The 55,125-nt window shown below is 68.1% G+C and carries 54 protein-coding genes and 5 pseudogenes (1 of these 59 running past the window's edge); 29 read left to right on the top strand and 30 right to left on the bottom strand.

Features of this window, described 5'->3' with window-relative positions; translation table 11 throughout:
* The 5 genes and pseudogenes from ABCR94_RS36440 to ABCR94_RS36420 all read left to right on the top strand — a co-directional run.
* Nucleotides 1–259, top strand: a pseudogene (locus ABCR94_RS36440) (hypothetical protein); the annotation flags it as partial.
* Between the two features lie 24 nt (nt 260–283).
* Nucleotides 284–1,153: a hypothetical protein gene (locus tag ABCR94_RS36435; protein WP_521978629.1), complete on the top strand. Its 870-nt coding sequence runs from the start codon at nt 284–286 to the stop codon at nt 1,151–1,153.
* Between the two features lie 45 nt (nt 1,154–1,198).
* The gene (locus ABCR94_RS36430; RefSeq protein ID WP_347125534.1) at nt 1,199–1,465 is read left to right on the top strand and encodes a hypothetical protein; all 267 of its coding nucleotides are present in this window, start codon (nt 1,199–1,201) and stop codon (nt 1,463–1,465) included.
* 10 nt (nt 1,466–1,475) lie between these two features.
* Nucleotides 1,476–1,931, top strand: coding sequence for an RDD family protein (locus tag ABCR94_RS36425; protein WP_347125532.1), 456 nt, complete (start codon nt 1,476–1,478; stop codon nt 1,929–1,931).
* 154 nt (nt 1,932–2,085) lie between these two features.
* Nucleotides 2,086–2,355 (top strand): WXG100 family type VII secretion target, encoded by a 270-nt coding sequence (locus ABCR94_RS36420; RefSeq protein WP_347125530.1) that lies wholly within the window; start codon nt 2,086–2,088, stop codon nt 2,353–2,355.
* Nucleotides 2,356–2,440: 85 nt separating this feature from the next.
* Here the strand turns inward: ABCR94_RS36420 and ABCR94_RS36415 are convergent, their stop codons facing one another.
* The 3 genes from ABCR94_RS36415 to ABCR94_RS36405 form a co-directional block, all read right to left on the bottom strand.
* Nucleotides 2,441–6,898 carry an FtsK/SpoIIIE domain-containing protein gene (locus ABCR94_RS36415; protein WP_347125528.1) on the bottom strand — a complete coding sequence of 1,486 codons (4,458 nt, stop codon included), beginning with the start codon at nt 6,896–6,898 and terminating at the stop codon, nt 2,441–2,443.
* Nucleotides 6,899–7,307: 409 nt separating this feature from the next.
* Entirely contained in the window at nt 7,308–9,518 is a 2,211-nt protein-coding gene (locus ABCR94_RS36410; RefSeq protein WP_347125527.1) for a protein kinase domain-containing protein, read from the bottom strand.
* A gap of 108 nt (nt 9,519–9,626) precedes the next feature.
* A complete protein-coding gene (locus tag ABCR94_RS36405) occupies nt 9,627–11,333 on the bottom strand; it encodes a serine/threonine-protein kinase (RefSeq protein ID WP_347125526.1) in 1,707 nt (568 codons plus the stop codon).
* A gap of 214 nt (nt 11,334–11,547) precedes the next feature.
* Between ABCR94_RS36405 and ABCR94_RS36400 the strand changes: the two genes are divergently transcribed.
* Nucleotides 11,548–12,621, top strand: coding sequence for an alpha/beta hydrolase (locus ABCR94_RS36400; RefSeq protein WP_521978625.1), 1,074 nt, complete (start codon nt 11,548–11,550; stop codon nt 12,619–12,621).
* Between the two features lie 31 nt (nt 12,622–12,652).
* On the opposite strand, the gene ABCR94_RS36395 is transcribed toward ABCR94_RS36400, so the two are convergent.
* Nucleotides 12,653–13,516, bottom strand: coding sequence for a menaquinone biosynthetic enzyme MqnA/MqnD family protein (locus tag ABCR94_RS36395; RefSeq protein ID WP_347125524.1), 864 nt, complete (start codon nt 13,514–13,516; stop codon nt 12,653–12,655).
* A gap of 308 nt (nt 13,517–13,824) precedes the next feature.
* Between ABCR94_RS36395 and ABCR94_RS36390 the strand changes: the two genes are divergently transcribed.
* Nucleotides 13,825–14,031, top strand: coding sequence for a cold-shock protein (locus tag ABCR94_RS36390; RefSeq protein ID WP_347125522.1), 207 nt, complete (start codon nt 13,825–13,827; stop codon nt 14,029–14,031).
* A 141-nt stretch (nt 14,032–14,172) separates the two neighbouring features.
* Here ABCR94_RS36390 and ABCR94_RS36385 read toward each other — a convergent pair whose 3' ends face one another.
* On the bottom strand, nt 14,173–15,900 hold the full coding sequence (locus tag ABCR94_RS36385) for an AMP-dependent synthetase/ligase (RefSeq protein WP_347125521.1): 1,728 nt from the start codon (nt 15,898–15,900) through the stop codon (nt 14,173–14,175).
* Nucleotides 15,901–16,001: 101 nt separating this feature from the next.
* Between ABCR94_RS36385 and ABCR94_RS36380 the strand changes: the two genes are divergently transcribed.
* From ABCR94_RS36380 to ABCR94_RS36350, 7 genes and pseudogenes are all read left to right on the top strand, one after another.
* Nucleotides 16,002–17,051, top strand: coding sequence for an AraC family transcriptional regulator (locus tag ABCR94_RS36380; RefSeq protein WP_347125519.1), 1,050 nt, complete (start codon nt 16,002–16,004; stop codon nt 17,049–17,051).
* A 298-nt stretch (nt 17,052–17,349) separates the two neighbouring features.
* Nucleotides 17,350–18,549: a lipase family protein gene (locus tag ABCR94_RS36375; RefSeq protein WP_521978622.1), complete on the top strand. Its 1,200-nt coding sequence runs from the start codon at nt 17,350–17,352 to the stop codon at nt 18,547–18,549.
* A 158-nt stretch (nt 18,550–18,707) separates the two neighbouring features.
* Entirely contained in the window at nt 18,708–19,124 is a 417-nt protein-coding gene (locus ABCR94_RS36370; protein WP_347125517.1) for a Uma2 family endonuclease, read from the top strand.
* A 145-nt stretch (nt 19,125–19,269) separates the two neighbouring features.
* Entirely contained in the window at nt 19,270–20,346 is a 1,077-nt protein-coding gene (locus ABCR94_RS36365; RefSeq protein WP_347124867.1) for a tyrosine-type recombinase/integrase, read from the top strand.
* Nucleotides 20,346–20,675 carry a helix-turn-helix domain-containing protein gene (locus ABCR94_RS36360; protein ID WP_347124869.1) on the top strand — a complete coding sequence of 110 codons (330 nt, stop codon included), beginning with the start codon at nt 20,346–20,348 and terminating at the stop codon, nt 20,673–20,675. The genes ABCR94_RS36365 and ABCR94_RS36360 overlap by 1 nt, the downstream gene beginning before the upstream one ends.
* On the top strand, nt 20,672–22,261 hold the full coding sequence (locus ABCR94_RS36355) for a site-specific integrase (RefSeq protein WP_347124870.1): 1,590 nt from the start codon (nt 20,672–20,674) through the stop codon (nt 22,259–22,261). Before ABCR94_RS36360 ends, ABCR94_RS36355 begins: the two co-directional genes overlap by 4 nt.
* 270 nt (nt 22,262–22,531) lie before the next feature.
* Nucleotides 22,532–22,963, top strand: a pseudogene (locus ABCR94_RS36350) (amino acid permease); the annotation flags it as partial.
* A 42-nt stretch (nt 22,964–23,005) separates the two neighbouring features.
* On the opposite strand, the gene ABCR94_RS36345 reads toward ABCR94_RS36350, so the two are convergent.
* The 3 genes and pseudogenes from ABCR94_RS36345 to ABCR94_RS36335 form a co-directional block, all read right to left on the bottom strand.
* Entirely contained in the window at nt 23,006–23,479 is a 474-nt protein-coding gene (locus ABCR94_RS36345) for a recombinase family protein (protein WP_347125515.1), read from the bottom strand.
* Nucleotides 23,480–23,579: 100 nt separating this feature from the next.
* A pseudogene (locus ABCR94_RS36340) lies at nt 23,580–23,951 on the bottom strand (zinc finger domain-containing protein); the annotation flags it as partial.
* Nucleotides 23,952–24,211: 260 nt separating this feature from the next.
* Nucleotides 24,212–24,550 carry a helix-turn-helix domain-containing protein gene (locus ABCR94_RS36335; protein ID WP_347125514.1) on the bottom strand — a complete coding sequence of 113 codons (339 nt, stop codon included), beginning with the start codon at nt 24,548–24,550 and terminating at the stop codon, nt 24,212–24,214.
* 855 nt (nt 24,551–25,405) lie between these two features.
* On the opposite strand from ABCR94_RS36335, the gene ABCR94_RS36330 reads away from it, so the two are divergent.
* Complete coding sequence (locus ABCR94_RS36330; RefSeq protein ID WP_347125513.1) at nt 25,406–25,816, top strand: ATP-binding protein; 411 nt, start codon at nt 25,406–25,408, stop codon at nt 25,814–25,816.
* Between the two features lie 112 nt (nt 25,817–25,928).
* Here ABCR94_RS36330 and ABCR94_RS36325 read toward each other — a convergent pair whose 3' ends face one another.
* From ABCR94_RS36325 to ABCR94_RS36315, 3 genes are all read right to left on the bottom strand, one after another.
* Nucleotides 25,929–26,375 (bottom strand): DUF2267 domain-containing protein, encoded by a 447-nt coding sequence (locus ABCR94_RS36325; protein WP_347125511.1) that lies wholly within the window; start codon nt 26,373–26,375, stop codon nt 25,929–25,931.
* 55 nt (nt 26,376–26,430) lie between these two features.
* Nucleotides 26,431–26,826 carry a DUF2267 domain-containing protein gene (locus tag ABCR94_RS36320; RefSeq protein ID WP_347125509.1) on the bottom strand — a complete coding sequence of 132 codons (396 nt, stop codon included), beginning with the start codon at nt 26,824–26,826 and terminating at the stop codon, nt 26,431–26,433.
* A gap of 109 nt (nt 26,827–26,935) precedes the next feature.
* Entirely contained in the window at nt 26,936–27,370 is a 435-nt protein-coding gene (locus ABCR94_RS36315; RefSeq protein ID WP_347125507.1) for an Hsp20/alpha crystallin family protein, read from the bottom strand.
* Nucleotides 27,371–27,499: 129 nt separating this feature from the next.
* Between ABCR94_RS36315 and ABCR94_RS36310 the strand changes: the two genes are divergently transcribed.
* Nucleotides 27,500–28,168 (top strand): HSP18 transcriptional regulator, encoded by a 669-nt coding sequence (locus ABCR94_RS36310; RefSeq protein WP_347125505.1) that lies wholly within the window; start codon nt 27,500–27,502, stop codon nt 28,166–28,168.
* Between the two features lie 92 nt (nt 28,169–28,260).
* On the opposite strand, the pseudogene ABCR94_RS36305 reads toward ABCR94_RS36310, so the two are convergent.
* A pseudogene (locus ABCR94_RS36305) lies at nt 28,261–28,659 on the bottom strand (Tn3 family transposase); the annotation flags it as partial.
* 41 nt (nt 28,660–28,700) lie between these two features.
* Nucleotides 28,701–29,501, bottom strand: a pseudogene (locus tag ABCR94_RS36300) (DUF4158 domain-containing protein); the annotation flags it as partial.
* Between the two features lie 110 nt (nt 29,502–29,611).
* Between ABCR94_RS36300 and ABCR94_RS36295 the strand changes: the two are divergent.
* Nucleotides 29,612–29,827, top strand: a complete 216-nt coding sequence (locus ABCR94_RS36295; RefSeq protein WP_347125546.1) for a helix-turn-helix domain-containing protein — start codon at nt 29,612–29,614, stop codon at nt 29,825–29,827.
* 74 nt (nt 29,828–29,901) lie between these two features.
* On the opposite strand, the gene ABCR94_RS36290 is transcribed toward ABCR94_RS36295, so the two are convergent.
* The 7 genes from ABCR94_RS36290 to ABCR94_RS36260 all read right to left on the bottom strand — a co-directional run bounded on the left by ABCR94_RS36290 (nt 29,902) and on the right by ABCR94_RS36260 (nt 37,574).
* A complete protein-coding gene (locus ABCR94_RS36290) occupies nt 29,902–31,752 on the bottom strand; it encodes an AMP-dependent synthetase/ligase (RefSeq protein WP_347125545.1) in 1,851 nt (616 codons plus the stop codon).
* A gap of 502 nt (nt 31,753–32,254) precedes the next feature.
* Nucleotides 32,255–32,914 carry a TetR/AcrR family transcriptional regulator gene (locus tag ABCR94_RS36285; RefSeq protein WP_347125501.1) on the bottom strand — a complete coding sequence of 220 codons (660 nt, stop codon included), beginning with the start codon at nt 32,912–32,914 and terminating at the stop codon, nt 32,255–32,257.
* 166 nt (nt 32,915–33,080) lie between these two features.
* Entirely contained in the window at nt 33,081–34,475 is a 1,395-nt protein-coding gene (locus tag ABCR94_RS36280) for a dicarboxylate/amino acid:cation symporter (protein ID WP_347125499.1), read from the bottom strand.
* A 412-nt stretch (nt 34,476–34,887) separates the two neighbouring features.
* Nucleotides 34,888–35,142, bottom strand: coding sequence for a DUF4229 domain-containing protein (locus ABCR94_RS36275; RefSeq protein ID WP_521978636.1), 255 nt, complete (start codon nt 35,140–35,142; stop codon nt 34,888–34,890).
* A gap of 102 nt (nt 35,143–35,244) precedes the next feature.
* Complete coding sequence (locus tag ABCR94_RS36270; protein WP_347125495.1) at nt 35,245–35,769, bottom strand: GNAT family N-acetyltransferase; 525 nt, start codon at nt 35,767–35,769, stop codon at nt 35,245–35,247.
* A 106-nt stretch (nt 35,770–35,875) separates the two neighbouring features.
* Complete coding sequence (mqnE, locus tag ABCR94_RS36265; protein WP_347125493.1) at nt 35,876–37,054, bottom strand: aminofutalosine synthase MqnE; 1,179 nt, start codon at nt 37,052–37,054, stop codon at nt 35,876–35,878.
* A gap of 64 nt (nt 37,055–37,118) precedes the next feature.
* On the bottom strand, nt 37,119–37,574 hold the full coding sequence (locus tag ABCR94_RS36260) for an Lrp/AsnC family transcriptional regulator (protein ID WP_347125491.1): 456 nt from the start codon (nt 37,572–37,574) through the stop codon (nt 37,119–37,121).
* Between the two features lie 142 nt (nt 37,575–37,716).
* Between ABCR94_RS36260 and ABCR94_RS36255 the strand changes: the two genes are divergently transcribed.
* The gene (locus ABCR94_RS36255; RefSeq protein WP_347125489.1) at nt 37,717–37,854 is read left to right on the top strand and encodes a hypothetical protein; all 138 of its coding nucleotides are present in this window, start codon (nt 37,717–37,719) and stop codon (nt 37,852–37,854) included.
* Here ABCR94_RS36255 and ABCR94_RS36250 read toward each other — a convergent pair.
* The gene (locus tag ABCR94_RS36250) at nt 37,851–38,537 is read right to left on the bottom strand and encodes a UbiX family flavin prenyltransferase (RefSeq protein WP_347125487.1); all 687 of its coding nucleotides are present in this window, start codon (nt 38,535–38,537) and stop codon (nt 37,851–37,853) included. The genes ABCR94_RS36255 and ABCR94_RS36250 overlap by 4 nt on opposite strands.
* A gap of 120 nt (nt 38,538–38,657) precedes the next feature.
* Between ABCR94_RS36250 and ABCR94_RS36245 the strand changes: the two genes are divergently transcribed.
* Nucleotides 38,658–39,263 carry a rhomboid family intramembrane serine protease gene (locus tag ABCR94_RS36245; protein WP_347125485.1) on the top strand — a complete coding sequence of 202 codons (606 nt, stop codon included), beginning with the start codon at nt 38,658–38,660 and terminating at the stop codon, nt 39,261–39,263.
* A gap of 12 nt (nt 39,264–39,275) precedes the next feature.
* Here the strand turns inward: ABCR94_RS36245 and mqnP are convergent, their stop codons facing one another.
* Nucleotides 39,276–40,181 (bottom strand): menaquinone biosynthesis prenyltransferase MqnP, encoded by a 906-nt coding sequence (gene mqnP, locus ABCR94_RS36240; protein WP_347125482.1) that lies wholly within the window; start codon nt 40,179–40,181, stop codon nt 39,276–39,278.
* Nucleotides 40,178–41,635 (bottom strand): menaquinone biosynthesis decarboxylase, encoded by a 1,458-nt coding sequence (locus tag ABCR94_RS36235; protein WP_347125480.1) that lies wholly within the window; start codon nt 41,633–41,635, stop codon nt 40,178–40,180. The genes mqnP and ABCR94_RS36235 overlap by 4 nt, the downstream gene beginning before the upstream one ends.
* 88 nt (nt 41,636–41,723) lie before the next feature.
* Between ABCR94_RS36235 and ABCR94_RS36230 the strand changes: the two genes are divergently transcribed.
* Entirely contained in the window at nt 41,724–42,185 is a 462-nt protein-coding gene (locus ABCR94_RS36230) for a PLD nuclease N-terminal domain-containing protein (protein WP_347125544.1), read from the top strand.
* A gap of 24 nt (nt 42,186–42,209) precedes the next feature.
* Here the strand turns inward: ABCR94_RS36230 and ABCR94_RS36225 are convergent, their stop codons facing one another.
* Nucleotides 42,210–42,572, bottom strand: coding sequence for a MarR family winged helix-turn-helix transcriptional regulator (locus ABCR94_RS36225; protein WP_347125478.1), 363 nt, complete (start codon nt 42,570–42,572; stop codon nt 42,210–42,212).
* Between the two features lie 48 nt (nt 42,573–42,620).
* On the opposite strand from ABCR94_RS36225, the gene ABCR94_RS36220 reads away from it, so the two are divergent.
* The 3 genes from ABCR94_RS36220 (at nt 42,621) to ABCR94_RS36210 (ending at nt 46,908) form a co-directional block, all read left to right on the top strand.
* A complete protein-coding gene (locus ABCR94_RS36220) occupies nt 42,621–43,109 on the top strand; it encodes a nucleoside deaminase (RefSeq protein ID WP_347125476.1) in 489 nt (162 codons plus the stop codon).
* A 162-nt stretch (nt 43,110–43,271) separates the two neighbouring features.
* Nucleotides 43,272–45,344, top strand: a complete 2,073-nt coding sequence (locus tag ABCR94_RS36215) for a hypothetical protein (protein WP_347125474.1) — start codon at nt 43,272–43,274, stop codon at nt 45,342–45,344.
* Nucleotides 45,337–46,908, top strand: coding sequence for an ABC transporter substrate-binding protein (locus ABCR94_RS36210; protein WP_347125472.1), 1,572 nt, complete (start codon nt 45,337–45,339; stop codon nt 46,906–46,908). The genes ABCR94_RS36215 and ABCR94_RS36210 overlap by 8 nt, the downstream gene beginning before the upstream one ends.
* Nucleotides 46,909–47,091: 183 nt before the next feature.
* On the opposite strand, the gene ABCR94_RS36205 is transcribed toward ABCR94_RS36210, so the two are convergent.
* Nucleotides 47,092–47,661 (bottom strand): TIGR03086 family metal-binding protein, encoded by a 570-nt coding sequence (locus tag ABCR94_RS36205; RefSeq protein ID WP_347125470.1) that lies wholly within the window; start codon nt 47,659–47,661, stop codon nt 47,092–47,094.
* A 720-nt stretch (nt 47,662–48,381) separates the two neighbouring features.
* Between ABCR94_RS36205 and ABCR94_RS36200 the strand changes: the two genes are divergently transcribed.
* Together ABCR94_RS36200 and ABCR94_RS36195 are read left to right on the top strand one after the other, a co-directional pair.
* Complete coding sequence (locus ABCR94_RS36200; protein ID WP_347125468.1) at nt 48,382–48,918, top strand: RNA polymerase sigma factor; 537 nt, start codon at nt 48,382–48,384, stop codon at nt 48,916–48,918.
* Complete coding sequence (locus ABCR94_RS36195; RefSeq protein ID WP_347125466.1) at nt 48,911–49,882, top strand: hypothetical protein; 972 nt, start codon at nt 48,911–48,913, stop codon at nt 49,880–49,882. Before ABCR94_RS36200 ends, ABCR94_RS36195 begins: the two co-directional genes overlap by 8 nt.
* A gap of 59 nt (nt 49,883–49,941) precedes the next feature.
* Here ABCR94_RS36195 and ABCR94_RS36190 read toward each other — a convergent pair whose 3' ends face one another.
* Nucleotides 49,942–50,574, bottom strand: coding sequence for a peptidase inhibitor family I36 protein (locus tag ABCR94_RS36190; protein ID WP_347125464.1), 633 nt, complete (start codon nt 50,572–50,574; stop codon nt 49,942–49,944).
* A gap of 241 nt (nt 50,575–50,815) precedes the next feature.
* Here ABCR94_RS36190 and ABCR94_RS36185 point away from each other — a divergent pair, with 241 nt between their 5' ends.
* The gene (locus tag ABCR94_RS36185) at nt 50,816–50,959 is read left to right on the top strand and encodes a hypothetical protein (protein ID WP_521978611.1); all 144 of its coding nucleotides are present in this window, start codon (nt 50,816–50,818) and stop codon (nt 50,957–50,959) included.
* Nucleotides 50,960–51,014: 55 nt separating this feature from the next.
* Here the strand turns inward: ABCR94_RS36185 and ABCR94_RS36180 are convergent, their stop codons facing one another.
* The 3 genes from ABCR94_RS36180 to ABCR94_RS36170 all read right to left on the bottom strand — a co-directional run bounded on the left by ABCR94_RS36180 (nt 51,015) and on the right by ABCR94_RS36170 (nt 52,448).
* A complete protein-coding gene (locus ABCR94_RS36180) occupies nt 51,015–51,389 on the bottom strand; it encodes an ATP-binding protein (protein ID WP_347125462.1) in 375 nt (124 codons plus the stop codon).
* 179 nt (nt 51,390–51,568) lie between these two features.
* Nucleotides 51,569–51,814, bottom strand: a complete 246-nt coding sequence (locus ABCR94_RS39325) for a hypothetical protein (RefSeq protein ID WP_521978633.1) — start codon at nt 51,812–51,814, stop codon at nt 51,569–51,571.
* A gap of 151 nt (nt 51,815–51,965) precedes the next feature.
* Nucleotides 51,966–52,448, bottom strand: coding sequence for an IS5 family transposase (locus tag ABCR94_RS36170; protein ID WP_521978609.1), 483 nt, complete (start codon nt 52,446–52,448; stop codon nt 51,966–51,968).
* A 307-nt stretch (nt 52,449–52,755) separates the two neighbouring features.
* On the opposite strand from ABCR94_RS36170, the gene ABCR94_RS36165 reads away from it, so the two are divergent.
* The 3 genes from ABCR94_RS36165 to ABCR94_RS36155 all read left to right on the top strand — a co-directional run bounded on the left by ABCR94_RS36165 (nt 52,756) and on the right by ABCR94_RS36155 (nt 54,880).
* Nucleotides 52,756–53,643, top strand: a complete 888-nt coding sequence (locus tag ABCR94_RS36165; RefSeq protein ID WP_347125460.1) for a helix-turn-helix domain-containing protein — start codon at nt 52,756–52,758, stop codon at nt 53,641–53,643.
* Complete coding sequence (locus ABCR94_RS36160) at nt 53,609–53,803, top strand: DUF397 domain-containing protein (RefSeq protein ID WP_521978607.1); 195 nt, start codon at nt 53,609–53,611, stop codon at nt 53,801–53,803. The genes ABCR94_RS36165 and ABCR94_RS36160 overlap by 35 nt, the downstream gene beginning before the upstream one ends.
* Before the next feature lie 105 nt (nt 53,804–53,908).
* On the top strand, nt 53,909–54,880 hold the full coding sequence (locus ABCR94_RS36155; RefSeq protein ID WP_347125456.1) for an isopenicillin N synthase family dioxygenase: 972 nt from the start codon (nt 53,909–53,911) through the stop codon (nt 54,878–54,880).
* 94 nt (nt 54,881–54,974) lie between these two features.
* Here the strand turns inward: ABCR94_RS36155 and ccsB are convergent, their stop codons facing one another.
* On the bottom strand, nt 54,975–55,125 hold the end of the coding sequence (gene ccsB, locus ABCR94_RS36150; protein WP_347125454.1) for a c-type cytochrome biogenesis protein CcsB. Its footprint extends 926 nt past the window's final position; the window shows 151 of its 1,077 coding nt (coding positions 927–1,077); the start codon falls outside the window, past its right edge; its stop codon occupies nt 54,975–54,977.

Here is a 55,125-nt window from a genome sequence, read left to right as displayed (position 1 = left end):
GGGAGTAACAGGCGCAGTCGCCGCCGCAATTCCGGTGGTCGGCTGGGTTGCACTGGGAGTCGCCGGTGCCTACTTCCTGGGCAGTTGGGCTTGGGACAAGTGGGGCGACGACGTCAAGGCCGGAGCCAAGAAGGCCTGGAATGCCACAACCAAGAGAGTTGGAGAGATCAAGGACAAGGGAGTCGAGATTTACAACGGAGTAAGAGGCGCGGTTAATAATATCGAACCGAGCATCATCAAGAAGTTCGCCTTCTGGTAAAGAACAAAGAATCGAGCATTCACTATGCCCAAGCAAGAGCTCGACATGGACCTTCAGGAGTTTCGTCAACTCCTGGGCGATGCCCTCTCCGAAGGAGGCTCACAGCCGCTTCTCCGGCTCACCGACGAAGAGATCGCCATACTCGACCCAGATTCCCTCATCGAATGCGTGGCCCCCACCCCGCATCTTGAGAAGCTATCGGCTCAGGAGCGCGAGTGGGCGTACGCCACGGCTCTGCGGTCACTGGTCTCACGCCAGGCCGTGGAAATTGACAATATCGAAGAGCTGGATGCACTGGTCCGCAGCGCCGAGTCATCGACGAGCGAAAACGCGACTACCGAACAGCCCGCCCGGGGGCAGGTCGACGTTGACATGCGGATCACGCCGGAGGTGAGCCTGGCTCTCACGCTGCGCCGAACGGCCGGCAGGGCCCTGGCTGTCGAGCAGCAGACCTCGCGTGGGGCAGCGCACGCGTTCGTCTACATCCATGCCGAAGATCTGTACCTCGTGGAACGCATCACTTCTGGTGGTCTCCACATGTTCACCCTGGCCAACCATGCAGACGACGTCGCCGAACTCGTACAGCTCTTCGTCGACCCGTTCGATGTGGCCGACAAGGACGGGCGCACCCAGAAGCTCACACCGGGTCAACTCGACGAGGACAACCTCGGTGGCCCACTGAGCGAGGCCATCAACAACGCCATGGTTGTTGGTCAATTGGTGCTTCTGTCCGATGCGCCCGGCCCTCTGCTCACGACCTACGCGACCGACGAGAAGGTCTGGACTGTGCTGGTCGAGAAGCCAGACGCCCCCACGGGCATCGAAGCCCGCCCGGTCGGCTCGTCGACGCTGCGTCGAATGATTCTGCGCTTGATCAGCCCCACCGACGCATAAAGCCGCCATCAGCCAGAGCTGCCATCAGCCGAAGGGGACATCGCCATGTCGCGTGAGAGTGACTGCCGGGAGGACGTTCGTCGGCTCAAGAAGTTTGCCGATGAAATAGAGCAGACCATGGACAATGTCCAGACGCTCTGCGGGCATGCCACGTGGAAGGGGCCGAAGAGCGATCGATTCCGCGGGGAATGGGCGACACACAAGAAAAGCATCAAGGATACGTTGGCGACTGCACGCGCAGAGATCGATAAAGCGCTGACGAGGATAGAAAAGGAAGAGACGGAAAAGAAGAAGGCGGGAACCGGAAATTAGCAGTCCACGGATGACCAACACATCGTCGCCCGAGGAGCTGATTCGACCTGGCACAGGGCGTCGAATCATCGCTTCTGCCACTGATGCCGCACTCGCTCTGTTCGCCGGAGTTGCCGTCGGGCTCGCTTCGGGCAGCGAGGTCAGGGACGGTCTATTGATTCTCCACCCCACCTCTCCCCGGTTCTGGGGAGTGGCACTCGCCATGGCGATTGCCTTTTCTTTCGTCAACCACGTGCTCCTGACGTTCTCGGCACGAGTCAGTATCGGAAAGTTCCTCACGGGACTCCGGGTGGTTCGGGCTCTTGACGCCGGGAGGCCCCGTTTCTGGCCGCTGACCGGTCGCTGGCTATTCGGTATCTACTGGATGGTCGTTTTTGTTCCGATTCATGTCGCGGCCAATAGCGATGTCGAGCAACAGGACGCACTGGGCGTGAGAGTCGTACGGCACAAACGCCGAACCGCCTGAAGGAACACCGTGGCGCACAACTAATATCACCGCCCTCTCGGCAATCGCCTCTTTAGGCGAGTTGCATACGAGGATGACGAATGCGCCGCTACTGCGGTAGCGTTGACCATACAGACGGAACGTCCGTCGATATCCATGCGCGGGGAGAAACCAAATGACGACCCTCAAAGGTGCGGACACTACGCGACTCCGCAGTCTTTCCGGTACCTTCAAGACCCAGCACAACAACCTCGATGAACTGGTCCGCGCCCTGACCACCGGGACCAAGTCGAGCGAGGAGTTCTGGAAGGGCCAGCGCGCCAACAGGTTTCGTGACGAGTGGGACAAGCTGAAGCCGTCGCTGACGAGCTTCCTTACGTCGCTCGACAACGCCCGTCAGGAAACCGACAAGGCGGCGAAGGACAACGACACCATCAACGACTAGTTGATCCCTTGTCAGATGTCTGACAGATACGCAGTTGGCCGGTGCACCTTCTGGTGCACCGGCCAACTGTGTTTCCGACAACCCGTCAGTCCGGGAGGACGGCCTGTACCGGCACGATTTCTCCACCTCTGACAAAGAGGCCTCGCCCGGTCGGCCCGCCTTCAGAGTTCGATGGCAGCCGGATGTTGAACATCTCACCGTCCTGCGAGCCCTGTGGCGACAGCAGCAGGCCGTTTCTCGAACGCCGCGCCTGCACAACAAAACCACGGTACTGAGAGGACAGGGTATCGACGGCGCCGGCCGCGATAACCGCCTGCCCACCATCCATGCCACGTCGGATGACTTCCTCCAGCGCCTCATCAAGAGGCGTGTCATAAATCAGCTCGGCGTCATCGACAAGGACCACGAACTCACCACCCGCAGTGGCTGTCAGGGCCTCAAGGTCGTCCGGCGTGCTTTCACCGTCGAGGACTCCAAGCACTCCTTGCTCTGCCGCCAGATCGCGTAGCGGGGAACGCCGCGGCGTGATGAGGATGGCCTTCGTTCCGTTGCGCAGCAGGGAACGCGCTGCGGCCATCAGCGTGCTGGACCGCCCGGACTTCGGTGGACCTGAGATGACAAATCCCGGGCCTGCTTCCTCCAAGTCCACGCCAATGGGCTGGAGTTCATCTCCACCCACCGCGAAGAGCGCCCAAAGGGGAGAGGGGGGAAGGAAGTCCGACTGCAGGCCCATCGCCTCGGAGGCGGCGACTCGTACCGGAAGCACATCCACGCGAATGGGCCTTTGGCTGAGGGTCTGGCGTTCGTAAAGCTGTGCCACGTCTCTGGCGATACTTTGGATCGCTGCCACCTGGGCCTGCCCCGACGGATTATCTGCAAGCAACGCGATCTGGGTCTCCTGCACCCCGTCGTCCGTCGCTCGCAGGGCCCGACCGGGCAGCATCTCCTTGGGTACATCCCTCGACGAGATACCCGCATAGGTGTAGTCAGTGGGATCCGCGAGTCTGAGAACCAAACGGTCTCCGAAGGAACTGGCGATCTCGCCGGTGAACCCGCTGCGATCCGAGGTCAGGACCACCTTCAGACCGACAGCGGCTCCTTCGCGGAAGAGCCTCTTGGCCGACTCGACAAGCCGCCCGTAGTCATAGTTCTCGAAGGCGACCTTGAAGGCGTCCCATCCGTCCACCAGGAGAACCATCCAAGGCAGGCGTTCCGACGGTTCCGCACCTGACCGCTGCTCCGCGGCGCTCGACTGACCGCATTCGGCCAGCAGCATCTGCCGCCGGGAAACCTCGGCCAGGAGGCGCCCCAGGAGACGATCGACGCGCGCTGTCTGGTCACGGGTCACCACCGCTCCGCAGTGGGGGAGGCCGGCAAGAGGAAGCAGTGCGTTGGCACCGCAGTCGATGCCGTAGATGTGGACATCGCTCGGCGAAGCGCTGTTCGCCAGCGATCCGGCGATCGTGCGCAGAGCAGTGGAGCGTCCGGACCGCGGTCCCCCCGCGATCAAGAGGTGTTCGCCATCGGCAAGATCCAGCGCGAGCGGTGCACGCGCCTGTTGAGCAGGAAGGTCGGTGAGGCCGAAGGGCGCCGGCCGCACGGTGTCGGCCCCTGGTTGCGCCGCGGGAACTGCCGGGAGCTCCGCAAGGACCACCTGTTGAGGAATCGGCGGAAGCCACGGGCTCCGGGGCGCTGCCAGGCCCATCTTGTCGGCACCCGCACGGATGGCGTCGACGAGCACAGCCAGGTCGGTGACCATCGTGCCGTCATCGCCGTCCCCCTGCGCCCCCCGGGGCATGGGCCGGCCCACTGTCAGCCATCCCAGGGGGCTCAACGTCGTCCGGGGCGCCGAAGCGGCACCGGGTCGCCGTCCACCAATACGCGCGGACTGGACTCCGACAAGAGACTGCGAACCGGAGCGTACGTAACACCGCCCGGGGGTCGCTTTGGAAATCGTCCCGGAGTCCGGGGAGTCGATGACGTCGCGCGACTCATCGGCATCAGTGACACGGAGTGCGATGCGAAGGTTGGTGTTCGCCCGGATATCGGCGCTCACCACGCCTGCGGGCCGCTGTGTCGCAAGGATCAAGTGCACACCCAGAGAACGCCCACGGCGTGCGATGTCCACAAGTCCGGCGATGAAGTCCGGGAGTTCAGCGACCAATGAGGCGAACTCATCGATAATCAGGACCAGCCTCGGCATGGGCTCCAGTTCGGGCCGGATCCGCCGGGCATCGTTGTAGTCCTCGATGTCCTTCGTCGCAGCTTCGAAGAGAATCTCTTCGCGCCGTCTCAACTCGGCGGCCAACGAAGCAAGCGCGCGTTCGGTCAGATGCGCATCGAGGTCACTGACCATACCGACGGTGTGCGGCAGCCTTGCGCAGTCCTGAAATGCGCTGCCGCCCTTGTAGTCGATCAGCACAAAATTGAGAGCGTCCGAGGTGTTGCCGACGGCCAATGAAGCAATGATGGTCTGGAGGAGTTCGGATTTACCGGCACCGGTGGTACCCGCGATCAGAGCATGCGGTCCGTCACGCCGGATATCGAGCGTGAACGGCCCATCCGCCGCCAGGCCGATCGTCACCTCGGTCGTGGAGCCACCCCGCTCCCAGACGGCGGCGATGTCCTCACCGCGCGGGTCCGGCATTCCGAGCAGGTTGAGCAGTCGTGCGGCAGTCGGCAGCGCGCTGTCGGCATCGTCACGGCTGACGTCCCGGACAGGAGCAAGTGCGCGCGCCACCCGGTCGCACCACTGGGTGGTGACCTGATCGGCGAGCACCTGTCCCACGGCTTCGTATCCGTACCCACGCAGGTGTACCCGGCTCGGCGATTCGGGTGTCCAGCACACGGCAGTGCTGCACTCCTCGGGGAGGAGACGCTCGTCCTCATCGACACACAGCGCGAAGATCCCCTGGCTCGGGCCTTCTTGGAGGAGCTGCGGTACACCGGGCACACGGCGCAGGAGACGCGCACCGTCCAGCACCACGAGCACATGGGGCTCAGGGCGCAGTGCGGCCAGGCCGCCGTTGTCGCGGGCAACTGCCTGGCGGCGGGCGAGCTCGGCCAGCAGTTCATTGACCCGGCGCGAGATGGTTTCGGAATCCGCGCCGATGAGTGCGACGCACTCCTGCCCCTGCTGGGGCGAGGTATGGGGGAGCCATTGGGCCCAACGCCAGTTTTCAGCAGCGTCCGCAGTTGATGTCAGTACCACCAACGACAGGTCCCGCGGGCTGTGCAGTACCGCTGCCTGCGCTGTCATCCATCGAGCGGTGGCGATGGCTCTTGGACGATCGCCGGCGATCCCGACCACGCCGAGTTCGGCAAAGGGCAGGGGCACCGGAACGTTGTTCACGACCGGCGGCTCGGGATCTGCCGCGTCGCCCCTGGCCGCGGAGGTGTTGACCAGCTCGATGTCCGCGCGAAGGTCGCTGAACCCCACCCTCAAGTGCATGGCGTCCGGGTCGGTGATTCTCCGTTCCCACAGGCGCCGACGCGGTCCGGTGGCAAAAAGAAGCAGTTGCCCGGGGTCGGGGAAAGCGTCTCTACGACGATGCTGATCGAGCTCGCCCAGACGCTGCACCTCGGTCTCATGATCTGCCTTCGCCTGCTTGAACTCCTTGACGGCTACGCGGTGTTGCTTCTTTCCGTGCCGTCGGTCGCTCACCCACTGCCCGATCATCATCAGCGGTGACATGAGACAGAACAGCAGCATGTAGACCTGCTTGGTGACGAAGTACATCCCCAGGCCGAAGAAGAAAGGCAACACCGTGGCGATCAGCTGAAATCTGACGCCCTCACCTTTGATCGGGGCCGCCGGCACCACCAGCCGGGGCCTTTGTCTGGGCGACATCAAGCGGGGCGGCCTGTTATAGGCAAGGCCGCCCTCACCGGCGGCAGAGAGGTGCGCGTCGGGCATACCGGGTTCATCGAGGCTGAAGAGCGACTCGCCGGCCTTCAGCAGCTCACCGGGATGCCATTCCTGGGCGCCGGTCACGGGCTTGTCGTCAAGGCTCACCTGCGCGCCGCCCTGTGGGGTTACCTCGACTCGCCCCTTGGCGTCGATGGCGACCCTGACCGCGTTGTCCGGCAGTTCGGGATCGGCAACCGCGACGGTCGAGGTGGTGGCCGAGCCGATGGTGCTGATTCCTATCGACAGCCGCGCCACCCGGCCCGATCCGAGCCCGCCGCACACTCTGACCTCGTACCGGCCCATCGGTTCACTCGCCGTCATGAACGGGCCGATGGAGTCGTCGGTGGAGATACGCGCGCCGTCCCGGAGCACATCACTGGCCGGGGCAGTCGGGTCGCAGCGCCGACCGTCCACCCAGAGCGTCAACTTCTCACCGGCGCTCTGCCGGGCGGCAGCACGAGGCGCGAACGCTGTGACGGTGCCCCCGGCTCCTGGGAAGTGCGGAAAGGCACTGGGCGCCACAAGCCGTCCCACTGCCGCCGCCACCTCAGCAACAGTCGCGCCCTCGTCAACGACGATGGCCGCGTCCTGCTCTGCGGTTCCTTCCCGGACCACAGTCACCCGTACTCGCATCGCGACAGCTCCCTCCCCGTTCGGGCACCATCAGTTGTGATCTGTCAGCGCTATTCCACCGAGGCTAACCCGCGCCACAGGCGATCGAGGCACCGGTGAGCTGTGCGTCCGCGCAGGACCACTGCATACCAACAGTTGCTTTTCGGGCAATTACGCCATGCCCCGCTATACCGAGCCTGAAATGTCCTGTACCGGCACCCCGAGGGCGAACACTTGCGCCGCTTTGGTGAGGGCCTCGCGGTCAAGCCTCCACAGATTGATGCAACGTCTGGCAAGAAAAGCGTCATGGTCGACGTGAGGTGCCAGTCGAGTAAAGGGCGTCCAGTAGAACCGTGTCTCATGAACCGACGTACTCATCTCAGGCATGCCCTCGATGCTATAGAAGTACCGATCTCACAGCTGTCCCGGCTCAGACCGCCGGCAACGCGTAGATCTCGCCCCCGTGTGTGGCCAGCAGCCGCTTACCGGAGAGCACGACGTGCCACTGCTCCCCCGAGCCGTTGTTGTCGTTGTACGTCCAGCGGGGCTTGCCGGTCTTGAGGTCCAGGGCAAAGAGCCCGCCGTCGTCGTCGTACGACGCCCCGTACAGCGTGCTGCCGAGGCGGACGTACTCGGTCGGCGCCCTTCGTGCGCCCGGCTCTTCGCAGAGCCAGCGCTTCGTTCCCGACTTCGGATCGACGGCCCATACGCCCTGGTCGTAGTCGGCGACGTACAGCACGCCGTCGACGACCATCGGCTCCTTGAAGCCGCGCCGACCGCTGGGCGACAGCGTCCAGCGGAGCTTGCCCGTCGCCACGTCGAAGGCGCGCAGGGTGTCGCCCGGGACGAAGACCAGACCGCTGTGTACTTCCGGGGTCCACTCCAGGTCGTCGCCGATCTTCCGGCTCCAGAGCTGGCGGCCCTTGGCGGTGTCGCGCACCGTCAGATTGAAGTTCGAGTCGGTGTAGACGAAGCGATTGCCGACGACCGTGCCCGCGACGTCGTAGTCGTCGGTTCCCTGGTCGCGCCGTTGGGTCCAGGCGACCTTGCCCGTGCGGTGGCTGATGGCGGCGACTGCCGTGAGCGAGTCGCGGGTACTGCCGTCGTTGACGGTGGCAGTCACGTAGACATTCGTATCGTCCACGGCGATGGTCGACCCGGCGCTCATCTCCTCGCCCAGGCGGCTGCGCCAGACTTCCTTGCCCGTCTTCGCGTCGAGCCCGACGACGGCACCGTCGAACTCGGTGCTGAGGAGGAACAGCCTTCCCCCGGCCAGCAGGAGGGGCGAGCCCGCTGGCGTTATGCCCTTGCGGGTCCAGCGTGGCTTGCCCGTCTTCACGTCGTACGCCACCAGCGGGTCGCCGCTGATCAGCAGCATCCCGTCATGGATGAGCAGTCGCCGGTCCGGGCTGAGGGTGTCCACGGAGACCGACTCGTGCCACAGCGGCTGTGGGGCCACGCCATTCGGCGGGGTCGTGAAAACCTCGGGCTCACCACTCGCTCCCGGGGTCTTGCCGCCGGCCTTACCCTTCGTCGCGTCGCCCCGCGACAGCCACCAGGCCCCACCCGTGCCCGCGATCGCAACCCCCGCGACGCCACCCCCCGCGAGTCCCAGAAAGCGGCGGCGGGAAGCGGCCGGGGCTGGGGCCGGCCCGCCCAGCTGAACCGGGGTCGACTGCGACGACGCGTCGACGAACGTCGGCGGCGGACCGTACGGCGTCGGGGGCACGCCGTGTGCCGGGGTCTCCAGATCCAGGATGCGTGAGGCGTGCGTCGCAATCGTCGACGAGACCGCGGACGGGAGCCAGTCCACCAGGACCTCACCAGTACCGCCCGGGGCGAGGGAGCCGACGATCTCGGCGGGGGTCGGCCTCGCCGTCGGGTCCTTGGCCAGGCATGCACGGATCAGGCCCGTCAGCAGGGGCGGTGTGCCGGTCAGGTCGGGCTCCTCGTGCACGACCCGGTAGAGCATCGCGGCCGGGGCCAGGTCACCGAAGGCATTACGGCCGGTGGCCGCGAACGCCAGGACCACGCCGAGCGAGAAGACATCACCGGCCGTGCCCACATCCCTGCCGAGCGCCTGTTCCGGGGGCATGTAGCCGGGAGACCCGACCACAACTCCCGTTTGTGTCATACGACTTCCGTCGACGGCACGGGCAATACCGAAGTCGATGACACGAGGGCCATCGGCTGCGAGCAGCACATTGGACGGCTTCATGTCCCGGTGGATCAGGCCGGCCGCATGGATTTCCTGGAGCGCGGCCGCGAGACCCGCACCCAGAGCGCGCACGGTACGTTCCGGCAGGGCGCCATGTGTCGCGACCACGTCCGTGAGGTCGGGACCCAGGACATACGCCGTCGCGAGCCACGGCAGAGGAGCGTCGGGGGCGGCGTCGACCACCGGTGCCGTATAGCGGCCCGAGACGGCCTTGGCGATCTCCACCTCGTGCCGGAAGCGCTGACGGAAGCCCGGGTCCGCCGCCAGGTCCTGGCGTACGACCTTCACCGCCACGGTGCGTCCCCCGGGCGACCGGGCCAGATAGACAACGCCCATGCCTCCCGCGCCCAGTCGGCTCAGAAGCCGGTAGCTCCCCAACTCCTGCGGGTCGTCCGGCTGCAGTGGCTCCATGGTCGTCTTCACCCGTTCGTAGCGTACGTATGTGTCGTACGTATGTGTCTTACGTATGTCGCGCGTTCTAGGTCCACAGCCACAGTAGAGGCGCAGGGAATCGGAATTGACCGGGCCCCGTCACTCCCCCCGCCGCCGCAGCACCCCCGTAGGCTCCCCCGACCCCACCCCCGCCCCCCACGACGTGAGCGTCAGTGAGCCGTCCCGCTCCAGGGTGTAGGTGATCGTCGCCGTGCCCGTCGTGCAGCCCGGGGTGTTGGTGCGCGTCGGGTCCGTGCGGGACGTTACGCGGATCTCCTTCGGGGTCGCCTTTTCCAGGCGGCCGATCCCGCTGCACTTCAGCGGGCCCAGGGTGTTTGTTGCCTTCGTGACGTCCTCGCCCGTCCTGCCCGTTTCGATCTCCACCGTGTACGTGCCGCCGGGCAGGCCCGCGTTCGCGGTGAGTTGGCCCGTCCAGGTGCCGGCGAAGGCCTTCGGGACGGCGTTGGCGGCGGCCGGGGGTGCTTCGTTGCTGCCGCTCTTGTCGCCGGCGTCGGAGCCGCCCGGCAGCAGGTCCAGGACGAAGACGCCGCCGATCGTCGCCACGGCCAGCGCACCCGCGACCGCCAGGACCAGTGAGCAGCTTCGGCGCCGTCCCCGAACACCCGCTTCGGGGGAGGCATTTGGTTCGTTCGTGGTCGTGAGGGAGAAGGAGAGGCGGCCCGCCGGGCGCTTCCCCGGCTCAGCCGGCCGGGGCCGGGGGCGGGGCGGTACGCCGCTCTCGCGTGGCCAGTTGCCGTACGACGGGTCCGGCGGGCCGAAGCCGGGTACCGGATCCGCCTTGTCCACCGAGCTGTTGGTGAACGGCACCAGGCCCGACCCCGTCGGCCCCGCGCCCGCCGCCTCCGGACCCGCGTCCAGGTCCAGCAGCCGCACCGCCGAGCGGCTGACCTCCGCCACCAAGGGGCCCGGCAGCCAGCCCGACGCCACCAGCTCCGCCGCGCCGCCCGGGGCCAGCCGGGCCGCCACCTCCGTCGGGGACGGGCGCGACTCCGGGGACTTCGCCAGGCAGGCCGATACCAGCTCGCGCAAGTCGCCCTGCAGTGAGCCCAGTTCGGGCTCCTCGTGCACCACCTTGTAGAGCAGCGCCGCCGAGGAGTCACCGGGGAAGGGCGCCGCTCCCAGGGCCGCGTACGCGAGGACCGCGCCCAGCGAGAAGACATCGGCCGCGCCCGTCACGCCCTTGCCCAGGATCTGCTCGGGCGACATATAGCCGGGTGAGCCGATCGAGACGCCGGTCGAGGTGAGCGAGGCGGTGGAGTCCGTGGCGCGGGCGATGCCGAAGTCGATCAGGCGGGGGCCGTCGATCGTCAGCAGCACGTTCGACGGCTTCACATCGCGGTGTACGAGGCCGAGTTCGTGCACCGCCGCCAGCGCCTCCGCGAGTCCCGCGCCCAGGGTCCGTACCGCATGCTCGGGCAGCGGCCCGTGCCCGGTGACCGCCTGGGTGAGGGACGGGCCCGCCACATAGCCGGTGGCCACCCAGGGCACGGAGGCGTCGGGGTCAGCGTCCAGGACGGGCGCCGTCCAGGCGCCGCCGACCAGCCGCGCCGCCGCCACCTCGCGGCGGAAGCGCGCCCGGAACTCCTCGTCTCGCGCGAAGTGGGGGTGCACGACCTTGACCGCGACCGTACGTCCGCCCGCACTGCGCCCCAGATAGACCCGGCCCATCCCGCCCGCGCCGAGCCGGCCGAGCAGCCGGTACGCACCGATGGTCTGCGGTTCGCCCGCTTCGAGCGGCTGGAGTGGCGGACTGGGGAGGCGCGACGGTGGCTCTATCGGTCCCATCAGTCCCCTTGGCTCCATCCGCCCCATCGGCCGCCCCCCACCTCGTACCGAGCAGCGTAGGCGAGGCGTGTTCCGGATCACCACAGCCGAGTGGGCCGGGCAGCCAACCAAAGCGCTCCGACACCCATCTCCCTGGGCGTAATTCAGCATGTTGTCCGGAATGCTGGAAAAGTTGGAATGCTGGAATGCTGGAACATCCCTCGGAGCGTCCCCCGTGAAACGTCTGCCCGGCGCCCTCATAGTCGCCGCCACCCTCGCCGCCGCCACCCTCGCCGCCGCCACCCTCGCCTCCGCAGTCCTCGCCACCGGCTGCTCCGACCAGGGCGACCCCGTCACCTTCGACAACTCCGGCGCCACGGCTGCGGCGGGCGGCCCCGAGAAGGGCGCGACCGACCGGGCCGCCCCCGCTCGCGTCGGCGCGAAGACGCTGCTGCCGACCGGCCCGCGCGCGCAGTTCACCACCGAGAACTCACTCGACGACGGCACCAAGATCGGCGTCACCACGCTGTACGGAAAGAAGTCGGGATTCACCGGCAAGGTATGGGTGTGGGCCCCCAAGCAGTACTTCGACCCGAAGTACGCGAAGAGCGGCTTTCCCGTCCTCATCGCCCTGCCCGGTGGCAACGGCTATCCCAATAACTATTGGATGGGCACCGATCTCAAGCTGCAGAGCAGTATCGGCAAGTGGTCGAAGGAGGGCAAGAGCCTTCCGTTCATTGTGGTGATGCCCGTACTCAACCCGGACGACAAGAACTACTACGACGGCAGTGACATTCCGGGTCAGCCGAAAATGGGCACCTGGATGACGGACGACGTTCCCGATTTCGTCCGGGCGAATTTCCGTACGTTCAAGTCCCGCGACGGCTGGGCCTTCATGGGTTCGTCGTCCGGCGGCTTCGTCGGCCTCAAGTCGGTACTCAAGCGGCCCGACCGGTTCAAGGCCGTGATCGCCTCGGGCCCCGACACCGTGCCCGACTCCCCGCTGTGGGCGGGCCACGAGAAGGAGCGGCAGGCCAACAACCCGGAGCGGCTGGCGAAGGCGCTCGCCGCGCAGCCAGCAGGGCCGAGCCGCAAGGACGTCTACCTGGCGTTCCAGGTCGGCACGGAGGAGTCGGGGCTCGGCAGCCTGCGCACGTTCGTCAAGACGTACGGCAAGGGGCCGGTGAAGACCCGCCTCCAGGTCATCAAGGGTGGCGAGCACAACGCCAAGACGTATGTGAAGGGCATGGGGGACGGGACCGTCCAGTGGATCAGTCGGCACATGCAGGGGCCCATTCCGGCCCCGTAACGGCCACCGGGCAGATGCCAGCGCGCGGGTCTCAGCCGAGCAGTTCCACCGTGACGTCCGCCGGGTACCCGGTCGTCGCTCCGGTGCGCCGGGCGAACTCCCGTACGCCCTTGAGCTGGTCGGGACCGAAGCGGAAGTCCAGCGTCGTGAAGTACCGCTCCAGCAGTTCCGCGTCGAAGACCTCCCAGCGGGCGGCCTGCTCGGCGACCTTGGTCACCTCTTCCAGCGATACGTCGCGGGAGGCCAGGAACGCCTCGTGCACCTGCTTCACAATGACCGGCTCGCGCTCCAGGTAGTCCTTGCGCACCGCCCACACCGCGAAGACGAACGGCAGGCCCGTCCAGTCCTTCCACATCTTCCCCAGGTCATGGACCTGAAGGCCGAGGCGCGGGGCGTCGTGCAGCGAGGCGCGCAGGGCCGCGTCGCCGATCAGCACGGCCGCGTCCGCCTCCTGCATCATCACGCCGAGGTCCGGCGGACACGTGTAGTAGTCGGGCTGTACGCCGTACTGCTCGGCGAGGAGCAGCTGGGCCAGACGTACGGACGTACGCGAGGTCGAACCGAGCGCGACCCGCGCCCGGTCGAGCTGCTCCAGCGGCAGCTTCGAAACGATCACGCACGACATGACGGGGCCGTCGCAACCGACCGCGAGGTCGGGGAAGGCCACAAGCTGGTCGGCGCTGCGGAGGAACTCCACGAGGGTGACGGGACCGATGTCGAGGTCGCCGCGCACCAGCTGTTCGCTGAGCCGCTCAGGGGTGTCCTTCGTCAGCTCGAAGTCGAGAAGCGCTCCGGTACGGGCCAGCCCCCAGTACAGAGGCACACAGTTGAGGAACTGGATGTGGCCGACACGTGGCCGGCTGCGACGGTGGTCGGCAGCAGTTGAATTGTCCACATCGTGAGGCTAGCCCCGTACGTCTCGGATAGTGACGCCGGGGGCCTTCCTGCCCGTCCGGCCATCCCTTCAGGCGCCTCTCCAGCGCCCCTCCAGAAGCCCTTCGAGCACCCGTACCAAACATCCGTATGAGGTGATCTTTCCCTCTACCGCTTGCCTGATGGCGCGTGCTACGCTCGCCGCAAGTTGCAGTTTGGTTTCCCTTGCAGTACAGAGCCTGCGGAGCATGTGACGCCGCAGGCTTTTGTAGTTTTCAGACTTCTTGCAGGTTCTGGAGCAGGGCAACCCTTTGGCCCATGGGAGGGCTTATGGCTACCGGAACCGTCAAGTGGTTCAACGCTGAAAAGGGCTTCGGCTTCATCGCCCAGGACGGCGGCGGCCCGGATGTCTTCGTCCACTATTCCGCGATCAACGCGTCTGGCTTTCGCTCGCTTGAGGAAAACCAGCTCGTGAACTTCGACGTCACGCAGGGCCCCAAGGGCCCGCAGGCGGAGAATGTCACCCCGGCCAACTAGTTTGCCCGGACCGACCGGATCGCGGTCGAATTAGCAGTACTCAAGGGGCCCTGTTCCTCTCCGCCCAGGCAGAGAGGAACAGGGCCCCTGCCTGTGCCGGGCCTGCTCGGAGAGACTGTTCGCCCCTCCGCTCGCCTCCGCTCACCCGTCCGCGTACAGCGCCTCGATCACCCCCGCGTACCGCTCCGTCACCGCCTTCCGTCGCACCTTCAGCGTCGGCGTGAGAACCCCGCTGTCCACCGTGAAGTCCTCCTCAAGGACCGCGAACGCGCGGATCCGGGCCGGGCGCGACACCTGGGCGTTCGCCGTGTCCACCGCCTCCTGGACCAGGGTCCGTACCGCGTCGCGGTCGGCCGGGTCGTGGCCCGTCCTGGTGGCCCAGCCGGTCACCTCGTCCGCGTCGAGCGTGATCAGTGCGACGGGGTACGGGCGGCGGTCGCCCACCAGGACCGCGTGCGAGACGAACCGGGACTGCTGTACGGCCAGTTCGACCTGCGAGGGCGTGAGGTTCTTGCCGGAGGACGTGATGATCAGGTCCTTCTTGCGGCCGGTGATCGAGAGGTAGCCGTCCTCGTCCAGGGCCCCCAGGTCCCCCGTGTGCAGCCAGCCGTCCGCGTCGAGCGTCTCGCGGGTGGCCTGCTCGTTGCCGTAGTAGCCGGGGAAGACCATCGGGCCGCGTGCCAGTACCTCGCCGTCCTCCCCGATCCGCACCTCGCAGCCCGCGATCGGGCGGCCGACCGTGCCGTAGCGCACCGCGCCCGGGTGGTTGAGCGAGATCACGCCACCCGACTCGGTCATCCCGTACCCCTCGAAGACCGCGATGCCGCACGCCCGCAGGAAGTCCAGCGTCTGCGGCGCGATCGGTGCGGCTCCGGTCAGCGCCCAGCGCAGCCGGCCGCCGAAGGCCGCCCTGACCAGGCTGTACAGGCGCTGATCGGCCTCCTCGTACGCACCCTTGAGCTCTTCGGGCAGCTGCCCGTCCGCGGCGAGCACCCCGATCCGTACCGCCTCCGTGAAGCGCTCGCGACCGCCCTCCTGCGACTCCGCGAGCGACAGGACCACCGAGTGGATTTTCTCGAACAGGCGGGGGACGGAAGGGAGATGAGTCGGCCGGGCCTCGGCCAGCTCGCTCACCACGTCCTCGATGCGACCGCCGAAGTAGCAGAGCTCGCTGCCGTGCAGGACGGTGGTGAACTCGATGAGCTGGGCGAGGAGATGGGCGAGCGGGAGGTACAGGTACGTGCGGTCGCCGGGGCCGCCCTCGATCAGGTCGAGATTCGCGTCGAGTACGGCGGCGATGTTGGCGTGGGTGAGGAGGCAGCCCTTGGGCGGGCCCGTGGTCCCCGAGGTGTAGACGATCTCCGCCGGGTCGTCGGCGCACACTGCGGCGCACCGGTCGAGCAGCTCGGCCAGCGGCGCGGGCGCCGGCACCGCGCGCAGGGCATCGATGAGGACGACGTGGCGCAGCGCGGGCAGCCCGGCGCGTACGCCCTCCACCCTGGCCGCCCGCGCCGCGTTCTCGCAGATCACGACGGACGCGCCGGAGTCGCCGAGCACCCAGGCCAGCTCCTCGTCGCCCGCCGTCGGATAGACGGGCACCACCACCGCGCCCGCCGCGAACGCCGCGAAGTGCGCGTACGTCCACTCGGGGCGCGTCTCGGAGAGGATCGCGACCCGGTCGCCCGGCGCCACCCCGAGCCCGCCGATCAGGGCGCGCCCGGTCTCCCGTACGACATCACGGAGTTCGGTGTACGAGACCGACTCCCAGTCACCGGTGGGCCCCTTGAACCGCAGCGCCGGATGGTCCGCGTACCGCTCGCCCGCCCACTCGGTGAACTCCGCGAGCGTGTCAGGCCGTCGTCGAGTCATGTACTCGACGGTAGATACGTTTGCGGTCCTGCCGGGATGACCGGAAACGTCACCACCGCTGACCTTGGCGCTCAGTGCCGGGGCGGCTACCGTCCATGACCATGGCCAAGCGGACGATCACCGTGCACCACGTACGGGCCGTGCTGCGCGGCGCCGAGCGCCGTGGCATCGACACCGTGCCGCTGCTCCAGGCGGGTCACATCCCGCCCCTGCTGCTCGGTGACGACCGGGCGCGTGTCACCGCCGCCCAGTTCGCCCGCCTGTTCAGGGCGCTGTACCGCGCGACCGATGACGAGTTTCTGGGCCTCGGCCCCGCCCCGAGCCGGCCCGGCACGTTCGCGATGATGTGTTACGCGCTGCTGGGGTGCCGTGATCTGGGGTCGGCGATCGAGCGCGGGACCGCGTTCTACGGGCTGTTTCCCGGCGGGCCCGATCTCGCACTCCAACGCGGCGGCGGCGAGGCGGTGTTCAGTGTCCGCAACGACCTCGGCCGGGACGAGGACCGTTTCCTCACCGAGTGCCTGGTGATCATCTGGCACCGGCTGTGCAGCTGGCTGATCGGCCGTCGTATCCCGCTGCGCTGGGCGGACTTCGACTATCCGCCGCCGCCGCACAAGGACGAGTACGACACCCTCTTCGGCTGCCCGGTCCGCTTCGGCACGGACCGTACGGCCGCCGGCTTCGACAGCCACTGGCTCACGGCCCCGCTGATACGCGACGAGCCCGCGGTCGACGCGATGCTCGGCGGCGCCCCCTTCGAACTGCTCAGTCGGCGCGAGTACGGCACGACGGTGGCCGAGCAGGTACGCCGCGACCTGGCCCAGTCGCTGCGGGTGTCACCCCGCCTGCCGTCCCTCGGCGAGGCGGCGGCGCGCCTGGCGGTCAGCCCGGCGACGCTGCGGCGCAGGCTCCAGCTGGAGAGCACGTCGTTCCAGCAACTCAAGGACGCCGTTCGGCGGGACGCGGCCATCGCGGGCCTGGCGGAGGGCCGGGAGCCGATCGCGGAACTGGCGGCGCGGCTCGGCTTCTCGGAGGACACGTCCTTCCACCGGGCCTTCCGCCGCTGGACGGGGACGACGCCGGGGGCGTACCGGGTGATCGGCGCGGGGGCGGCGTACGGGCGCGGGGGCGAAGCGCCTCGTTCGAGCTGATCGACCCACCGTCAACCTGCCGGTGCCGGGACCGGTCTCCGGGACGCGGCCGTCCGGGGCCCGCTCCGCTCGCGCCCGCAGGCCCCCGACCAGCGGCGGCGGTCAAGCGGGGCGGGCCCGGTCGTACACATCCGCGGCTGGGTCGAACGTGTCACGCGGCCCGGCATTGGATCTCTCTGTTGGAATTTGGAATTCAGGGTCAGCAAAGCTGAGCTTCCCGGTCAGCTCCGTACCTACTGGTCAGTCACTACGGTCTCGGCAACGAGCCCAGCCCCCACAGGAACGTTGGGAGAGCCGCATGAGCCGCATGAGCCGCACGAGCCGCACGCACATCAGGAACAGGGTGGTGGCCACCCTGGCCGCACTCGCCTTCACGTCCGCCGCACCCACGGCCGTCGCCCAGGACGCACCCGCCGAGACCGCCGCGCAAGCCTCCGCCGCCGCCCCCGGCGACATCGTCAGCTCCGCCCGGACCTCGTTCCATCCGCTGCCGGGCCAGCCGACGAACACTGACTCCTGGCACATCACCTACCGCTCCACCACCGCCAAGGGCGCGCCCAACGTCGTATCCGGCACGGTCATCGTGCCCAAGGACGGCCGGAAGGGGCCGCGCCCGCTGGTGACGTACGCGGTCGGTACGGTCGGCCTCGCCGACCAGTGCGCGCCCAGCGCGGGTTTCCCCAAGGGCACCACCGTCGAGGCCAACCTCATCAATCAGGCCGTGCTGCGCGGCTGGGCCGTGGCCGTGACCGACTACGAGGGCCTCGGCACCCCGGGCGACCACACCTACACGGTCGGCAAGGCGGAGGGCCAGGCCGTCCTGGACGCGGCGCGCGCCGCGCTCCGCCACCCGGAGGCGGGCCTGTCCAAGGACTCCCCGGTCGGCATCATGGGCTACTCGCAGGGTGGCCAGGCCTCCAGTTGGGCCGCCGAACTGCATGACTCGTACGCCCCCGAGCTCAAGGTCGAGGGCACCGCGACCGGCGGTGTACCGGCCGATCTGCTCAAGGTCGCCGACTTCAACGACGGCAACATCGGCGCGGGGCTGATCCTGATGGCCGCGACCGGCCAGAACGCGGCGTTCCCCGAGCTGAAGCTCGACTCGTACCTCAACGACAAGGGCCGCAAGTACGTCGACTTCATGAAGAAGAACTGCGTAGCGGTCGACACCGTCGCCGGCCTCTTCCAGCGCATCTCCGACGTCACGGTCAAGAACCCGCTGAACGAGCCCGACTGGCAGCGGCGCCTGAACGAGTCGAAGCTCGGCTCCCACGCCCCGGACCACCCGGTGTACCTCTACCACGGCGGCCTCGACGAGCTGATCCCGTACAACGTCGGCAAGCAGCTGCGCGCCGACTGGTGCGCGAAGGGTGCCAAGGTCCAGTGGCGCTCCCACCCGCTGCTCGGCCACATCGGCGGGGTGACGATCGGTGCGTTCCCGGCGATGGACTGGCTGGGCGACCGCTTCGCAGGTCGGCCCACGAACGGCAACTGCTGACGTGACGCCGCCGAGGCGGGGGTAGTCGGCGCGGCGCGGCCGGGTCCGTTTCGGTACCTGGAATGGATACGGCCGCGCTCTCACACGTACGGCACATCATGGCCTTACCGCTCCGAACAGCCCACGTTATATGACTGAATAGTCATTAACGTGGCAGCATGACCGAGCTGTCGATCTATCAGCATTTGCGCGAATTTGCCGATCGCTTCGAACCACCTGCGCCGTTCAGTCCGCACGTGGAGATCAGCAACGGCCAGATCGTCATGATGATGAGCCCGTCGGGCGCACACGACCTCAACGCGATGCGCGTCACGAACCAGCTCGCGCAGCAGCTCGACGACGGCCTTGCTGCGTATACCGCCGACATCGAGTGCCCGCTGGCAGCGAAAATGCGCCGCCCCGACGTCGTCGTCGTCGACGAAGCCGCGATGAAGACCATGGGTGCGATCGACGCGAGCGCCGTGGCCCTGGTCGTGGAGGTGGTCTCCCCCTCCAACCCGGCGAACGACTATGTGGACAAGGTTCGCGACTACCCGGTCATGGGCATCTGTGCGACATCCCGCGAGTTCCCCTGAGCCCCCGTGAGTCCCCGTGCCCGTGGCCAGGTGGTTGTTCCCCCTTCGGGTGCTCTTCGACTCTGTGACGTAACTTCAGGAATCTTGAAGCGTTCTCACTGGGTCCGACCGATCCGCAGTCGGGCCGAAGGTGAGGGGGCTCGGGTTGGCGGCGCTGGCAGTTGTACGGGATCTGCGTGAGCACTGGGCGCCCGCGTCGGCGGAGGAGCTGGAGCGGTTCGAGACCGACGTGCTGTCCGGGTTCGTTCTTGCGCGGGCCTCGGCGGGCTTGGCGGACGGCACGATCCGCGGGGACGTCGGACACCTGGACCAGATCAGGTCCTGGTTCGGCAGACCGCTGTGGGATATGGAGCCGGCTGATGCCGACGCGTACTTCGGGAAGGTGTTGCGCGTCTCGCCGAGCGGCACCCGGTTGGCCCGGTCGCAGGCGCTGACCACGTACTTCATGTTTCTGGAGCTGCGGCACAAGGTCGAGCTGCACCGGATGACCGGCCGGGTCGTCGAGTGCCCGATCGACGAGATGAACAAGCCGCGCGGCGCGAAGGATGCCCAGCTGCGGATTCCACCGAGCGAGCCGGAGGTCGGAACGCTCTTCACCGGCTGGGGCGGTGAGCTGGCCACCTGCCGCAAGTTCGCCCCTACCGCCAGGAACTACACCGCCTCGAAGCTGCTGTCCCAGGTCGGCCTGCGAGTGAGCGAGGCATGTGGGCTCGACCTGGCGGACATCAAGTGGGACCTGGGCCGCTTCGGCAAGCTCCACGTCCGCCACGGCAAGGGCGCCCGCGGATCGGGTCCGCGCGAGCGGATGGTGCCGCTGATCAACGGCGCCGACCGGACACTTCGGTGGTTCATCGAGGACGTCTGGGGCCAGTTCGACGACGACCACACCCGCCCCGGCGCCCCACTGTTTCCCTCCGAACGCAAGAACGCCGACGGGTCCTCGCGTCGGGTGGGCGACGACGCCCTGCGCAAGGGGCTCAAGGACGCGGCCAAAGTGCACCTGCCTGGGTGGGGCAAGAAGCTGACACCGCACGTCCTGCGACATTTCTGCGCGTCCCAACTCTACGGAAACGGGCTGGACTTGCTCGCAATCCAGGAGGTTTTGGGACACTCATGGATCGCCACCACGATGCGATACATCCACGTCCAGCAGACCCGGGTCGAGGACGCCTGGGTCGCCGGGATGGAACGGGCCGCGAAGCGGCTGGAAGGATTGGTCTGATGAGGTGGAACCTGCGGCTGACCGCCGCGAACAAAGGGGTCTGGAAGGCGTCTGAGCTCCAGCGGAGCCTGGCCGAGCACGGATTGGCGATCTCGGCCGGGAAGATGTCCGGGCTGTGGTCCGGGCAGCCCGTCTCCCTCAAGCTGGAGGACCTGGACGTCATCTGTGTCGTGCTCGGCTGCGAGATCGGCGACCTGCTGATCCCGGAACCGCAGAAGGTTAACCGCCCCGGCGAGAAGGACGTCGCCCAGACCGCTGTCGGCGCCGCCGGACTGGCTCCGGCGGTGGTACCCAAGCGCCGCGACGGCCGGTCGCTGCCGCCTGCATGAGCCGATATCCGAAGGGCTACTGCAAACCGACCGACTCCTGCGACGGTTGCCTGGCCTGGGGCGACTTCAGCGGACGGCTCTGCCCTGCCTGCTACATGTTCGGCCGCAGCCACGCGACGGCCGTCTGCGTCGGCTGCCGCCGCACCCAGCCACTGAAGTGGGGTTACTGCCGTCTGTGCTGGTGCCAGGCCCGGCTCCACGCCAAGACCACTGTCGGTCGGCCGCCGGTCGAAGCCGACGTGAGAGACCGGCTCAACGCCGTCCGGCACCACCAACTGTTCTTCATGGGCTTGCACTACCGCAGAGGATCTGCACCCGCCGTCGCGCGACGCGGAGGAGGGCGTGGAGCCGTCCGGAAGCCGCCGCCCGCGCCGGCCTGGCGGCCGAATGCCGACTGGAGACAGCTGCCGCTGTTCGGACAGGTCCCGCGTGACTACGGCCGCCTCGCCCCAGCCGACGCCGACCTGGCCAACCCGTGGCTGGCCTGGGCGAAATACCTCGTCCACCAGCTCGCCGAGGCCCGTGGCTGGGGACGCGGCATCCGTTTCGCCGTCAACCGCGGCCTGGCCCTCGTCCTCACCGGCTACGTCGAGGACGACGTCATCCGGCACACAGAGCTCTTCGCTCCGCTGCGGGCCCTGGACCTGCGGTTCGGCCACGTCGTCACGGTTCTGGAGGAAATGGGAATCTTCGAGGACGACAGCGAGCCCTCCTTCGAGGGCTGGCTCGCCGAGCGTCTGGAGGGTCTCGCACCCGGCATCCGCTCGGAAGCCGAGCGCTGGACCCGCGTCCTGCACGACGGCGGCCCCCGCAGCCTGCCACGACGGGAAGGAACGGTTTGGCTCTACCTCAACCGAGTCCGTCCGGCCCTGCTGGAGTGGTCGAACCGCTACGACCACCTACGGGAAGTGACCCGCGACGACGTCCTCACCTACGTCAAGACACTGCACGGCCACCAGCGACATGACCAACTGGTGGCCCTGCGCTCGCTGTTCATCTGGGCCAAGCGCAATGGGCTGATCTTCCGCAACCCGACCAGTCGGATCAAGGTCGGACAGTACGAGTACGCCCTGCTGCAACCGCTCGTCCCCGCCCAGGTCGACCGCTCCGTCGCGGCGGCCACCACACCGGCGACGCGGCTCATCCTCGCCCTCGCGGCCGTCCATGCCGCCCGGGTCGCCCAGATCGGCATGCTCATACTCGACGACGTCGACCTCGGCAACCGCCGACTGACCATCGCCGGACGCGTCCGCCCGCTCGATGACCTCACCCTGAAACTGCTGCTGGACTGGCTGGAGCACCGGCGAAGCCGGTGGCCGAACACGGCGAATCTCCACCTGCTGATCAATAACCAGACCGCCACCAAGACCAACCGCGCCAGCAACCACTGGATCAGTTCCTCAATGCGCGGACAGGACGCGACACTGGAACGGCTCCGCGTCGACCGGCAACTCGAAGAGGCCCTGACCCACGGGCCCGATCCTCTCCACCTCGCAGAGGTGTTCGGGCTCGACGAGAAGACCGCGATGCGTTACGCGGACTCGGCGCGGGCGCTACTGGAGCAGGCCGCCGAGAGAGCCCCGTGAGTTGACCATGAACCCACGGGTCCATCCCCAGGATCAGGTCCGAACGCCCTCGGGTTCATGCTGAAGAACCTTCAGTTTCCGCGAACTCGCGGGGGTCGCCCGGGTTGAGTATCCGCGGTACAGCGGTTGGCGCTGAGATTGATCTTGATTTCGTGTGGCCGTGACCCGGAACGCATCGCTGTCGCTCTCGCGTCCCCCCGGCCGGACATCTTGTGCCGCTACCGTGCACCGGGTTCGACAACAAGGTGATGGTCCAGGCGGGAGTGAGCGATGAACACGGCGGGGGCTTCTGCGGGCCCGGATGAGCTGAAGCGCCGACTCGGGGTGTCCGATGCGGTGCTGATCGGTCTGGGTTCGATGATCGGAGCCGGGATTTTCGCCGCGCTGGGCCCGGCGGCTGGTGCCGCGGGTTCGGGGCTGCTGCTCGCCATGGCTCTGGCCGCGGTCGTGGCCTACTGCAATGCCACCTCCTCGGCACGGCTGGCCGCGCTTTATCCCCAGTCCGGCGGCACCTACGTCTACGGCCGCGAACGCCTGGGCGACTTCTGGGGCTATCTGGCGGGCTGGGCGTTCGTGGTCGGCAAGACCGCTTCCTGCGCGGCCATGGCGCTCACGGTCGGCACGTATGTCTGGCCCGGCCAGGCCCACGCGGTGGCGGTGGCCGCAGTGGTGGCGCTGACCGCGCTCAACTACACGGCCCTGTTCTCGTATAGCTACGGCGAACGGACATGTAGCGCTGAGTGACTACACGGGGCTGCGGTCACGCTGCTGAAGGGCGGCGAAGTCGGCGTGTGCTGTCTCGACTGCCTCCGGGTACGCCTGGGTGTTCTGGTGTTCGGCGAGCGCCCGGTAGATGCTCGCGACCGAGGGGTTGTGTCCCTTGCGCTTGCCGGTGGGGATGATCAGGTCGGGCTGGATCTGCTCGACGGACTCGCCGAGTGCCTTGCGCTGCAGCATGTCGTCGGTGATGACCGTGGGCCGGCCGCCGTACTTGCCCTTGCGGGCCGCGGTCTCCAGCCCCTCCAGAGTTGATTCGCGGATGTTCTCCCGCTCCGTCTCCGCCATCGCGGCGAAGAACGCGAACAGCAGACGGCCCGGTCCGCTGGGGTCGTACATCCCGGGCAGCGGCCCGGCGAGCATCTCCAGCACCAGGCCGTGCTCGGTCAGATGGTCCGCGAGGGCCGTAAGCTCTGCCGCGTCCCGTCCGAGTCTCTTCATCTCGAACACGGTGAAGATGACCCGGCAGTGCGGGGCATGCGCCTTGATCTCCCCGGGCGCTCCTCAGCGCCTCCTCGAACTGCGGGCGGACCTTGATCCGGGTGCTGATCTTCTCGCTGAAGATCTTGTCTCTGCTGATGCCGTGCTTGGCGAGCGCGTCCAGCTGCGAGTCGAGCTCCTGGCTGAGGTGCGAGCAACGGGCGTACCCGATCCTCACCGGTCGCTCGGTGCGGGGCGCGGGCACGATCGCGAGCGCCGGGCCCTGTTTCCACGCGCGGCCGGGGTGCCGGTCGGCGGGGACGGGGATCTCTAGTTCCTCGCGGAGCGCGGGGACGAGGACGAAGCGCGGGGTGTGGTACTTCGCGGCGGTCTTCCCGCCGCGGGTGCGGCAGGCGCTGCCGGCGGGAGCATCACATTTCGTGCAGTCGTGACGTTCTACCGCAAGTGCCGCCTCATCGGGCGTGAGATCCATGCGGGAAGTCTCTCAGAAGTGCCTCGCACAACGCGCGGGTTTTGAGGGGACTTTTGCGAGTGGCGACCTGCGGAAACGTGATCACCCGGGGGTCGTTCTCAGAACTCTCACAGATGAACATTTATGAGAGTGACCCTCACCTCCGTGCGTAGGTCGCTTCCGACCCCAGGGCCGCGGGAGGCGAGGTTGCCCGCAACGCCTTGCGTTCCGGGCAACCTGGGTGGGCGGCAGCGGCGAAGCTCCTGGGCCAGCCGCGCGTCTCAGGCCGCAGCCGTCGGGTTCGCGGGTCCGGCGCCGCGGTGGTGTTCGGCGTTGATGCGCTGGGCTTCCTCAAGCTGGTCTTCGAGGATGACGATGCGGCAGGCGGCCTCGATCGGCGTCCCGTGGTCAACGAGTTCCCGGGCCCGGGCCGCGATGCGGAGCTGGTAGCGGGAGTAGCGGCGGTGGCCGCCGGCGGAGCGGAGCGGGGTGATCAGGCGGGCTTCACCGATGGCACGGAGGAAAGCCTGGGTGGCGCCGAGCATTTCGGCGGCCCGGCCCATCGTGTAGGCGGGAAAGTCGTCGTCATCGAGACGGCCGTACGAGTCGTCTGCTGTCATCGCACCTCTCTGTGGAACGCGTGGAGGGGCCCTGGTGCCTATGGCACCAGGGCCCCGAAGGAACTGCTACACCATCTGCCGGCCCTGGTACTGCGCCAGCCTTCTGTTTCCGCCGACCCGACCTGAGTTCTGCCGGGGGTGCGGGGATCGCGGTTGCTTGACCGGAGACCACCTCACTATCGATGTCCTGCGGTACCCGGGCTCAACACTCCGCCCGGGCGATCCTGACGGCGCCCAATTCCTCCGTTCATCCCTCGGATGATCAACTGCTTACCAAGCGGGGAACTGCGAACTACGTGTACTGCTCCACTCGGCACTGCGTACTTCTCTACTGCTCGTGGCCTGACCAAGCGCCACACTCCGGCAGCCAGCCCCGTCGCCGATCCTGCATCTGCTCTGGCTTAGAACCCCACTGCCGAACTTCCCGGTGCGCGCGCCCGCAGCCGACGCCTTCACCGAGGTGCTGCTCACCGACTTCACTGCTGGGTACTGCAACCACTGCGTTAACTGCGGTACTGCCTTCGGCGGCCCCTGATCACTGCGGGCCACCCGGTCCGGCAGTCAGCCCCGTCGCCGTCCTGCAACCGCTCTGGCTTCGGAACTCCACCACCGCACCGTCCAACAACTGCAACTACGGGTACTGCTGCCCGGCAGTTCGTCTCTGCCGAGCCCTTCTTCACTGGGCTACGAGAGAAACCATAACCACACCACGACCCAATGTCTACTCCAGCCGACATAGATTTTCGTGTGCGTGCCTCTGAGGTAATCGGGTGCTGTCAGGTTGAACGGCTGCGGGCGGGGGCACAACGACCGGGCAGGCAGGGCCGGACGCCGACAACAGACTTGGAGCGCGCGATGACCACGATGAGCGCCGAGCGCACAGCCCCTCGTTCTCCGTCCGCCGTCGCCGAGGCGCGGCAGGCCGCCCGGGTGTTCCTCGAAGCCCTCGGGCAGCCGGCCATCGGCCGGGAGCAGGCCGACACGGTCGTCCTGGTCGTCTCCGAGCTGGTGACGAACGCCCTGCGCCACGGTGGTGGCGCCTACACCCTCCGCCTCGTCGCCCACCCCGGCGCCATCGAGGTCGTCGTCGAGGATCTCAGCCCGCGGATGCCTCGGATGCGGACCCCTGACCTCGTCGACGGGACGGGTGGATTTGGCTGGCACATGGTCAACGACCTCGCCCACTGCGTCGTCGTCACGCCCGGGCCCGAAGGCGGCAAGACGGTCCGGGTCCTTCTCCCCCCGGTAGCGCGCTGTACCCGCTGATGTCGAGGTGTTCCGTGTGCGGCCGGGGCTGAGCTTCCTCCCGACCAGCAGGCCAAGGGCGACGCCCGCAAGGTCCCGGCCCTGCGGCATGTGTGCATGCTGCCAGTCTGGGTCAGGCGGCGGCGGGCTCGGGCCGGCGCAGTTCCGCCTGGCCGAAGAGGAGGGCGTAGCCGCCGGGGAGTCGGCGCAGGATCCGGGCGAGGAGGTCGGGTCCTGCGAGGCGGGTGACGACGGCGAGGACGGCGCCGGTGTCCCAGCGGGCGGTGGCCGGGGTGGCGCCGGTGCGGGTGGCGAGGTCCTTGACGAAGCCCCAGCCGGTGAGGTGTTCGGTGTCGGCGATCTGGGCAGCCAGGGTGAGGGCGGCCTCATTGGGCAGGCACTGGGCGAGGTCGACGCGTTCGTCGCCGGTGAGCTGGCGGCCGAGGGCGGCCAGGACGTGGTGGACGGCTTCCGCGGCGCGTTCGCGGGTGGGGTAGGCGCCTTCGTAGCGCACGCGTTCCAGCATCTGGTCGAACGTCATGGCGTGAGGGGCCGGGTTCGGTCGAGGCTGGTCGTACATGACTGCGGTTGCCTTTCTCTGCGAAGGATCCGGCCTGCGGCCGGCGGGCGGCTGGTCAGGTGGGTTGGGAGTGGCCGAAGAGGAGGTCGTAGCCGGGCGGGAGCTGGAGCAGGACCTCGCGGGTCAGGACATCTCCCGCTGCGGCGGCCACCGTCGAGAGGACTGCGCCGATGTCCCACAGGGCCGTCTTCTCGGTGGCGCCCTCGATCCAGGCCGCCGTCGCACGGACGAACCGCTCGGGTGAGAGCGGCTCCGCGGCCTGCAGCGGATTGAGGAGGATCAGGGCGTAGGTCTCGGGGAGGCGGGCGGCGAGCTCGGCCCGCACGGTGCCGACCAGGTGTGCGCCGAGCAGGGCCAGGGCGACGCGGGCAATGCGGTCGGCCTCTTCCGTGGTTTCGTACTCGCCGCGTTCCTGGACGTGGGCCAGGAACGACTCCCTGCGCATCGACATCATGTCACCTCCGAGAAGGGGTGAAGGGGGGCGGAGGGGTGCGGAGGGCGGGTGCCGGAGGGGGAAATCGGCTCTTCCCGCCCTCCGCTGCCGACTGGTACTGAAAGGTTCAGCCGGAGATCTGCTTGCGGCCGCTCTCGCCGCCGATGCTGACCTTGCGGGGCTTGGCGCGCTCGGCGATCGGGATCCGCAGGGTCAGGACACCCGTGTCGTAATCGGCCTGGATGCGTTCCGTGTCGAGGGTGTCGGCCAGGATGATCTGGCGGGAGAACACCCCGAGGGGCCGCTCGGAGAGCTCCACCTTCACGGAGTCCGCCTTCGCGACCGGGCGGCGCTCCGCCTTCACGGTCAGCATGTTCCGCTCGACGTCGATGTCGATCGCCTCGGTGCTCACGCCGGGGAGGTCGAAGGCGATCACGTACTCGTCGCCCTCGCGGTACGCGTCCATCGGCATGACCGACGGCTTCGACCAGGTCCCGGACGTACCCGACAGCTGCTGGACGATCCGGTCCATCTCACGGAACGGGTCAGTGCGCATCAACATCGCGAAACACCTCCAGTTGGTTCAGGCAGAAACTGCCAATGCGCTTCAACGTGCTCCCGTTGTAACATGTCATCGAAACGATGACAAGAAGGGAGTCATCTGGAGGATGACGAGACGACGGAGAGTCCTATGAACGAACCCGCCCCGCCAGCCACACCCGTTCCCTTCCTTGCCGCCGCGGTGGCCCTGGAGGCCATCAACCAGTCCGTGAGGCACGCGCAGCAGTCCTCCGCCCAAACGCCTGCGACCCCAGCGCCACCCGCGGCCGACTCCGGCCCGCACCCGGCCCTGGCTGCCCTGCTGACGCTGCGCGAGGTCCGCGAACAGCTCGCCGGCTGGGAGAGCGGGCTGATCGAAACCGCCCGCGATGAAGGCGCGAGCTGGGCCGACCTCGCGGGACCCCTCGGGGTCGCCAGCCGCCAGGCCGCCGAACGCCGCTACCTCCGCCTGCGCCCCGGCACCCCCGGCTCCACCGGTGAGGAACGCGTCCAGGCCACCCGCGACACCCGCGCCGCCGACCGCACCGTCACCACCTGGGCCCGCGACAACGCAGCCGACCTCCGACGCCTGGCCGCACAGATCACCGCCCTCACCGGCCTGCCCGCCGACGCCGCCCACACGGTCGGCGCCCTGAACCTGGCCCTCGGGCACGACGACGCCGCCCGCCTCCTGCGCCCCCTGACCGACACCCGGGCCCATCTGCGGCCCGAGGACACGGACCTCGCCGCACGCATCGACGCCCTGACCCGGCACACCGAGCAACTCCGCCAGACCGCCCACAGCCAGCGCAGCACCTGAGCAGCACCCGCCCCCGAAACCGCCCGCTACGCGGCCCTGGCACCGCCCTTCCCTGTGGGCGAGGCCTGGGCCGATGACCGTCCAGGCCGGTCTTACTCCTCTTGGCCGTCGTCGTCATCGTCGAGGCTGGCTGCATCCGGGTCGCGCAACGGCCGCAGGGTGCCGCCCACAGGCTGAGAGGCGGTGAAGCTGTACCGGCCGAGCACGTTCAGATTCTTGTGCCTGAGCGGGGACAGCCGGGCCACGTCCTCGTCCTTGATGTCGTGGCCCTCGGCGCGGAGCTGGGCGACGGCGGCGTCGATGTACCTGGTCGTCCAGAGCACCACGGCGTTCAGGACGAGACCCAGCGAGCCCAACTGATCTTCCATCCCGTCCCGGTATGCCTGGTGGATGGTGCCCTTCTTGCCGTGGCAGATCTCGCGGGCCAGCTTGTGGCGAGACTCCTGGACGGTGAGCTGCTTGTGCATCTGGCGCCGGTAGGTGTCGTCACTCGCGCACCGCCTCCCACCCCTTGCCCGCCAGCAGGCGGGCGCAGCCCGTACCGGGCCAGCGCGGACAGCCGGTTCGGCGGGATCTTGTCCAACTTCACCCGCCCCAGCTGGAACGCGGCGATGTCCTCGACCCGCTGCAACGCGCCCTTCATCGCCGTGCCCGTGGTCCGCGTCGGCGGCCGGCGCATCCGCTCCAGCTCCGAATACCGCCTGCCCTCCGGCGTCTTCAGCGTGGCTACCAGGTCCCCCGGCAGCGCCGCATCCGCCCGCCGGACCTCCTTGGCGACCGTGGCATGCAGCCGTTCCTCCGCGATCCTGCGGACCTCGGCGACCTCCCGGGCCAGCACGCTCACTCCCGGCAGCAGCACCCGGTTACGGCGCAGCCAGCCCACCGAATGATCGAACAGGGCCTTCGGCCCCTCCGCATGAGCCGTCCACGCCCGCCCGTGCAGGAACGACCGGAACTTCCGGCCCTGAGCGTGGTCCTCGTACTGGTGGTAGCCGTACGCCTCACGTATCTCCCACGCGTGCTCGTACGCCGTCATCTGCCGCTCTGTGTACCGCTTGATCTGGGAAGCATCCTCAATCTCCAGCTGCGCGGCCAGGTGTTCCACCACCGGCCACGGCACGGCCAAGGGGTCCTCCAGGAACAGCCCGATGTACCTCACCGTGCACATCTGGAGGGCGAAGCCGAGGCGATTGTGGTCACCACGCCGCTTCGCGATCAGCTTCCGGTCCTCGTCATCGAGGAAGAAGAACCGTTCCAAATCCGGTCTCGTCGGCTCATCCGCGAACGATCCGAACGCGGTGGCCTGCTCATCAGTCAAAAATTCCACGGGCATATCGCGGACGTAACCAGCCGCGGCGAGCGACCGTGGATCTTCCGCCGAACGCCCCCGACGAGCCGATCATGTGTGCTAGACGACCAAGATCAAGTGCTTAGCGCTAATGGCTGTTCCGTTGGTCCCCGAGGCCGATCCCCCACTACCTGATCGTCGATCCGCGTGATGCGACCTGCGAGGCGGAGCTCGCGGAGCGGGCAGGCACCGGGCAGGCGGTGATCTCTCGCATCGAGTCCGGCAAACTCACCCCCACCCTGGCAGTCCTGGAACGTCTCGCGGCGGCCTTGGACTGCAAGGTGATACTGGACTTCGCCCCGCGTGGTTGACGATGCGCCCGTGCCCTGTTTCCAGGAGCGGCGGCGGGGTCCCGCCCACCGGCGCGGGCCCCACTCCTACCCCCTCACCGCTCGTACAGCTTCTCCATCTCCTTCGCGAACTCCCTCGCGATCACCGGCCGTTTGAGCTTCAGCGACGGCGTCAGATGTCCGCCCGCCTCGGTGAAGTCGACCGGCAGGATCGCGAACCGGTGGATCGACTCCGCCCCTGACACCAGCCGGTTCGCCTCGTCGACGGCCTTCTGGATCGTGGCACGCAGCTCCTCGTCGTCTACGAGTGCGCGCATCGGCACGTCCTGCTTCTTCGTCATTCGCAGCCAGTGCGCGAGACCGTCGGGCTCCAGCGTCAACAGGGCGGTGATGTAAGGGCGGTTGTCGCCGACGACCATGCACTGACCGACCAGCGGGTGTGCCCGCAGCCAGTCCTCCAGCGGCGCGGGGGCGACGTTCTTGCCGGCCGAGGTGATGATGATGTCCTTCTTGCGGCCGGTGATGGTGAGGTACCCGTCGTCGTCGAGCGCCCCGAGGTCCCCGGTCGCGAACCAGCCCTGCTCGGTCGCGTTCACGGCCACCTGCCGCTCGTAGTCCCAGTAGCCGCTGAACACCTGCCCGCCGCGCAGCAGCACCTCCCCGTCGTCGCCGATACGCACCCCCGTACCCGGCAGCGGCCAACCGACCGTCCCAAGACGGGGCTTGAGCGGAGGTGTCACGGTCGCCGCCGCCGTGGTCTCCGTCAGGCCGTACCCCTCGAAGACCTCGATGCCGGCGCCCGCGTAGAAGGACGCGAGGCGGCGCCCGAGCGGGGAGCCGCCGCAGATCGCGTACTTGACCCTGCCGCCCAGCGCCGCCCTGATCCGCCGGTAGACCAGCGGATCGTAGAGCCTGCGGGCCGTGCGCAGACCGAGGCCGGCGCCGTCCCCCGTGCCGTGCTCCTGCGCTTCGAGTGCCTGCCCGTAGCGCCGCGCGATGCGCGCCGCCCGGTCGAAGGACGCGGCCCGGCCCATCTTCTCCGCCGTGGCGCGCCCGGTGTTGTAGACCTTTTCCAGCACATACGGGATGGCCAGCAGGAAGGTCGGCCGGAAACCGGCGAGGTCGGCCAGCAGGTCCTCGGTCGCGATGCTGGGCGCGTGCCCGAGCCGCACCCTGGCCCGCATGCACCCGACGGCGACCATCCGCCCGAATATGTGCGCCAGCGGGAGGAAGAGCAGCGTCGACGCGGGGTCCTTGCTGACGGACTTGAAGACCGGGTAGAGCAGCTCGATGGCGTTGTCGACCTCGGCGAAGAAGTTGGCGTGGGTGAGGACACAGCCCTTGGGGCGGCCCGTGGTACCCGAGGTGTAGATGAGAGTGGCGACGGACTCCGGGGCGAGGCCCGAACGGCGGGCGATGACGACCTCGTCGGGCACCTTGCGGCCCGCCGCCCGCAGCCGGTCGACGGCGCCCGTGTCGAACTCCCACAGATGCGCGAGATCCGGCAGGTTCTGCCGCTCAGCGCTGACGACCCTGGCCTGCTCGGCGCTCTCGATGGCGCAGGCGACCGCGCCGGAGTCCTGGAGGATCCAGCGTGTCTGGAACGCCGACGACGTCGGGTAGATGGGCACGGTGACCAGGCCCGCCGCCCAGGAGGCGAAGTCGAGCAGGGTCCATTCGTACGTCGTACGGGACATGATCGCGATGCGGTCACCGGGCCGCAGCCCCTCGGCGACCAGGCCCTTCGCCACGGCGAGGACATCGGCGGCGAACTCGGCAGCGGTCATGTCACGCCAGCTGCCGTCGGGCCGCTTGCGGCCGAGTACGACGTCGGCGGGGGCCTCGCGGGCGTTGTCGAACGGGATGTCGGCGAGCGAGCCGCGTCGGACGGGCCGGGCGAGCGCGGGCACGGAGGCCTCACGTACGACCCCGCCCATCCGGATCATCTCGGGACCGCGCTGCCGCACAGCGGCGGATGCGGACGGGGATGCGGACGGGGGCGGGGGCGGGGGCCGGGAGAGGGAAGCGGACACGGGGACGGGCACGGGGACGGGCACGGCGGGCTCTGACACGAGCGGCTCCTCGTCGGCGAAGGGCGTAGAAGTGCGTAACTGACCGTCCGCTCAAGGGGGTTCGACGTCATCTCGACCAGGTACTGACCCTTGAGTAACCTTACTTTGGAGTAAATCTAGGACCGCCAGGGAGTCCGGACAATGACCTCGCTCGCACCACTCCTCGCGCTCGGGGCACTCACCTCTCCCCTGAAACGCCGGACGACCGGCCCGAGCTCACCCTGTACGCCGCCAAGTTGGCCGCGTACCGGCGCGGGACCGAGGTCGGCATGGTGAGCCGGGGCCCGGCTCGCGGGGGCCCTGCTCCCGACCAACGTCACCTACGCCGCGACGGGCAGCGCCTTCCAACTGCGCGGCCAGCGCGGCCGGGTCCAGCTCACCGGACGGGCAGGCGGCGGGGCGACGGGGACCAGCGCTCCCCGTTCATGAGGTTCTCCAGGCCCGCCCAGGCGAAGTTCATCAGCATCGCCGCCGTCTCCTTCGCCGGGACAGCGGTCGCCACGTTCGCCCAGCCGGCGAGCGACTCGGCGGCCCCCACCAGCGCGTGGGCGATCCCCGCGACCTCCCGGTCGGCCAGCTCCGGATCGCAGTCGGCCTCGCGGGCCGCGGCGCCGATCAGGTAGGTGACGAACGCGACGATCTCCTCGCGCATCGTGGCGACCTCGGCGGCGAACGGCTCACCATGGTTAGGGGCCTGGTTGTGCAGCACCGCCCACCCGTCCGGATTCTCCGCAGTGTGCGTGAAGAACGCCCGCAGCCCGGCCCACAGTTGACGGTCGGCCGGGACCCCGGGCTCGACCCCGGCCCGTACCGCACCGACGAGCGCGGCGGCCTCGCGCCGAATGCACGCCGCGAACAGCTCTTCCTTGGAATTCAGGTACAGATACACCAGCGGCTTGGACACCCCGGCCAACTCGGCGATCTCGTCCATCGAAGCGGCCCGGTACCCCCGCTGCCCGAAGGTCTGCACGGCAGCGTCCAACATCTGCTGCTCCCGCACGGCACGCGGCATCCGCTTGCCCCTTACAGCACCCACGTCCCAGATCCTTCCGCCCCCGCCGCACCACACCTGCGACTCGCGCCCCATAAGCGTACGGGCGTGCGGGAGTTCACCGGACGCGCAGAAATGGCGCACAGAAATGGCGGTGCCCCCGGCCACTGGAACTCAAGCCCGGCCGGGGGCACCGCCGTACGTACCGAGGTCAGGCGGGAACCGGGACGGGCACCTTCTGCTCCTGCGCGTCACGCACGTCCCCACGCGGGTCGGCGTGCGAGTCGTAGTCGTCGATCGGCGACGACGAGGCGGAGTTGTACGCGTCGTGGTCGAGGATCTTCTCGCGGGCCGCGACGATGACGGGGACCAGGGCCTGGCCTGCGACGTTGGTCGCGGTGCGCATCATGTCGAGGATCGGGTCGATGGCCATCAGCAGGCCCACGCCCTCCAGCGGGAGACCGAGGGTGGAGAGGGTCAGGGTCAGCATGACCGTGGCGCCGGTCAGGCCGGCGGTGGCCGCCGAGCCGATGACGGAGACGAACGCGATCAGCAGGTAGTCCTGGATGCCGAGTTGCACATCGAAGATCTGCGCAATGAAGATCGCGGCGAGCGCCGGGTAGATCGCGGCGCAGCCGTCCATCTTGGTCGTCGCACCGAAGGGCACGGCGAAGGACGCGTACTCCTTGGGCACGCCGAGGCGCTCGGTGACCCGCTGGGTGACGGGCATGGTGCCGACCGAGGAACGCGAGACGAACGCCAGCTGGATGGCCGGCCAGGCGCCCTTGAAGAACTGGAGCGGGCTGACCTTGGCGACCGTCGCGAGCAGCAGCGGGTAGACGCCGAACATGACCAGGGCGCAGCCGATGTAGACGTCGGCGGTGAAGGTCGCGTACTTGCTGATCAGGTCCCAGCCGTAGTCGGCGATGGCGAAGCCGATGAGGCCGATGGTGCCGATCGGCGCGAGGCGGATGACCCACCACAGGGCCTTCTGGAGCAGTTCGAGCACGGAGGCGCTGAGCTTGAGGATCGGCTCGGCCTTCTCGCCGAGCTGGAGGGCCGCGATGCCGGCCACGGCGGCCATGAAGACGATCTGGAGCACGTTCAGTTCGGTGAACGGCGTGATGACGTCCGTGGGCACGATGCCGGTCAGGAAGTCGATCCAGGAGCCGGAGCCCTCGGGCTTCGCGCCGTCCTTCGGCGTCAGGCCGGTACCGGCGCCCGGGTTGGTCAGCAGGCCGATCGCGATGCCGATGGCGACCGCGATCAGCGACGTGATCATGAACCAGAGCAGCGTACGGGTGGCCAGCCGGGCGGCGTTGTTGACCTTACGCAGGTTGGTGATCGACACCAGGATGGCGAAGAACACCAGCGGCGCGACGGCCAGTTTCAGCAGCTGGATGAAGATGCCGCCGACCTGCTCCAGCGTGGTCTTCAGCCAGCTGATGTCCTGGCTGCGGGCGAGCCAGCCGAACAGGACGCCGAGCACCAGACCGGTGATGATCTGCGCCCAGAAGGGGAACTTGTCGGTTATTCGGAAGCGAGGCTTCTTCGAGTTGCCGAGCGGATCGGACTTCTCGGGCGCGGTCGCGGAGTTCGCGGACACGGACACACTCCGTTGATTACGTACGGGTGCCGTACGGGGATGCGGGACGGGGGGTGCGGCGGCCGTGAGCTGCACGGGGGAGCTGGGCGTCGCCGCTGCGCGATGTCGCTTCTGGGTCAGATGTGGCGGCGACAGACCGCGGACATGCAGCGGCAGAGATCGACATGCAGGCGCGCCACGAGCGGAACGCTCATGGCAATGCGAGGCGCGGCTGCTGTCTTCATAGCGAACACGTTAACACTTGTACTTTGAGAACATCAAAGGACTGCTTTGGGTACGAACCCGCCGAACCGCGCCCGCGACCGGGCAAAACGACAACGCCCCAGTCCCGGAGCGGGTGCTCCGGGACTGGGGCGTCGTGGGATGTGACGAACCTTACGCAGCCCTTACGGGACTGAGCCCTGTCGCGGCCCTACTGCGTGAGCCCGTCTTCCTGGCTGCGGTTGGAGTCGAGGCGGGCCTTCGTGTGGTCCACGCGCTCGACGATCTTCGCGGACATCACGTCGCGCTGCTTGCGCAGCAGGACGAAGCTGAGCGGCGCGGAGACGACGATCGCGAGCATCAGCACCCACAGCAGGTTGGATTCGCCGAGACCGGCCGGGAGCACCCGGAAGTACACCAGGGCCCAGATCACGAAGAAGCAGCCGACGAACACGCCGAGGCGCATCGCGGTGTAGCGAATCGTTGCGTGCTTGCTGCTCACGGGGGGACCTTCTTCTCAACGACAACCGAAAGGGTCACCACCAGTCAAGCACAGGCCCCCGGACGATCACCCGAGGGGCTGGAGCATCACGATGTCGTCGCGGTCGTCGCCGGGCGCCACCCGGATCGCGCCGGGCACCCGCCCGACCTCCTTGTAGCCGCAGGACCCGTAGAAACGGTCGACGCCGGTGCCACCGCGGCAGGTCAGCCGGATCGCTTCGATCCCGTCGAAGGTCCTGGCCGCGTCGGCGGTGGCCGCCATCAGGTCACGGCCGTAGCCCCTGCCCTGGTGGCTCGGGTGCACCATCACTGTGTAGAGCCAGAGCCAGTGGGTCATCAGCCGATGCGTGTTGTACGTGAGGAAGGCCGCGGCGGCGACGGCGCCCTCCTCGTCGTACCCGACAAGCAGCCGGGTGCGCCCCTCGGCCATCGCGACGAAGTGCCTGACCAGCTCGGGGCGGACCTGGTCCACGCTCACCGGCGGTACGAACCCCACGGCGCCGCCCGCGTTGCTGACATCGGCCCAGAGGGCGAGTAGGCCGTCACGAAGGGCGGCGTCGACCGGCGGATCCAGCGAAAAGGTAAGGGCCATAGCTCAAGGGTAAGCATTACCTCGGGCCGACCTCAACCCGTGTCCAGCACGCGAGAAGCCCCGGCGCGATCCCACGCGCCGGGGCCTGCGAACCAGCCGGGCGACGTCAGACGCGCATCGCCTGCGGCGACTCGCGGCGGGCCGCGTCCGGGCCCGGGTACTCGCGGATGATCTCGTACTTGGTGTTGCGCTCGACCGGGCGGAACCCGGCGTCGCGGATCAGCTCAAGGAGGTCCTCGCGGCCCAGCTTGTTCGGCGTGCCGTAGTTGTCCGCGTCGTGCGTGATCTTGTACTCGACGACCGAGCCGTCCATGTCGTCGGCGCCGTGCTGCAGCGCGAGCTGCGAGGTCTGGACACCGTGCATCGGCCAGAACACCTTGACGTGCGCGATGTTGTCGAACAGCAGACGCGAGACCGCGAAGGTCTTGAGCGCGTCGGCGCCGCTCGCCATCGTCGTCCGCGCCTGGAGCTTGTTGCGGATCTTGCCGTCCTTCATGTCCTCGAAGTCGTGCTGGTAGCGCAGCGGGATGAAGACCTGGAACCCGTTGGTCTCGTCCTGGAGCTCACGCAGCCGCAGCACGTGGTCCACGCGGTGGCGCGGCTCCTCGATGTGCCCGTACAGCATCGTCACCGGGGTCTTGAGACCCTTCTCGTGCGCGAGGCGGTGGATGCGCGACCAGTCTTCCCAGTGGGTGTTGTGGTCCACGATGTGCTGGCGGACCTCCCAGTCGAAGATCTCCGCGCCGCCACCGGTGAGCGACTCCAGACCGGCCTCGATCAGCTCGTCGAGGATCTCGGAGGCGGAAAGCCCCGAGATCGTCTCGAAGTGGTGGATCTCGGTGGCCGTGAACGCCTTGAGGGCGACCTGCGGGAGGGCTTCCTTCAGGGCGCTCAGCGAGCGCGGGTAATAGCGCCAAGGAAGCGTCGGGTGCAGCCCGTTGACGATGTGCAGCTCGGTGAGGTTCTCGTTCTCCATCGCCTTCGCGAGGCGGACGGCCTCCTCGATGCGCATCGTGTACGCGTCCTTCTCGCCCGGCTTGCGCTGGAACGAGCAGTACGCGCACGACGCGGTGCACACGTTCGTCATGTTGAGGTGACGGTTGATGTTGAAGTGGACGACGTCGCCGTTCTTGCGCGTACGCACCTCATGGGCCAGCCCGCCGAGCCAGGCCAGGTCGTCCGACTCGTAGAGGGCGATGCCGTCCTCACGGGTGAGCCGCTCACCGGCCCGGACCTTCTGCTCCAGCTCGCGCTTGAGCCCCACATCTTGAATAGACGCAGTCATCAGGCCGCCTCCCCATAGTCTCCGTACAACACAAACCCGCGATCAAACCCTCACCACGGTACGCCTAGCCCTGCTCGGGCAGTTCCCCGACCCGGTTCTCCCACTTGGTGGAGAGCACGATGGTGGTCCGGGTGCGGGAGACCCCGCGGGTGCCGGACAGCCTGCGGATGGTCTTCTCCAGGTCGTCCACGTCACCGACCCTGACCTTGAGCATGTACGAGTCGTCGCCCGCGATGAACCAGGCGTCCTCGATCTCGGCGAGATCCTTCAGCCTGTGCGCCACGTCCTCGTGGTCGGCCGCGTCCGAGAGCGAGATGCCGATCAGGGCCGTGACCCCCAGGCCCAGCGACTTGGAGTCGACCGTCGCGCGGTAGCCGGTGATGACTCCCGCCGTCTCCAGCCGGTTGATGCGGTCGGTGACGCTCGGCCCGGAGAGCCCGACGAGCCGGCCGAGCTCGGCGTACGAGGCCCTGCCGTTCTCTCTGAGGGCCTGGATGAGCTGCCTATCCACGGCGTCCATATGCCTGAAGCCTTCCATTATTCAGCGATCACGCGAGTTTACGTACAGAATCTAAGGCACACAGGGTCGACACCCTGCGAATCTTTCAGACGATCAAGACGATCAAGACGATCGCAGTCAAAACTTCAGGAGTGATCCCACCGTGTACACGCTTGAGATGGCCTACGCCCACATGCGCTCGCTGCAGGAGCTGGCCGACCGCTCGCGTGCCCACCAGCTCGCAGCCGCGCACCGCGCCGACAAGGCCCGCACCGCGCGCGGCAGCAAGAAGAAGCGCTAGCCGTCCCTGGAGCCACCGAGCTTCCCTTCCCAGCGGCGGTACAGGCTGTGCGGCACACCGGCCGCGTCCAGTACCCGCCCCGCGACGAAGTCCACCAGATCCTGGATGTGCGTCGCACCCGCGTAGAACGCCGGGGAGGCGGGCAGCACCACGGCGCCCGCCTCGTCGAGCGTCACCAGATGCCTGAGCGTCTGCCCGTTCAGCGGCGTCTCGCGCACGGCGACCACCAGCTTGCGGCGCTCCTTGAGGGTCACGCTCGCCACCCGTTGCAGCAGGTCCTTCGAGAGCCCCAGCGCCACCCCGGCCACGCTCGCCGTGGACGCCGGGACGATGAGCATCCCCTTGACCGGGTACGAACCCGATGAAGGGCCGGCGGCCAGATCCCCGGCCGCCCAGTACCGTACGTCGCGCACATCGGCCGTGAACGTGTCCGGCTTGCCGTCCGCGCCCCGCGCCAGCCAGGCCCGCAGATCGTCCTGCCAGTGCGCGTCGCGGAACGCGATGCCCGTCTCATCGAGCAAGGTCAGCCGCGAGGCCCGGCTGACCACCAGGTCCACGCTTTCGCCCGCGTCCAGCAGGCCACGCAGCACGGCGGCGGCGTACGGCGTTCCCGACGCACCGGAAACACCGACGACCCACGGCCGTCGCGGCGACTGCTGAGTGTGTACAAGTCCTGGCTCCACGTGCCCGACCCTATCCGGGCGCCCGGGGCCCGGCCCGAGTCAGGTGCCCCGGACAGGAACCGAGCCGGGTGCCCCGCACGTTCCACAGGACAGAACCACACGCGAAGCCAGGGGGCCACCATGCAGGGAACCACCCTTCTACACAGCAGGGCCGACCGGGCGAAGGCCGCTGCGGCGCTGATGCTCGGCTGGGTCGCGCTGCTGTGGGCCCTCGAAGCGCTCGACGCGGCCACCGGGGCGCTCGACACGTTCGGTCTTAGCCCGCGCGAGGCCGGCGAGCTGCGCGACGTACTCCCGATGGCGTTCCTGCACCACGGCTTCGACCACGTCGCTTCGAACAGCGTCCCGCTGCTGATCCTCGGCTTCCTCGCCGCGCTCAGCGGGGTGCGCAGGTTCGTCACCGTCGCCTTCACGATCATGCTCGTCGGCGGTCTGGGCGTCTGGCTCACGGCCCCCGACCACTCCAACACCGCGGGCGCGTCCGGCGTTGTCTTCGGCCTGTTCGGCTATCTGCTGGTCCGCGGCTTCGTCGACCGCAAGCCGGTCGACATCGCCGTCGGAGTCGCGGTCGCCGCTGTCTACGGCTCGCTGCTGTGGGGCGTGCTCCCCACCAACCCGGCCATCAGCTGGCAGGGCCATCTGTTCGGGCTCATAGGCGGGGTGCTCGCCGCGTTCCTGTTCCGGCGGCGAGCACAGCGCATGTCCCTGCCGCCGCTCAACCAATGAGCCGCGTGATGCTCAGACCGTGAGGCCGCGCACCAGCAGATCGAACAGCGCGCACACGAACAGGGCAATCCCGATGAAGCCGTTGACCTGGAAGAACGCCCGGTTGAGCCGGGACAGGTCATGGGGCTTGACCACGGTGTGCTCGTAGAGGAAGGCCGCGACCACGATCACCAGGCCGGTCCAGAAGAACGCGCCGGCGTCGGTGGCCAGCGCGTACCAGACCAGCAGGAGCGTCGTCACCGCGTGGCAGGCGCGCGCGCCGTACAGCGCGGCGGGGATGCCGAAGCGCGCCGGGACCGACTTCACGCCGTGCGCGCGGTCCGCCTGGACGTCCTGGCTGCCGAAGATCAGGTCGAAGCCGCCGATCCAGATGCCGACCGCGAGCCCGAGGATCGCCGCGTCCCAGGACAACTCGCCGGTGATCGCGATCCAGGCGCCGACCGGGCCCATGGCCTGGGCGATGCCGAGGATCGCGTGCGGGAAGTTGGTGAAGCGCTTCCCGTACGGATAGATCACCATCGGGACGACGGCGACCGGAGCGAGAGCCAGGCAGAGCGGGTTGAGCAGGGCCGCGGCGCCGAGGAAGACCACGACGGCGACGAGCGCGCCGGTCCACGCCGACCGCACCGACACCACGCCGGTGACCAACTCACGGTTGGCGGTGCGGGGGTTACGGGCGTCGAGCTCGCGGTCGATGATGCGGTTGCACGCCATCGCGAACGTACGCAGCCCGACCATCGCGACGGTGACGAGCAGCAGCTTGCCCCAGTGGATGTTCTGGTCCAGCTGGAACATCGCGGTGAGCGCGGCGATGTAGGCGAAGGGCAGCGCGAAGACCGAGTGCTCGATCATCACGAGACGCAGAAAGGCCTGGGTCCGGCCCGGCTGCGGGAGGGCGGCTGCGGCGGCGGAGGTCACAGCCCGTACTCCTTCCAGCGGCGGTCGACCTTGGCCGCCGTCGCCGGGTCCGACTCGACCATGTTCGGCCAGCCGCCGTCCCGTACGTAGCCCTCTTCGGGCAGCTTCTTCGTCGCGTCGACGCCCGCCTTGCCGCCCCAGAACTGCTGGTACGACGCGTGGTCGAGATGGTCGACCGGGCCCTCGGTGACGACGAGGTCGCGCGAGTAGTCGACGTTCCCGAAGGCCCGCCACGCCACCTCGTGGTAGTTGTGCACGTCGCAGTCGGAGTCGACCACGACGATCAGCTTCTCCAGGGACAGCATGTGCGCGCCCCAGATCGCCGACATCACCTTCTGTGCGTGCTTCGGGTACTTCTTGTCGATCGACACGATGATGCAGTTGTGGAAGCCGCCCGCCTCAGGCAGGTGGTAGTCCACGATGTCCGGCACGATCACCTTGAGCAGCGGCAGGAAGAACCGCTCCGTCGCCCGGCCCAGCGGCCCGTCCTCGGTCGGCGGGCGGCCGACGACGATCGACTGGAGCAGCGGGCGCCGCCGCATCGTGATCGTGTCGATCGTCAGCGCCGGGAAGTCCTCCTGCGGCGTGTAGAAACCGGTGTGGTCGCCGAACGGCCCCTCGGGAAGCATGTTCCCGGGCTCAAGCCACCCCTCAAGGACGACCTCCGCGTGCGCGGGGACCTGGAGCGGGACGGTCTTGCAGTCGACCATCTCGACGCGCTTGCCCTGGAGGAAGCCGGCGAAGAGGTACTCGTCGATGTCCCCGGGCAGCGGCGCGGTCGACGCGTACGTCACGGCGGGCGGCGCGCCGAAGGCGATGGCGACCGGCAGCCGTTCACCGCGCCGCGCGGCCACCTGGTAGTGGTTGCGGCTGTCCTTGTGGATCTGCCAGTGCATGCCGATGGTGCGCTTGTCGTGGCGCTGGAGCCGGTACAGGCCGAGGTTGCGCACACCCGACTCGGGGTCCTTGGTGTGCGTCAGGCCGAGGTTGAAGAAGGAGCCGCCGTCCTCGGGCCAGGTGAAGAGCGCGGGCAGCTTGTCGAGGTCCACGTCGTCGCCGGTCAGGACGACTTCCTGGACGGGCGCGGCGTCCGACTTCACCTTCTTGGGCGGTACGTGCGCCATCGTGCCGAGCTTCCCGAAGGCCTCCCGGACTCCCATGAAGCCCTGCGGCAGCTCGGGCTTCAGCAGCCCGCCGATCTTGTCGCTGATCTCGTCGTACGACTTCAGGCCGAGCGACTTCAGCAGTCGGCGGTCGGTCCCGAAGACGTTCATCGCCAGGGGCATCGACGAGCCCTTGACGTTCTCGAAGAGGAGCGCCGGGCCGCCCGCCTTGTTCACCCGGTCGACGATCTCCCCGACTTCCAGGTGCGGGTCGACTTCGGCCTTGATGCGCAGGAGGTCGCCCTCGCGCTCCAGCGCCCGGAGCAGGGAGCGAAGATCGTCGTAAGCCATGCGATCCAGTATCCGGTACGCACTACGCTGGCCACGTCACCGGGGCCGCGCACGGTCCCCGCGGTCCGTGTTCTGGGGGCTTGTCTTCATGCTCAGGTATCTGCCGTTCCTGCTTGTTCTGGCGCTGTGGATCTACGCCTTCATCGACTGCCTCAACACCCCGGAGAAAGAGGTCCGCCATCTGCCGAAGGTGGTGTGGGTGATCATCGTGCTGCTCTTCGGCGAGGTGCTGATCGGCCCGGTCGCGTGGCTCGTGGTGGGCAAGGTGCGCGGTGGCCCGCGCGGCGGTTCGGCGGGGTCCGGCGGACTGCGCGGCGGACGGCCGAAGTGGACCGCGCCCGACGACAACCCGGAGTTCCTGGCGTCGCTGCGGGACGACAACAAGGCCGCGAAGGCCGACAAGGCCGACGAGAAGAAGGACGCGCCCTCGCCCGAGGCCACGGAGGCCCGGGAGGCGGACCTGCGCCGCCGCGAGGAGGAGCTCAAGCGCCGCGAGAGCGGCAACGGCCCCGGCACGGGCCCCGACGACGCAGCGCCGCCGAAGGCCTGACACCGGCGTACGGGTCAGGAAACTTCAGCGGGTCAGGAGCTGCCCCAGCCGTTCGAGCAGGGGCAGCAGCGCTGTGTGCTCCCCCGGGGTGAGCGCCTCCAGGGCCGCGTGCACGGTCCGCATCTCGGCGCGGATGCGCAGCGCCAGCTCGGTGCCCGCCGGCGTACGGCTGGCGACCTTGCTGCGGCGGTCGCCGGGGGCCGGGTCGCGGCGGACGAGGCCGCGGGTCTCCATGCGGGCGATGAGCCCGGTGGCGTTGGACGCGTCGCACACCAGATGGTCCGCGAGGGCCCGCATCGGCATGGGCTCGTTCAGCGCGACAAGGGCGCGGGTCTGGGCTGTACTGAGGCCGTGACGGATGGCCACGGCGGTCAGGTCTTCAGCCACCGCAAGGCGGTGCTGGACAAGCCGCTCGGCTGACGCACAGTGGACCCCATGGACCAGGCACAAGCACGCGCATGGCTGGCGACCGCCGTGGCGGAGGCCAGGACCGGCCTCGCCGAGGGCGGTGTCCCCATCGGCGCCGCCCTGTACGGCGCGGACGGCACGCTCCTGGGGCGCGGCCACAACCGCCGCGTCCAGGACGGCGACCCGTCCATGCACGCGGAGACGGCGGCGTTCCGCGCGGCCGGGCGGCAGCGCTCGTACCGGGGCACGACGATGGTGACCACGCTCTCCCCCTGCTGGTACTGCAGCGGCCTGGTACGGCAGTTCGGGATCTCGCGGGTCGTGATCGGCGAGTCGCGGACCTTCCGGGGCGGGCACGACTGGCTGGCGGAACACGGCGTGGAGATCGTGCAGCTCGACGACCCCGGGTGCGTCACCCTGATGCGCGACTTCATCAGGGACCACCCGGAGCTGTGGAACGAGGACATCGGGGACATCGGGGATAGCAGGGATAGCGGGGATAGCGGGGACGACTGAAGCCGACCAAACCGGGCCGAACCCGCCCACACCCGCGCGCCCGCAGTTCCGCTCTCCTGACAATTGACGATCCGTCCGGCAATCCCCGCCGCATATCAACACCCTGTCGATATCATCATGTTGGCGCTGTGGCAGGACATGTCGGGTGGCACGGGGGGTGCTGTGGAACGGCAGCTGTACGGACGCGAGGCGATATTCGGACAGGACGGTCTTGCCGCACGCCTGACCGGCCTCGCTCCGGCCGGCTACGCCAAGGTCGCCTACGAGCACGGCGACGACCCGCCCGTGGTGGTACTGACCGGCGGGCGCGGCATGGGCAAGACCGCCGTGCTCAAGCAGCTCCGCCACGTCTACCGGCCCGGCACGCCCGTCGCCTTCCTCGACTGCGGGACCGTCGTGCCGCCCGCCGACCACGGCCCCGGCTGGACAGCCGTCACCGGAGCCCTGACCGAGTTGGCCATCCAGCTCGCGCCCAAGGTGCCGGCGGGGAAGGCGGTGCAGTTCCCACGGCTCGCCCTCGGCCTGGTGGCCGTCGCAAGCACCGGCTGGACCAGCGACGACGACGAGCAGGCGCGGCGCGACCTGCTGCGCCTCGGCCCGGTCCTCGCCACCGTCAACGAGAAGAAGGGCTCGGCGCCGGGCTGGGTCACCGAACTGCTCACGACGCTCGCCGGACTCGTCCTGGAGGGGGCGGCGCCGGTCGTCGGCATCGTCGCCGAGAAGACCGTCGAAACCGTGGTGTCCGAGCTGTACGGCTGGGCGCAGAAGCGCACGACAGCCTGGTACGGCTCGTACCCGAACGCCGGGGACAGCGACACCCGCGGACTGCGCCTGCTCGCCGTGGACTTCGAGCGCGGCGGCGAACTGCGCGCCCGCGCCGAGGCCCACCTGGTGTCCGCGCTGATCGCCGACCTGTCGCACGCCTACCGGGGCCTGTGGGGCAGCGGCGCCCGCCGGGGCCGCCCGCTGATCCTCCTCGACAACGCCCATCTCCGGCTCGGCCGGGCCCTCGTGGAGCCGATACTCCGCCGACGCAGCGGCAGCGGCGACCGCGATCAGGTCGTCGTCTTCGCCACGTCGCGGATGCGCGGCCACGAGGGACTGCGGCACGCCAACCGCCTCCGGCTGCCGGAGGTCGCGCACCTCGCGCCGTGTCCGCGCGGCACCGACGTCACATCCGGCATCCTCGCCGTCGAGCTCACCCCGCTCAGCCCCGCGCACGTACGTGCGGCCTTCGACCGGTACGAACCCTCCCGTCGTACGCCCTCGGGGCTGGCCCGCGGGGTGCACCGGCTGACCGGCGGGCGTCCGCTGGGCGCCGTACTGCTCGCACAGGCGGCCGGTGAGGCCCGAGAGCCGGCGTCGCTGGTGCCCGGCGCGCTCTTCGACCACACCGTCGAGCTGCGCGAGGACCAGCCACCGGTACCGGTCGCCACGGAGCTGCTCGACCGGCTGCTGCCGCCCGAGCTGCGCCGCGACACCCTGGCCGTGCTCGCCGCCGCGCACGGCGAGGACTCCGCGCGGCTGCTCGCCAGGACCCGGCTGCGCGGCGAGTCGTACGACGGTGATGTCGCCCTGCACGTAAGGGACTTACTCCTTGCCGAGGACTGGCCGGTGGGGCCCGGCCACTTCATCGCCGACCCGCTGCTGCGCGCCCTGCTGCTGCACCGGCTGCGGTTCCACGACGGCGACCATCCGTCGTACGCGGTGTGGCGGGCGGTGCACGAGACGCTGCACTCCACGTACGGCGAGCAGCACCCCTCGTTCCGCCTCCACCAGGAGCTGGTCCTCGGCCGGGCCGAGGACTGCGTGACCCATCTGCGGGAGACGTTCCCCGCGGCGGAGGTGCTCAGCTGGCTCGGCCGGCTCCGCTTCATCGCCTCCGCACCCCACCCCCGCGAGCGCCCCGGCACGGGCCCCGACCCGCGACGGGCGGCGGCCCTGGGCCAGGAGGCCCCACCGACACTGCCCTCGGACCTCAGCCACGACGAGGCAGAACTGCATCTGCGGCTCCGCCGCCTGCTGCACGCCGTATGGCTGCTCTCCGATCCGCTGGCTCTCCCGGACGACGAAGTGATCGACAAGATGGCGTACGAACTACGGCAGTTGTCCGGACAGCACCTGACGGGCAACAGCGTGCTGTGGGACGCCGCCACCCACTGGCCGAAGGACATCAGGGCCTGGCGGGCCCCGAGTATGCCGCCCGGCCGAGCAGAGGGGGACTCCGGTGCCTAACCGGTTGCGTTACCACATCTGGTACTCCACCAGGCAGCGGATCACGACCTCCGTGCTGGTGGCCGTGCTGCTCACCGGCGGCACCCTGATAGCCATCGACCAGGCCAACGACCCCGAGGACCGCTCGTGCGCACCGGGCGTGGAGCGGCCGGCCGGCAGCGAAGAGTGCGTCGGCGTATCCAGCAACGGATACGACTTCTCCGTACCGGAGTTGAAGGAAGTAGTCCAAGCGATCGACCGCGAGAACGACACCCTCGAGAAGGACTCGTACGCGACGGTGGCGCTGATGCTGCCGTTCACGTCCACCGACATGGGCAAGCGGACCAAGATCCTGCACGAGATGCAGGGGGCGTACCTCCAGCAGTACCGGGCCAACCACGAGTCCAACGGGGAGCTGCCCAAGATCCGTCTCGTTCTCGCCAACACCGGTAAGAACGACGCTCATTGGGCGCCCGTCGTGGAGCGTCTCGGCAACATGACGGACGCGCCCGACCGGCTCCGCGCGGTGTCCGGCGTGGCCACCAGCAGCACTCAGATCAAGGAGGCGGTGGCGGAGCTGACCGCGCGCAAGGGCATCGCGGTCGTCGGCACCACCATCACGGCGGACGACATCGCCAACGGCGCGAAAGGCAAGGACCCCTATCCGGGCCTGGCGCGGGTCTCACCGACCAACCGCGACGAGGCGCGCGCACTGGCCCACTTCGGCAAGGTCCGGCCCGACAAAGCACTCCTGGTGCAGGACACCGTCACCGGAGACCGCTACACGGACACGCTCAAGACGGCGTTCGCGGACCTGCTCAAGGGCGCGCCCTACGAGCCCCAGCTGTTCACGTCCCCCGACGACCCGACCGAGGAAGGCACCACGCCCAACACCTTCCGCCAGATCACCCACCTCATCTGCGACACCAGCGCCGATACGGTGTACTTCGCCGGACGCCACACACAACTGCGCCAGTTCATCAACGCGTTGGGCGCCCGCGGCTGTCGGGACCGCGCGTTCACGGTGCTCACCGGAGACGAGGGCTCGTATCTGGGCGGCGACAGGAAGCTGAACAGAGCCGCACTCAGCTCCACTTCGAAGGTGACCGTCCGCTACGCGGCGCTCGCCCACCCCGGCGCGTGGGCGGACGCTTCGAAAGCTCCCAAGACGGGCGGCTCCCCGGCGGCGTACAAGAGCTTCACGGATCTGCTCGCGCGCGCGGAAAAGCCCGGCGGGATCGGCCCGATCGGCGCCACGTCACTCAACGACGGTCAGGCGATCGTCGCGTACGACGCGCTGGCCCTGGCCGTACACGGCATCAGGCAGGCGAAGGGCGCTGGGGAAAAGCTCGTACCGGAACCGGCGGAGGTGGCCGACCAGTGGACGCGCGTGAAGGGCTCGCTGCGGGTCGAGGGCGCGAGCGGCTGGATCTGCCTGGACAACCACGGAAATCCGCACAACAAGGCGGTGCCGGTGGTGGAGCTGGCGCGCGACGGGTCGCAACGCTTTGTGGAAGTGGCCTGGCCGGAGGGCAAGGCGCCGTCGAAGACGTGCCTGCCGCCGGGTGGTGGGGCGGGGTCCTGACGCCGGGGGCGGTGGGGCGCGGTGGGGTCTGCGCGGGAACGGGCGGCGCGGGCCCCCATGCCGGGCTGAGAGGTGTCCGCTCCCGTGCGGACATCCCGTGCGGGACACCCCTCAGCGGCACAGTGGAATGCGGGTCGGCGGGCGCGGGTGGCCTCGGGGGCGGTCAGTTGCCCGCGATCGGTTTCACAGCTGCGGTGGGACCGGCCGGCCGAGAAACGCGGCAAGCTGATCGATGGCCGGAGCGGTCGCCTCGACAGGTTGCGGCTCGGCGAATCGTCCCGTTCGGGACTGAGTGGAGAGTTGGACCTGAACGAACGCCAGGGCCTGCGCGGCAAGGTCTTCGGACAGCCGGGCAGGGATTCCGGTGGCCTGGGCGAGGTCCCATCCGTGAACGAGCAGATCGTACAGGCGGATCTGCAACCGCTCGGCGCCCGTGGCACTCCCCAAAGGTCCGCGATAACTCCGCTCGAGCACCCCGGGACGGGAGAAAGCGGCCTGCAGCGAAGCGCTGGAGGACCGGTGGGCTCCGGCCGGGTCATCACCGAGGCGGTCTGCTCCGCGCTCGGGCATCGGGCCACCCTCGATCATGGCTGCAAACACCAGGTCCATGCCGACCAGGTGGTTGACCACCTCGCGCACGTCCCATTCCGTGCACGGCGTCGGCGCCTTCCACTGCTCGGGACGGACCTCGGCGATCAGGTCGCCGACGGCTTCGCACGCACGTACGAGATCTTCAACAGAAACGGTAGTCATCCGGGGAGACTATGGCGTCATCTGCCAGGCTTCCCACGGGTTTTGCGTCGGCGCGGAGAAGCTCTGTCGAACCGGGCGACCGCGCGATCGCTCAGCGCGATGAGCGGCACCTTTCGCAGGCACCTCCTCCGCCCACCAGAATCAGCGACGACGAACCCACCGCACTTCCGAGCACGCCTGCAGAAGACGCCGTGGGTCCCGGTGAAAGTCCCTCAGTCACGCTGAGCCCACGGCGGACGTGCCGTTGAGAACTTCGGACGCCTTGGCTGCGTCAGTCAACGCGCGCTCGGGCCCACTTTCTGTGGTCGCGTACGGACAGCCCCGGTGGATCTTTGCGGGCCGGCTGTGCGCGGGTTCGTGGCTCGGGGCCTTCGGCGTGAGGATCTACCTCTTGGGGCGGGCAGGGCGAAGTCGGCGCGCACGAGGACCTTGGCCGGCGCTCCCCCCCTGGCCCGGAGCCCCGAAGCGCACCCTGATCCCGCCTGAGCGTCCGCCCTGAGGAATCATTGAGGCCTCTCGGGGATTCGTCACCCGGTGCGGCTTCGCACCTGGCGTAGACAGATGTGTCGGCAAACTCTCAGCCAGGTCAGGCGGATGCTCCAGCTCTTCGATCACTCGCAGTGGCCCGACTCGACGCCAGCACGGGGGTTGGCGCCGAAATTTTTGCGACCTCGGTGTAACGCAGCACTGCTGGCCGGACACATACATGACGGAGGGCAGATGGACTCGATGAATGAAGGGCAACGGTATACAGCGATGTACCGACGCCACTACGACGCGATCGAAACGTACGTAGCCAGACGGGCGCAACCAGGGAGCGTAACCGATGTCGTCGCGGACGTATTTCTTACCGCGTGGCGCCGTTTTCACGAGCTTCCCGCAGACCGTCAACTGCCGTGGTTGTACGGAGTAGCCCGCCGCACTCTGGCCAACGACCGCCGTTCGCAACAGCGCCGCAGCAGCCTCTCGGAACTTCTGGCGGCGCAGCCTGCAGTCGCTCTGGACGGGCACGCCGATGACGTGATAGCCGCGGCTGATTTTGCCCGAGCATTCGACGAGCTGAACCTTAACGATCAGGAGGTTCTGAGGCTTACGGTCTGGGAGAACCTTGAGCCGGCTGAAGTCGCGAAGGTACTGAATTGCGGGACTGCAGCTGCACGAGTTCGACTGCACCGGGCCAGGAAGCGATTTGCCAAGCTTTTGTTTGTTTCTGATAGCAGGCCGGTAAATTCTGTCAGGGAGGATACGAATGCGTGAGGCCGATAAACTTCTCCGTTCCTTTGACCCGGGTCGCACTATGAAGCGTGATAGCCCATCGGAGAAAGACGCACTCCTAGAGCGGATCTTGATGACACCGCAACAGAATCCGCCAGGCGCACGTCGCGGACGTAGAAATCTGTTCATTGCCGTCACTACCGCAGCCTGCGTAGTTGCTGTCGGTATTGGCCTGCTAGATTCACCTGTTCAACAGTCGGCTTACGCGGCGACGCCGCCTCCGTTGAAGGTCGTTTCGCAAGCTCCGGTGCCGGCCGCAACGGTGTTGGAGCGAATTGCCCGCCAGGTAGAGCACGTGCGGGAGGCTGCACCTGCCGGTGGCAAGGAGCGTTTCGTACAAGAGACCTGGTCGCTTGAGACTCGCATCGGCGGACAGCAGATCACGTCGGCGGTGGTTCCTGAGCGCCGCGAAACCACCAAAGATGCCGAGGGAAACCTCGCCTGGTCAGTGCGTGCAAAGAAGCCGGAGTTCCAGGACGATGAGCAGCGCGAAGCCTGGGAGAGTCAGTGGGCGGAGGTTGACGAGCCCACACAGGTCAGCGGCAGCGAGAAAGCATCGGGCGAGCCCCCATCCGGCCTGAACCAGATGCGGGAGTGGCTGATGCAGCGCTCCCCGGCAGACACCGCAGGTTTCATCTCTGAGTCGCTGATCGAGAAATCAATGACCAATCACTTTGCCCCAAAGCAACGCGCAGCAGTGTTGCGGGTGCTGGCAGAGAGGAAGGGGCTGGCCTACAGCGGCACCGCGGTTGACCGGGAAGGCAGGCCGGGAGTTGCGTTTACAATTGCATCATCGAGCACCGGGCTTCCAGCCAAGCACACCATCGTCATCGACGAAGACTCAGGGAAGCTACTTTCGTACGAGAAGATGCTGACCGGGAACCCTGGACAACTGAAGGTGAAAACCCCCGCAGTGATCAATTACGTCAGCTTCCTGCAGGGATGACTATGGTGTAGGTGTGCGTCGAGATTTTCGCTCCGCGCACACCTACACGGACCGCCTATTTAGAGACCGGTCCTGAAGCAATCAGCCTGGTTATCCACGTTCGCAGCAACCTGGGCATCCTTCGTGTGCTCGGACTCAATCCACAGCGATTTCAGGCACGAGGTGTCGTCTCCGGTCTTCTTACGACCCCAGACATAAATCGGCATGCCTCCCTTGTTTGACCAGGAAGACGTCGTGTTTGTGAAGTCATACGCGGAGAAGTACCATCCCCCCGGCTTTCCCTCATTCCAAGCCAGTCGCCGTCCGCCAAAATTCTTGTACTGATAGAAGCAGTACCAGTCGTTTCCGAAGGTCTCGGTGGGGCAGTTGTCGGCAGCGGCCAGGCCTACGCCAGACTTGACCGCTTTGTTCAGCTTGCTGCTCGAAACTCCGGAAATCTTCGCCTGAAGTGCAACCGCAGCTGGACTGGCCGGCGGGGCAACTTCCTCACCCGGCAGCGGGAAGGTCATCGTGACCTTCCCGCCTTCCCAGGCGATCTCATTTCGACTGATCTGGGCGCCGCCCTCAGTCTTCGCCAGAACGCTGTCGATCTCTTGCTGCAGTTGGTCTGGTTCGACTGCCTGCGCCTGCGTCAGCATGGTCAAACTCAGGGCCAACGCGCCAGTGACGGCGACACTCTTCCCGAACTTCACGCATCCCCCTCAAGTGGCGCACAGATGTGCACAGTTCGTGATCATAGTCTGACGCAACGACAGCTGTGCACATTTGTTCTAAAAGCTGCTGCACCTGAGGCCTACCTGGCGTTCAGCGGGCCGGTTGACGTACGCGGCCACAGGAGGCGGTCCGGAACCCGCACTCAGGCACATAGCCAGGCACCCCGACCGGTCCACTTCAGCGCGGCCTCCCCCGGCCGACGTACCCACCGAGGAACTCATGTCGCGGGTCTACTTCTATGAGCGCGAGGCGCACACCACGGTGGCACCGATCCCGGCTCCGGATGGGTTGGTGGCGCACGAACCGGTCGGCTCGCACAACTACCTGCGCGCCAAACTCGACGCGATCACGGTTGATCCTTAGCCGCCAGCGCCTGCTACTTCAGCGTGGTGAAGCGGTCGACGGTATCCAAGTCGCACTATGAGCCCGCCAGTTCGCACCACAGCGTCTTGCTGCTTGGGCCCTGCTCCACGCCCCAGCGCAGTGCGACCGCATCCAGGAGGGCCAGGCCGCGCCCGGATTCGTCGTGGTCGGCCGCCTGTCGGAGTACGGGCCAGACTCGCGGGTCCGGGTCGGTGACCGCCACTCGGGTGTGGTGAGCGGCGGTGCGGGTGATGCTCACCGTGACGGGGATGCCCTCGCCCAGGTGCTGGATCACGTTGCTGAGCAGTTCGCTGACGCAGAGCTGTACGTCGGGGCACGGTTCGCCCACGTGCAGGCGAAGGGCGTGGCGCAGCTGCGGAACGGCGATGGGGAACGCGAGCAGTCGGAGCTCGAAGGGGTACGGATTCACCTGGCCGCCGCCTTGAGCAGAGCCTCGGTCAGCTTGCGGGCGGTGGTCGTGTTGCAGGCGCCGAGGCTGATGAGGTCGGCGTGGGGTGGCGGGTAGCTGCCCGCGAAGGTCACCGGGTCGATGCCGAGCGAGGGCAGCGTAATGCCGTTCGCTTCTAGGGCCTGTTGCGAAAGTGCTGGTCACAGCCACTCATTGATGGCTGCGACGAGGATGGTGGCTTCGTAGCGGACGGCGAGTTTGTCGTATCTCGTGGCGACGGCCCGGTGACGTTTGAGGCGGTTGATCCCGCACTCGACTGCGTGGCGTTCGCGGTAGTCGGCCTTGTCGAACTTCGGCGGTCGGCCGCCACGGGAACCAAGCTTCCTGCGGTTGCGGATCTGGTCCTTCTTCTCCGGGATCGTGCAGCGGATCCCGCGTCTGCGCAGGTAGGCGCGATTCTTCCGGGAGCCGTACGCCTTGTCGGCGCGGACTTTGGCGGGGCCGTTTGCGGGGGACGCCCCAGCCCCTTGCGGGGTACCCGGATGCGCTCAAGTACCGGTTCGAACTGCGGGGAATCGCCGCGCTGCCCGGCCGTGATCACGATGGACATGGGTTTTTGCCCCCTGCTCGACCGCGAGGTGAATCTTGGTGGTCAGCCCCACCGCGTGAGCGCCCGAGCCCGTGGTCGTCCGGCTCGGTCTCGACACCTCCGGGCGGCTCCTTCTGGAGATCCCCCTTTTCACCGCACCGGCGGCGTGCTGATGGGGCTCGGCACACCGTTGAGTCGACACTCACATCCCAGGTGATCAGGTCCTTCGCGTCGGCCTGGGCCTGCAGTTCGGTGAAGATCCGCTTCCAGGTGCCGTCCCGCTGCCAGCGCCGGAACAGATCGTAGACCCGGTCCCACGGCCCGTACCGCTCGGGCACATCCCGCCACGGCGTGCCGGCCCGGGTCCGCCACCGTATGCCGTTGATCAGCTGCCGCCTGGGCCATATCGGCGGTCGGCCGGACTTACTGCCCTTCGGCAAGAGCGGTTCCAGCCGTACCCACTGTTCGTCTGTCAGATCTCCACGCGCCACACCGTGATCGTTTCACAGTCAAGATCCACTTTCGCAACAGGCCCTAGCGCGGTGCGGAGTTGTTCCGCACAGTCGCGTACGTCGTCGGTCATGGGGGGAGTACCTTCCGTGTGCTCTATGTGACGAATCGGTCACACCTTGACGCGGGACGACGTACCGTAAAAGAGGTTTGGGCTCCCGATGGTGAACTGCGATTCCGAGGATCGGAGTTGGACTCTTCGCGGGAAGTGTCGGGGCCTGTCCGGACATAGCTGTGGAATCAGCGGCACGGTATGGCACGGCCGCACGCATCAATGGCGGTGGGCTCATGACACGACGTAAAGAAATCGACGGCTCGGCGGGCGTCCCCACGTTCTACGGCAAGGAATTGCGGTGGAAGCGGGAGGAGGCTGGGCTCACGCAACAGCAGCTGGTCGAGGGGAGCTTCTACGGGCACAGCCACCTAAGCGAGATCGAGCGCGGTGAGCGGCGGATGCCGCACGATCTGGCCGTGCACGTCGACAAGGTCCTGAAGACCGACGGGTTCTTTGCGCGGCGCTGCGAGGACGTACGGAAGGCGCGCAAGGCCGGTCACGCGGAATACTTTGCTGACGTCCTGGAACAGGAGCAACGCGCCCAGGAGATCGAGGAGTGGGGCCCGGCATTGATCCCGGGGCCACTCCAGTTGGAGCCGTACATTCGGGCGGTTGTCCAAGCCTCGTTCCCCATGGGGACTGACGAAGAGGCCGCAGCCAAGGTCAAGGCACGTAGAGACCGGGCGTGGCTCTTCGAGGACGCGCAAGGACCCGAGTCCTGGGTCGTGTTGCACGAGTCGATCCTGCACCAACCACTCGTCACTGACGACGAGATGGCCGAGCAGCTCGCCCACATCGCTGCCGTAGCCCGGAAGCGCCGATTCATTCCACAGATCCTTCCGTGGAATACCGGAGCGCACCCCTTCATGATGGGTACGACAAGGCTCATGACCTTCGGTGATGCCCCGCCGCTCATGTACACCGAAGGCATGTACAACGGTCAAGTCATCGACGACCCGGGAGTCGTGAAGCAGTACATGAAGGCCTACGATCGGCTCAGGGCCGCCGCACTACCGCCGGAGGCTTCCCTGTCCCTGATCGAGAGTGCGGCCGAGGACTACCGAAATGGCAAGTATGCACGGCGACTTGAGCGCCGCCCTCTGGCGGAAGAGCAGCCATAGCAACGGTGACGGCGGCCACTGCGTCGAGGTCGCCCACGGCCTCCCCGGCACAGTCCCCGTCCGGGACTCCAAGGTCCCCCAAGGCCCCGCGCTCGTGCTGCCCGCCCGCGCCTGGGGCCGCTTCATCGGCGCCGTGAAGAACGACTTCATCGCTCCCTGACACCTGCCCCCTGACACCCGCAGGGTCCTGAGCCCGTCGCCCGGTCGAGTGCACTCGTGGCCCGGGGCATTACCCCGGTGCGGCGTGGCCGGGAGAGTGGGCGGCATGGATCAGCCGCCCCGTATCCCCACCGTCGACCTGCGCCCCTGGCTGTCCGGCGACGCGGACGCCCGTGCCCGGACCGCCGTGACCGTCGACCGGGCCCTGCGGACGGCCGGCTTCCTGCTGGTCACCGGGCACGGTGTGGACATGACGCTGGGGACGCGCATCCGGGAAGCCGCCCGGGAGTTCTTCCGGCTGCCGTACGCCGCCAAGGAGCCGTTGGCCGTACGGGTCGGGGGGCGCGGGTGGCTCGGGCCCGGCGCCGAGGCCAACGGGTACGCGGAGGGGACCCCGACGCCGCCCGACCTCAAGGAGTCGCTGTCGTTCGCGGCGGACCAGCCGACCGGGGACGCCGCGACGGACGCGGAGTGGTTCCTGCCCAACCGGTGGCCCGAGGCATCCCCGTCTCTCCAGGGCCTGGTCGAGACGTATCTCGCCCAGCTGCGGACCCTCTCCGACCAGCTCCTGGAACTCCTCGCGGTCGCCCTGGGCGCCCCCGAGGACTTCTTCACCCGGCACACCGCGCACCCCACCTGGGGCTTCAACATCAACTGGTATCCGGGGACGGATACCGTCGGCGAGGCGCAACCCGGCCAGTTCCGTATCGGCCCGCACACCGACTTCGGCACGGTCACCCTCCTCGACCGCCAGGCCGGCAAGGGCGGCCTGCAAGTGTTCACGGACGAGGGCGGCTGGGAGGACGCGCCGTACGACGCCGACGCATTCACCGTCAACATCGGTGACCTGATGGCCCGTTGGACGGGCGACCGCTGGCGCTCGGGCCGCCACCGGGTCCTGCCGCCCCCGGCCGACGTACCCACCGAGGAACTCATGTCGCTGGTTTATTTCTACGAGTGCGACCCGCACACCACGGTCGCGCCGATCCCGGGGCCGGGCGGGCGGGTGGCGTACGAACCGGTCGACTCGCACACCTACCTGCGCGCGCAACTGGACGCGATCGCGGTCACGCCGTAGCGAGTGCGCGCGCGTACGGAAAAGGCCGGTCCCCCGCGACCCACGTCGCAGGAAACCGGCCCAGGTAGCCGAAAAACAGCGGTATCAGGACGCGTCAGACGCCCGCGTACGAGTGCTTGCCGTTCAGGAAGATGTTCACACCGTAGTAGTTGAACATCCAGCAGCCGAACGCGAACAGCGCCAGGTACGCCGCCTTACGGCCCTTCCAGCCTGCCGTCGCGCGGGCGTGCAGGTAGCAGGCGTAC

This window comes from Streptomyces changchenzhani, assembly GCF_039766235.1.
Classification (GTDB): domain Bacteria; phylum Actinomycetota; class Actinomycetes; order Streptomycetales; family Streptomycetaceae; genus Streptomyces.
Note: the sequence above shows the minus strand (reverse complement) of the source record. Positions and strands in the feature narration are given on the sequence as shown.

Coding starts and splice junctions, on each gene's coding strand:
- ABCR94_RS36435 (WP_521978629.1), top strand. CDS start 284: ATGCCCAAGCAAGAGCTCGACATGGACCTTCAGGAGTTTCGTCAACTC.
- ABCR94_RS36430 (WP_347125534.1), top strand. CDS start 1,199: ATGTCGCGTGAGAGTGACTGCCGGGAGGACGTTCGTCGGCTCAAGAAG.
- ABCR94_RS36425 (WP_347125532.1), top strand. CDS start 1,476: ATGACCAACACATCGTCGCCCGAGGAGCTGATTCGACCTGGCACAGGG.
- ABCR94_RS36420 (WP_347125530.1), top strand. CDS start 2,086: ATGACGACCCTCAAAGGTGCGGACACTACGCGACTCCGCAGTCTTTCC.
- ABCR94_RS36415 (WP_347125528.1), bottom strand. CDS start 6,898: ATGCGAGTACGGGTGACTGTGGTCCGGGAAGGAACCGCAGAGCAGGAC.
- ABCR94_RS36405 (WP_347125526.1), bottom strand. CDS start 11,333: ATGGGACCGATAGAGCCACCGTCGCGCCTCCCCAGTCCGCCACTCCAG.
- ABCR94_RS36390 (WP_347125522.1), top strand. CDS start 13,825: ATGGCTACCGGAACCGTCAAGTGGTTCAACGCTGAAAAGGGCTTCGGC.
- ABCR94_RS36385 (WP_347125521.1), bottom strand. CDS start 15,900: ATGACTCGACGACGGCCTGACACGCTCGCGGAGTTCACCGAGTGGGCG.
- ABCR94_RS36380 (WP_347125519.1), top strand. CDS start 16,002: ATGGCCAAGCGGACGATCACCGTGCACCACGTACGGGCCGTGCTGCGC.
- ABCR94_RS36375 (WP_521978622.1), top strand. CDS start 17,350: ATGAGCCGCATGAGCCGCACGAGCCGCACGCACATCAGGAACAGGGTG.
- ABCR94_RS36370 (WP_347125517.1), top strand. CDS start 18,708: ATGACCGAGCTGTCGATCTATCAGCATTTGCGCGAATTTGCCGATCGC.
- ABCR94_RS36360 (WP_347124869.1), top strand. CDS start 20,346: ATGAGGTGGAACCTGCGGCTGACCGCCGCGAACAAAGGGGTCTGGAAG.
- ABCR94_RS36355 (WP_347124870.1), top strand. CDS start 20,672: ATGAGCCGATATCCGAAGGGCTACTGCAAACCGACCGACTCCTGCGAC.
- ABCR94_RS36345 (WP_347125515.1), bottom strand. CDS start 23,479: ATGAAGAGACTCGGACGGGACGCGGCAGAGCTTACGGCCCTCGCGGAC.
- ABCR94_RS36335 (WP_347125514.1), bottom strand. CDS start 24,550: ATGACAGCAGACGACTCGTACGGCCGTCTCGATGACGACGACTTTCCC.
- ABCR94_RS36330 (WP_347125513.1), top strand. CDS start 25,406: ATGACCACGATGAGCGCCGAGCGCACAGCCCCTCGTTCTCCGTCCGCC.
- ABCR94_RS36325 (WP_347125511.1), bottom strand. CDS start 26,375: ATGTACGACCAGCCTCGACCGAACCCGGCCCCTCACGCCATGACGTTC.
- ABCR94_RS36320 (WP_347125509.1), bottom strand. CDS start 26,826: ATGTCGATGCGCAGGGAGTCGTTCCTGGCCCACGTCCAGGAACGCGGC.
- ABCR94_RS36315 (WP_347125507.1), bottom strand. CDS start 27,370: ATGTTGATGCGCACTGACCCGTTCCGTGAGATGGACCGGATCGTCCAG.
- ABCR94_RS36310 (WP_347125505.1), top strand. CDS start 27,500: ATGAACGAACCCGCCCCGCCAGCCACACCCGTTCCCTTCCTTGCCGCC.
- ABCR94_RS36290 (WP_347125545.1), bottom strand. CDS start 31,752: ATGATCCGGATGGGCGGGGTCGTACGTGAGGCCTCCGTGCCCGCGCTC.
- ABCR94_RS36275 (WP_521978636.1), bottom strand. CDS start 35,142: ATGCGCCTCGGCGTGTTCGTCGGCTGCTTCTTCGTGATCTGGGCCCTG.
- ABCR94_RS36270 (WP_347125495.1), bottom strand. CDS start 35,769: ATGGCCCTTACCTTTTCGCTGGATCCGCCGGTCGACGCCGCCCTTCGT.
- mqnE (WP_347125493.1), bottom strand. CDS start 37,054: ATGACTGCGTCTATTCAAGATGTGGGGCTCAAGCGCGAGCTGGAGCAG.
- ABCR94_RS36260 (WP_347125491.1), bottom strand. CDS start 37,574: ATGGACGCCGTGGATAGGCAGCTCATCCAGGCCCTCAGAGAGAACGGC.
- ABCR94_RS36245 (WP_347125485.1), top strand. CDS start 38,658: ATGCAGGGAACCACCCTTCTACACAGCAGGGCCGACCGGGCGAAGGCC.
- ABCR94_RS36235 (WP_347125480.1), bottom strand. CDS start 41,635: ATGGCTTACGACGATCTTCGCTCCCTGCTCCGGGCGCTGGAGCGCGAG.
- ABCR94_RS36230 (WP_347125544.1), top strand. CDS start 41,724: ATGCTCAGGTATCTGCCGTTCCTGCTTGTTCTGGCGCTGTGGATCTAC.
- ABCR94_RS36220 (WP_347125476.1), top strand. CDS start 42,621: ATGGACCAGGCACAAGCACGCGCATGGCTGGCGACCGCCGTGGCGGAG.
- ABCR94_RS36205 (WP_347125470.1), bottom strand. CDS start 47,661: ATGACTACCGTTTCTGTTGAAGATCTCGTACGTGCGTGCGAAGCCGTC.
- ABCR94_RS36200 (WP_347125468.1), top strand. CDS start 48,382: ATGGACTCGATGAATGAAGGGCAACGGTATACAGCGATGTACCGACGC.
- ABCR94_RS36195 (WP_347125466.1), top strand. CDS start 48,911: ATGCGTGAGGCCGATAAACTTCTCCGTTCCTTTGACCCGGGTCGCACT.
- ABCR94_RS36185 (WP_521978611.1), top strand. CDS start 50,816: ATGTCGCGGGTCTACTTCTATGAGCGCGAGGCGCACACCACGGTGGCA.
- ABCR94_RS36165 (WP_347125460.1), top strand. CDS start 52,756: ATGACACGACGTAAAGAAATCGACGGCTCGGCGGGCGTCCCCACGTTC.
- ABCR94_RS36155 (WP_347125456.1), top strand. CDS start 53,909: ATGGATCAGCCGCCCCGTATCCCCACCGTCGACCTGCGCCCCTGGCTG.